General features: G+C 71.6%; 44 protein-coding genes and 2 pseudogenes (1 of these 46 cut by a window edge). 27 read left to right on the top strand and 19 right to left on the bottom strand.

Annotated elements, in window-relative coordinates:
* Positions 1-151: 151 nt before the first annotated feature.
* From gcvPB to ABZS51_RS12350, 3 genes are read right to left on the bottom strand one after another with little or no spacing between them, the layout of a single operon-like run.
* On the bottom strand, positions 152-1,693 hold the full coding sequence (gene gcvPB, locus ABZS51_RS12360; protein WP_355439142.1) for an aminomethyl-transferring glycine dehydrogenase subunit GcvPB: 1,542 nt from the start codon (positions 1,691-1,693) through the stop codon (positions 152-154).
* Positions 1,690-3,033, bottom strand: a complete 1,344-nt coding sequence (gene gcvPA / locus ABZS51_RS12355; protein ID WP_355439139.1) for an aminomethyl-transferring glycine dehydrogenase subunit GcvPA — start codon at positions 3,031-3,033, stop codon at positions 1,690-1,692. The genes gcvPB and gcvPA overlap by 4 nt, the downstream gene beginning before the upstream one ends.
* Positions 3,030-4,994: a beta-galactosidase gene (locus tag ABZS51_RS12350; RefSeq protein WP_355439136.1), complete on the bottom strand. Its 1,965-nt coding sequence runs from the start codon at positions 4,992-4,994 to the stop codon at positions 3,030-3,032. Before ABZS51_RS12350 ends, gcvPA begins: the two co-directional genes overlap by 4 nt.
* A gap of 99 nt (positions 4,995-5,093) precedes the next feature.
* Between ABZS51_RS12350 and ABZS51_RS12345 the strand changes: the two genes are divergently transcribed.
* Positions 5,094-5,738, top strand: a complete 645-nt coding sequence (locus ABZS51_RS12345) for a GntR family transcriptional regulator (RefSeq protein ID WP_310711384.1) — start codon at positions 5,094-5,096, stop codon at positions 5,736-5,738.
* A 200-nt stretch (positions 5,739-5,938) separates the two neighbouring features.
* Here ABZS51_RS12345 and ABZS51_RS12340 read toward each other — a convergent pair whose 3' ends face one another.
* Positions 5,939-6,289, bottom strand: coding sequence for a MarR family transcriptional regulator (locus ABZS51_RS12340; protein ID WP_355439133.1), 351 nt, complete (start codon positions 6,287-6,289; stop codon positions 5,939-5,941).
* On the opposite strand from ABZS51_RS12340, the gene ABZS51_RS12335 reads away from it, so the two are divergent.
* From ABZS51_RS12335 to ABZS51_RS12325, 3 genes and pseudogenes are all read left to right on the top strand, one after another.
* Positions 6,170-6,574, top strand: a complete 405-nt coding sequence (locus ABZS51_RS12335; protein WP_355439130.1) for a nuclear transport factor 2 family protein — start codon at positions 6,170-6,172, stop codon at positions 6,572-6,574. The two genes, ABZS51_RS12340 and ABZS51_RS12335, sit on opposite strands and share 120 nt — an antisense overlap.
* An 82-nt stretch (positions 6,575-6,656) precedes the next feature.
* A pseudogene (locus tag ABZS51_RS12330) lies at positions 6,657-7,157 on the top strand (alpha/beta fold hydrolase); the annotation flags it as partial.
* Complete coding sequence (locus ABZS51_RS12325; protein ID WP_355439127.1) at positions 7,093-7,350, top strand: hypothetical protein; 258 nt, start codon at positions 7,093-7,095, stop codon at positions 7,348-7,350. The pseudogene ABZS51_RS12330 and the gene ABZS51_RS12325, both read left to right, overlap by 65 nt.
* Before the next feature lie 29 nt (positions 7,351-7,379).
* On the opposite strand, the gene ABZS51_RS12320 is transcribed toward ABZS51_RS12325, so the two are convergent.
* Both ABZS51_RS12320 and wrbA read right to left on the bottom strand, forming a co-directional pair.
* Entirely contained in the window at positions 7,380-8,816 is a 1,437-nt protein-coding gene (locus tag ABZS51_RS12320) for an MFS transporter (protein WP_355439124.1), read from the bottom strand.
* A gap of 44 nt (positions 8,817-8,860) precedes the next feature.
* Positions 8,861-9,538: an NAD(P)H:quinone oxidoreductase gene (gene wrbA / locus ABZS51_RS12315; protein ID WP_355439122.1), complete on the bottom strand. Its 678-nt coding sequence runs from the start codon at positions 9,536-9,538 to the stop codon at positions 8,861-8,863.
* Positions 9,539-9,631: 93 nt separating this feature from the next.
* On the opposite strand from wrbA, the gene ABZS51_RS12310 reads away from it, so the two are divergent.
* From ABZS51_RS12310 to ABZS51_RS12285, 6 genes are all read left to right on the top strand, one after another.
* Positions 9,632-10,129 carry a MarR family winged helix-turn-helix transcriptional regulator gene (locus ABZS51_RS12310; protein WP_355439119.1) on the top strand — a complete coding sequence of 166 codons (498 nt, stop codon included), beginning with the start codon at positions 9,632-9,634 and terminating at the stop codon, positions 10,127-10,129.
* Between the two features lie 85 nt (positions 10,130-10,214).
* Positions 10,215-11,459: an FAD-dependent oxidoreductase gene (locus ABZS51_RS12305; RefSeq protein ID WP_355439116.1), complete on the top strand. Its 1,245-nt coding sequence runs from the start codon at positions 10,215-10,217 to the stop codon at positions 11,457-11,459.
* A 22-nt stretch (positions 11,460-11,481) separates the two neighbouring features.
* On the top strand, positions 11,482-12,435 hold the full coding sequence (locus ABZS51_RS12300) for a sigma-70 family RNA polymerase sigma factor (protein ID WP_355439113.1): 954 nt from the start codon (positions 11,482-11,484) through the stop codon (positions 12,433-12,435).
* 124 nt (positions 12,436-12,559) lie between these two features.
* Positions 12,560-13,765 (top strand): alpha/beta hydrolase, encoded by a 1,206-nt coding sequence (locus ABZS51_RS12295; RefSeq protein WP_355439110.1) that lies wholly within the window; start codon positions 12,560-12,562, stop codon positions 13,763-13,765.
* A gap of 161 nt (positions 13,766-13,926) precedes the next feature.
* Positions 13,927-14,421 (top strand): hypothetical protein, encoded by a 495-nt coding sequence (locus tag ABZS51_RS12290; RefSeq protein WP_355439107.1) that lies wholly within the window; start codon positions 13,927-13,929, stop codon positions 14,419-14,421.
* A complete protein-coding gene (locus tag ABZS51_RS12285; RefSeq protein ID WP_355439104.1) occupies positions 14,418-14,753 on the top strand; it encodes a hypothetical protein in 336 nt (111 codons plus the stop codon). The genes ABZS51_RS12290 and ABZS51_RS12285 overlap by 4 nt, the downstream gene beginning before the upstream one ends.
* Positions 14,754-14,758: 5 nt before the next feature.
* Here the strand turns inward: ABZS51_RS12285 and ABZS51_RS12280 are convergent, their stop codons facing one another.
* Positions 14,759-15,064, bottom strand: a complete 306-nt coding sequence (locus ABZS51_RS12280) for a DUF1905 domain-containing protein (RefSeq protein WP_355439101.1) — start codon at positions 15,062-15,064, stop codon at positions 14,759-14,761.
* 17 nt (positions 15,065-15,081) lie between these two features.
* Positions 15,082-15,453, bottom strand: coding sequence for a VOC family protein (locus ABZS51_RS12275; RefSeq protein ID WP_310711370.1), 372 nt, complete (start codon positions 15,451-15,453; stop codon positions 15,082-15,084).
* Between the two features lie 174 nt (positions 15,454-15,627).
* Between ABZS51_RS12275 and ABZS51_RS12270 the strand changes: the two genes are divergently transcribed.
* Positions 15,628-16,647: a sigma-70 family RNA polymerase sigma factor gene (locus ABZS51_RS12270; RefSeq protein WP_355439098.1), complete on the top strand. Its 1,020-nt coding sequence runs from the start codon at positions 15,628-15,630 to the stop codon at positions 16,645-16,647.
* Between the two features lie 28 nt (positions 16,648-16,675).
* On the opposite strand, the gene ABZS51_RS12265 is transcribed toward ABZS51_RS12270, so the two are convergent.
* The 3 genes from ABZS51_RS12265 to ABZS51_RS12255 all read right to left on the bottom strand — a co-directional run bounded on the left by ABZS51_RS12265 (position 16,676) and on the right by ABZS51_RS12255 (position 18,555).
* A complete protein-coding gene (locus tag ABZS51_RS12265) occupies positions 16,676-17,278 on the bottom strand; it encodes a TIGR03086 family metal-binding protein (protein ID WP_355439095.1) in 603 nt (200 codons plus the stop codon).
* Positions 17,279-17,444: 166 nt separating this feature from the next.
* Positions 17,445-17,771 carry an AzlD domain-containing protein gene (locus ABZS51_RS12260; RefSeq protein WP_355439092.1) on the bottom strand — a complete coding sequence of 109 codons (327 nt, stop codon included), beginning with the start codon at positions 17,769-17,771 and terminating at the stop codon, positions 17,445-17,447.
* On the bottom strand, positions 17,764-18,555 hold the full coding sequence (locus tag ABZS51_RS12255; protein ID WP_355439089.1) for an AzlC family ABC transporter permease: 792 nt from the start codon (positions 18,553-18,555) through the stop codon (positions 17,764-17,766). The genes ABZS51_RS12260 and ABZS51_RS12255 overlap by 8 nt, the downstream gene beginning before the upstream one ends.
* Positions 18,556-18,635: 80 nt before the next feature.
* Between ABZS51_RS12255 and ABZS51_RS12250 the strand changes: the two genes are divergently transcribed.
* From ABZS51_RS12250 to ABZS51_RS12240, 3 genes are all read left to right on the top strand, one after another.
* Positions 18,636-19,079 carry an Lrp/AsnC family transcriptional regulator gene (locus ABZS51_RS12250; RefSeq protein ID WP_310711365.1) on the top strand — a complete coding sequence of 148 codons (444 nt, stop codon included), beginning with the start codon at positions 18,636-18,638 and terminating at the stop codon, positions 19,077-19,079.
* Between the two features lie 165 nt (positions 19,080-19,244).
* Positions 19,245-20,738, top strand: coding sequence for an MFS transporter (locus tag ABZS51_RS12245; RefSeq protein ID WP_355439084.1), 1,494 nt, complete (start codon positions 19,245-19,247; stop codon positions 20,736-20,738).
* Positions 20,739-21,085: 347 nt separating this feature from the next.
* The gene (locus ABZS51_RS12240) at positions 21,086-21,406 is read left to right on the top strand and encodes an STAS domain-containing protein (RefSeq protein WP_355439081.1); all 321 of its coding nucleotides are present in this window, start codon (positions 21,086-21,088) and stop codon (positions 21,404-21,406) included.
* 59 nt (positions 21,407-21,465) lie between these two features.
* On the opposite strand, the gene ABZS51_RS12235 is transcribed toward ABZS51_RS12240, so the two are convergent.
* From ABZS51_RS12235 to ABZS51_RS12220, 4 genes are all read right to left on the bottom strand, one after another.
* The gene (locus ABZS51_RS12235) at positions 21,466-27,297 is read right to left on the bottom strand and encodes a hypothetical protein (protein WP_355439078.1); all 5,832 of its coding nucleotides are present in this window, start codon (positions 27,295-27,297) and stop codon (positions 21,466-21,468) included.
* A 6-nt stretch (positions 27,298-27,303) separates the two neighbouring features.
* Positions 27,304-27,603 (bottom strand): hypothetical protein, encoded by a 300-nt coding sequence (locus tag ABZS51_RS12230; protein WP_355439076.1) that lies wholly within the window; start codon positions 27,601-27,603, stop codon positions 27,304-27,306.
* Positions 27,600-27,983: a YbaB/EbfC family nucleoid-associated protein gene (locus tag ABZS51_RS12225; protein ID WP_355439073.1), complete on the bottom strand. Its 384-nt coding sequence runs from the start codon at positions 27,981-27,983 to the stop codon at positions 27,600-27,602. The genes ABZS51_RS12230 and ABZS51_RS12225 overlap by 4 nt, the downstream gene beginning before the upstream one ends.
* A 231-nt stretch (positions 27,984-28,214) precedes the next feature.
* Positions 28,215-28,421, bottom strand: coding sequence for a cold-shock protein (locus ABZS51_RS12220; RefSeq protein WP_310711358.1), 207 nt, complete (start codon positions 28,419-28,421; stop codon positions 28,215-28,217).
* A gap of 445 nt (positions 28,422-28,866) precedes the next feature.
* Between ABZS51_RS12220 and ABZS51_RS12215 the strand changes: the two genes are divergently transcribed.
* The 7 genes from ABZS51_RS12215 (at position 28,867) to nhaA (ending at position 38,180) form a co-directional block, all read left to right on the top strand.
* On the top strand, positions 28,867-28,956 hold the full coding sequence (locus ABZS51_RS12215) for a K(+)-transporting ATPase subunit F (protein ID WP_310711357.1): 90 nt from the start codon (positions 28,867-28,869) through the stop codon (positions 28,954-28,956).
* Positions 28,956-30,620: a potassium-transporting ATPase subunit KdpA gene (gene kdpA, locus ABZS51_RS12210; protein WP_355439068.1), complete on the top strand. Its 1,665-nt coding sequence runs from the start codon at positions 28,956-28,958 to the stop codon at positions 30,618-30,620. Before ABZS51_RS12215 ends, kdpA begins: the two co-directional genes overlap by 1 nt.
* Positions 30,617-32,734 (top strand): potassium-transporting ATPase subunit KdpB, encoded by a 2,118-nt coding sequence (kdpB, locus tag ABZS51_RS12205; protein ID WP_355439065.1) that lies wholly within the window; start codon positions 30,617-30,619, stop codon positions 32,732-32,734. The genes kdpA and kdpB overlap by 4 nt, the downstream gene beginning before the upstream one ends.
* The gene (locus ABZS51_RS12200; RefSeq protein ID WP_355439062.1) at positions 32,731-33,585 is read left to right on the top strand and encodes a potassium-transporting ATPase subunit C; all 855 of its coding nucleotides are present in this window, start codon (positions 32,731-32,733) and stop codon (positions 33,583-33,585) included. Before kdpB ends, ABZS51_RS12200 begins: the two co-directional genes overlap by 4 nt.
* A gap of 6 nt (positions 33,586-33,591) precedes the next feature.
* Positions 33,592-36,138, top strand: a complete 2,547-nt coding sequence (locus ABZS51_RS12195; RefSeq protein ID WP_355439059.1) for a sensor histidine kinase KdpD — start codon at positions 33,592-33,594, stop codon at positions 36,136-36,138.
* Entirely contained in the window at positions 36,135-36,803 is a 669-nt protein-coding gene (locus ABZS51_RS12190) for a response regulator (RefSeq protein ID WP_355439056.1), read from the top strand. Before ABZS51_RS12195 ends, ABZS51_RS12190 begins: the two co-directional genes overlap by 4 nt.
* A 135-nt stretch (positions 36,804-36,938) precedes the next feature.
* On the top strand, positions 36,939-38,180 hold the full coding sequence (gene nhaA, locus ABZS51_RS12185) for a Na+/H+ antiporter NhaA (protein ID WP_355439145.1): 1,242 nt from the start codon (positions 36,939-36,941) through the stop codon (positions 38,178-38,180).
* 83 nt (positions 38,181-38,263) lie between these two features.
* Here nhaA and ABZS51_RS12180 read toward each other — a convergent pair whose 3' ends face one another.
* Entirely contained in the window at positions 38,264-39,034 is a 771-nt protein-coding gene (locus tag ABZS51_RS12180) for an SDR family oxidoreductase (protein ID WP_355439053.1), read from the bottom strand.
* Between the two features lie 249 nt (positions 39,035-39,283).
* On the opposite strand from ABZS51_RS12180, the gene ABZS51_RS12175 reads away from it, so the two are divergent.
* The 3 genes from ABZS51_RS12175 to ABZS51_RS12165 are packed head-to-tail and all read left to right on the top strand — an operon-like array spanning position 39,284 to position 42,453.
* Positions 39,284-40,162, top strand: coding sequence for a VOC family protein (locus tag ABZS51_RS12175; protein ID WP_355439050.1), 879 nt, complete (start codon positions 39,284-39,286; stop codon positions 40,160-40,162).
* A 3-nt stretch (positions 40,163-40,165) separates the two neighbouring features.
* Positions 40,166-41,395, top strand: a complete 1,230-nt coding sequence (locus tag ABZS51_RS12170; RefSeq protein WP_355439047.1) for a carboxylesterase family protein — start codon at positions 40,166-40,168, stop codon at positions 41,393-41,395.
* Between the two features lie 5 nt (positions 41,396-41,400).
* On the top strand, positions 41,401-42,453 hold the full coding sequence (locus tag ABZS51_RS12165) for an Lrp/AsnC family transcriptional regulator (protein ID WP_355439044.1): 1,053 nt from the start codon (positions 41,401-41,403) through the stop codon (positions 42,451-42,453).
* Between the two features lie 173 nt (positions 42,454-42,626).
* On the opposite strand, the gene ABZS51_RS12160 is transcribed toward ABZS51_RS12165, so the two are convergent.
* Positions 42,627-43,013, bottom strand: coding sequence for a hypothetical protein (locus tag ABZS51_RS12160; RefSeq protein ID WP_355439041.1), 387 nt, complete (start codon positions 43,011-43,013; stop codon positions 42,627-42,629).
* Positions 43,014-43,335: 322 nt separating this feature from the next.
* Between ABZS51_RS12160 and ABZS51_RS12155 the strand changes: the two genes are divergently transcribed.
* Positions 43,336-44,472: a low temperature requirement protein A gene (locus ABZS51_RS12155; protein ID WP_355439038.1), complete on the top strand. Its 1,137-nt coding sequence runs from the start codon at positions 43,336-43,338 to the stop codon at positions 44,470-44,472.
* A 40-nt stretch (positions 44,473-44,512) separates the two neighbouring features.
* Here ABZS51_RS12155 and ABZS51_RS12150 read toward each other — a convergent pair whose 3' ends face one another.
* Complete coding sequence (locus tag ABZS51_RS12150; RefSeq protein WP_355439035.1) at positions 44,513-44,896, bottom strand: hypothetical protein; 384 nt, start codon at positions 44,894-44,896, stop codon at positions 44,513-44,515.
* A gap of 83 nt (positions 44,897-44,979) precedes the next feature.
* Between ABZS51_RS12150 and ABZS51_RS12145 the strand changes: the two genes are divergently transcribed.
* Together ABZS51_RS12145 and ABZS51_RS12140 are read left to right on the top strand one after the other, a co-directional pair.
* Positions 44,980-45,480 carry a MarR family winged helix-turn-helix transcriptional regulator gene (locus ABZS51_RS12145; protein ID WP_310711342.1) on the top strand — a complete coding sequence of 167 codons (501 nt, stop codon included), beginning with the start codon at positions 44,980-44,982 and terminating at the stop codon, positions 45,478-45,480.
* A gap of 7 nt (positions 45,481-45,487) precedes the next feature.
* Positions 45,488-45,788, top strand: a pseudogene (locus ABZS51_RS12140) (IS5/IS1182 family transposase); the annotation flags it as partial.
* 292 nt (positions 45,789-46,080) lie between these two features.
* On the opposite strand, the gene ABZS51_RS12135 reads toward ABZS51_RS12140, so the two are convergent.
* On the bottom strand, positions 46,081-46,249 hold the 3' portion of the coding sequence (locus ABZS51_RS12135; RefSeq protein WP_355439032.1) for a hypothetical protein. 35 nt of this gene lie beyond the right edge of the window; the window shows 169 of its 204 coding nt (coding positions 36-204); the start codon falls outside the window, past its right edge; it ends in the stop codon at positions 46,081-46,083.

Below are 46,249 nucleotides of genomic sequence, written 5' to 3'. Positions count from 1 at the left end.
ACCGCCCGCGCCGCCCGCTCCCCCGCCCGCGGCGTGGCGCCCCGGGCCAGGGCCGCGCGCTGCACCTCGGCACCGTCGCTGCCCTTCAGGCCCGCCGCCCCGCCCAGCCCGGCGACCGGGTTGACGACCAGGCCCACCGACACCCCTCCGCTCATGACAGGTGCTTGCGGACGTAGGCGCGCCAGGTGGGCGCCCACGCCTCGGGGTCGTCCAGCGGCGACGGGTCGATCTTGTGCACGCTCTGGTTGTAGGGCGCGCCCCTGACCAGCTCGGGATCGCGGCGCGCCTCGTCCGCCACGTGGGCCAGGATCGCGGCGTACTCGTCGAGGTCCTCCTTGGAGTACGACTCGGTGGGCTCCAGCGTGAACGGCTCGGGCACCAGGTACGGGTGGTGGCTGGTCCAGTAGTGCACGCCGAAGTCGGATGCCCGCACGCCGATCTCCTCGGAGTGGACCCCGGTCTCCTCCGACAGCTCCTGCCAGGAGTAGCGCGCCTGCTCGATGCGCCGCGTGCCCCAGGGCGCCGACGCGCCGGGGATGGCGAGGATCCTGCGCATCAGGTAGTTGTTGTTGAGCGCGGCCGTCTCGGCCACCTGGCGCAGGCCCTCCGCGCCGAGCGACATGATCCAGGCGTAGGCGCGCACGATGTTCTGGGTGACGCCGAGGAACGGCCGCACCTTGCCGATGGAACGTTCCGGGGTCTCCAGCTTGTACGCCGAGCCGTCGAAGACGACGACCGGGCCGGGCAGGAAGGGCGCCAGGTCGGCCGACACGCCGCACGCCCCGGCCGCGGGCCCGCCGCAGGCGTGCGGGGTGGAGAAGGTCTTGTGCAGGTTGAAGTGGCACAGGTCGAACCCGGCGTCGCGGGCCCGGGTGATGCCGAGGATGCCGTTGGCGTTGGCCTGGTCGTAGCAGGCCAGGCCGCCCACCTCGTGGACGAGGTCCACGAACTCCCGGATGCGCGGGTTGAAGATGCCCGTGTCCTCCGGGTTGGTGATCATCAGGGCGGCGGTGCGGGGCCCGACGGCCGCGCGCAGCGCCTCGATGTCCGGCAGGCCGTCGGCGTCCGGCATCAGGGTGATGACCTCGAAGCCGGCCGTCTTGGCGCACGCCGCGTTCGACGGGTGGGAGAACATCGTGGTGATGACCTGGTCGCGGTGGGTCTCGCCGCGGGCCGCGTGGTAGGCGCGGATCATGGCGACGTTCGCGTAGATGGCGGCCGAGCCGGAGCCCGGCTGGAGCGAGACCCGGGACATGCCGGAGATCTCGGCCAGCATGCGCTCCATCCGCCAGTAGATCTCCAGCACGCCCTGCACGGTGTCCTCGTGCTGGAGCGGGTGCAGCTCGGCGACCGCGGCGGCGAACCGGTCGTTGACCTTGGGGCTGTACTTCATCGTGCAGGTGCCCTGGCCGATGTCGATGTTGAGGTCGTGGCCCAGGTTCTCCTGGGACAGGCGCAGGTAGTGGCGCACCACGTGCGGCTGCGCCAGCTCGGGCAGCTTCGGCGGCTCGGCGCGGCGCACCGACTCCGGCAGCTCGACGCGGGGGGCGCCGGGCTCGGGCACGGCGATGCCGCGGCGGCCCGGCCTGGACAGCTCGAAGATGATCGGCTCGTCCCAGCGGGCCTGGTGGAAGCGGCGCAGCGGCGGCTTCGGCGCGACGGGCAGCTCGGCGAAGGGCTCCGCGGTGTTCACAGCGTCTCCTGGAGGGCGGCGATCTCGGCGATCTCGGCGGCGAGGCGGTCGATGTCGGCGATGGAATGGCGCTCGGTCACGCAGACCAGCACCGTGCGGTCGTCGAGGGGCACACCGCCGTAGATGCCGCGCTCGCGCAGCCGGTCGAGCAGGGCGGCACTGGAGGGCACCTGTACGGCGAACTCGCGGAAGTGCACCGCGTCCGGATGCAGCACGGTAACAGACCGGGCCAGGGCGTCCATCGCGTACCTGGTGCGGGCGAGGATCGTCTCCCCCAGCTCACGCATGCCGTGCGGGCCCATGAGCGCGAGGTAGACGCCGGCCGTGATGCCCCACAGGGCGGCGGCGGTGCCCACCCACTCCTTGCCCTCCTCGCGGTGGGCGAAGGAGGTGCGGTCGTAGAAGACGTCGCCGAAGCCGTACTCGCCGGGCACCTTCGTCGGCGCGATGCCGAACAGCCGGGAGGGGAACTCGGCGACCAGCGGCTCGTGGTCGTGGGTGGCGATGTAGCCGGCGTGGCCGCCGCCGAAGCTCTGGTGCATGCCGAGCGACTGGATGTCGCCGCAGGCGATGTCGGCGCCGTACGCGGCGGGTGGGGCGAGCACGCCCAGCGAGATCGGGTCGGCGCCGACGACGAGCAGGGCGCCGTGGGCGTGGGCCAGGTCGGCCAGCTCCCGGCCGCGCGTCTCGACGACGCCGTACACATTCGGCGTCTCCAGGTAGATCGCGGCGTACGAGCCGTCGAAGGCGGGGACGGCCATCTGACCGTCGTCGCCCACGGGGGCGGGCATGATCTCGATGTCCGGGGCGAGGAAGTCGCGCAGCTTGCTCAGCTTGTCCGCGGCCACGGCTTCGCTGACCAGCACCTTCGAGCGGCCGGTGTGGCGGCAGGCCATGCGCAGCGCGGTGCCCGCCGCCTGGAAGCCGTCGTAGGTGGGGACGTTGACGACGTCCATCTCCAGCAGCTCGCCCATCATGCTGACGTACTCGAACAGGGCCTGGAAGCGGCCGTGGTCCTCGTACGGCTCGCCGGCGTACGCGGTCAGGAACTCGCTTCTGGAGTTGACCTCGTCGCAGACGGCGGGCACGTGGTGCGGGTAGCAGCCGTGGCCGAGGAAGCTCAGCGCCTCGTCGGTGCCGGTGGTCCGGCCGAGCAGGCCGTTCATGTGGCGGACCAGGTCAGGCTCGGCCATGAAGGGCGCCGGCAGGTCGAGCTGCCGGTCCAGGCGCAGGTCCGCGGGGATGTCGGCGTAGAACTCCTCGATGCTCTCCGCGCCGATCGCGGCAAGCATCTCGGCCCGCACGCCGGGTTCGGCGTTCGGGATGTACGGGTGCGTCACGTGTCTCCTTCGATCCTGAGCACGACGGCGTCGCGCGGGGCGAGGACGGCGTCGCCTCGCAGGTCGGTGTCGGTGAGCAGGTCCCGGCCGGGGTACGGCAGGGTGATCCGCTGCTCGTGGGTGGTGTGGTTGAGCAGGAAGAGGTGCCGGCCCCGCCGGACCGCCTCCACCCCGGCGGGCACGGCGATCGCCGGGACTCCGGCGAGCACGCGGTCCAGCACGGGCGTCAGGTCGGCGGGCAGGCAGCCGAGGTAGGTGGCGTTCCCCTTGCGGGTGATCGCGGGCAGCCCGTCCAGGTCGCCGCCCTCGAAGCGGGCGAGCACGGCCGTGCCCTCGTCGGGGCGCAGCCACTCGGCCCAGGTCCGGGCCGCGCCCGTGCCGCCGCCGGCGTGGCGCAGGGGCTGGGTGAGGCCGTCGGGCAGCGGCCAGAACTCCTCGACCGCGACGCCCAGCAGGTCGCGCAGCGGGCCGGGCGCGCCGCCGTCGTGCACCTGGTCGGCCTCGTCCACCACTCCGCTGAACGGGCCGACGACCAGCTCCCCCGTCACGGCGGCGAGCGCCTCGGCCTGCTCGGCGGTGCACAGGTAGAGGTTGGGCACGATCACCACGCGGTAGCCCGACAGGTCGGCGCCGGGCGGCGCCAGGTCGACGGCGATGCCACGGGCGTGCAGCGGCGCGTACCAGGACAGCAGCAGGTCCTTGAGCCTGAGCCGGTCGGAGGGCATCGACTCGGGCGCCTCCAGCCCCCACCAGCTGTCCCAGCCGAACACCAGCGCCACGTCGGCGCTGGTGTGGCCGCCCGCGACCTCCGCGAGCCGCCGCAGGTCCGCGCCGAGCCGCAGCGTGTCGCGCCAGCCGCGCGTGGCGGTGCCGCCGTGCGGCAGCAGCGCCGAGTGGAACTTCTCCGGCCCGTACCTGGCCTGCCGCCACTGGAAGAACATCACTCCGTCGGCGCCGTGGGCGACGGCCTGCAGGCTGTGCAGGCGCATCACGCCGGGCGGCTTGGGCGCGTTGACCTCGCGCCACGACACGGCCGACGGCGCGGACTCCATGAGCAGCCAGGGCCGCCGCTTGAGCGAGCGCATGAGGTCGTAGCTGAGCGCGACCGCCACGTGCGAGGACGGGTCTGCCGGGTCGGGGTAGGCGTCGTCGCTCACCAGGTCCTCGGCCTCCGCCCAGGCCCAGTAGTCGAGGCCGTGCAGGATGCTCATGAAGTTCGTGGTGACGGGCACGTCCGGGGTGACGGCGCGCAGCGCGTCGCGCTCTGCGGTGAACAGCTCCAGCAGGGCGTCGCTGCAGAAGCGCCGCCAGTCGAGGAGCTGGGCGGGGTTGACCGGCCCTGGCGCCTTGCGGGGCGGCTCGACCTGGTCGAAGCCGGTGTAGTGCTGGCCCCAGCAGGACGTGCCCCAGGCGGCGTTGAGCCCGCCGACCGTGCCGTAGCGGGCCTGGAGCCAGGCGCGGAAGTGGCGGGCCGACTCGGGGCAGAAGCATTCGAGGGTGTGGTCGGCGTACTCGTTGCCCACGTGCCACAGGGCCAGCGCCGGGTGATCGCCGTACCGGGTGGCCATCGCGGTCGCCAGCCGTACGGCGTGCTCGCGGAAGACCGGCGAGCTGGGGCAGTAGCCCTGCCGGGAGCCGAACTCCAGGCGGGTGCCCGCGGCGTCGACCGGCATGACCTCGGGATGGCGGCGCACCAGCCAGGGCGGCGGGGTGGCGGTCGCGGTGGCGAGGTCGGCGGCGATGCCGTGCTCGTGCAGCAGGCCGAGCACGCGGTCGAGCCAGCCGAAGTCGTACGCGCCCGGCTCGGGCTCCAGCCGCGACCAGGCGAAGACCGCCACGGTGACCATGGTGACCCCGGCCTCGGCCATGAGGCGCACGTCCTCGGCCCAGACCTCCTCAGGCCACTGCTCGGGGTTGTAGTCGCCGCCGTACAGCAGCCCCGGAACCCGGGTCAGACCCACTCGACACTCCCTCCTGTGTTTTGTATTCAGAATTCATAGTGCAGTATTTTGAATCACGTCAAGGGCTAGTATGGGCACGGCCGAAACCGAAGGAGCGTCATGCCGATCGACCGGCGACCGCTACGCGAGCAGATCCGCGAAGAACTGCTGGGCAGGCTGGACCGGGGAGACTTCGCCGCGGGCACCGACATCAACGAGGTCGCCCTGGCGGCCGAGCTCGGCGTCAGCCGCACTCCCCTGCGCGAGGCGCTGATCACGTTGGCGGGCGAGGGCGTCCTGGAGAGCAACCAGGGGCGCGGATTCCGGTTCGCCCCGATGAGCAGGAAGGAGTTCAGGGAGCTCTGCGAGATCGTGGCGGGGCTGGAGGCGCTGGCCCTCGACCGCTCCGACCCGGCCTACCTGCGCGAGATCGCGCCCGAGCTGCTGCGGCTGGCCCGCGACTTCCCCGACCGGATCGCCGAGCAGCACGTGATAGAGCGCCACGACGACGAGTGGCACGACCTGCTCGTCAGCGGCTGCCGCAACGAGCGGCTGATCGACCTCATCACCAGCGTCAAGGCGGGGCTGCGCCGCTACGCCCACCTGCTGGCGGGCGACGACACGCCGCTCGAACGCGAGGCCGCCGAGCACTGCCGGGTGGCCGAGCTGCTCATGACCGGCGACCGGGCCGCGGCCGTCCAGGCGTTGCACGACAACTGGGTCAACGGCATGGAGCGCATGATGTCCCGCATCCCCGCCTCCTGATGTGAGCTACCGGGGGGTGCCTGATAGCCGCTGGTGAGGAGCCTGTTGCCGAACTCGATCGCGCCGTGCAGGGCCCATCTCCGCGGTGGGGCCAGACCTGCTCCACCAGGGCGCCCGCCGGAGATGACCGGGCCGGGCCTGACGTGGGGCCCGATCTGGCCCTCCACGATCGGCCGAACCAGCCGAGGGTCGGTCTCGGGTCAGGAGGTCGGGGGGTGCGCTGCCTGCCGGGTGTGGTGGTCCAGCAGCTGGGCGGTGATCGTGATGACGTTGCGGCGGCGGTCGTCGGGATCCGGCATCCGCTCGACGAGGCCGCGCTCGGCCAGTTCGTTGAGAACGCCGACCATGTCGCTGCGGTAGATGCCGGTGCGTCGGCTCAGCGTCGCCTGGCTGCCCGGGCCGTGCTCCTGCAACGAGGCGAGCACGGCGTAGTGCCACTTGCGGGCGTCGACCTGGGCCAGTCCGACCTGTTCTCCCGCTTCGCGCGGCTGCTCGACGAGAAGCGATGGGAGGATGCGGGCACCGTCTTCACCGACGATGTGGCGGTGCACTCGCCGCGCGGGGGCGAACTCCGCGGCATCGACAAGGTCGTCGGCTTCATGCGACAGAGCGAGGTCGAAGGGCAGCAAGCCCAGCACATCACCACCGACCTGCTGGTGGACGTCGACGGCGATCAGGCGGCTGCCTCGGCGTACTCGCTCGTGCACTACTACCGCGACGGCCAAGCACCCCACTTCACGGGCGGCCTGCGAATGACGGGCACCGTGGTGCGGACGCCGGCGGGCTGGAGATTCCGTGAGCAGCGGATCACGCCCGCCTGGACCCGCGAGAGCTGATCACCCGGCGACCGGCGACGGCCGCAGGGCCAACGCCGGTCCAGCCTGCGCCCGGAACTCTCATCCCAGAAGGAATCCCCTCATGCCCACGATCGACGTCCTCGACTCGACGATTCACTACGAAGACCACGGCAGCGGAGCCACCGTCGTCTTCCTGCACGGCAATCCCTCCTCCTCACACATGTGGCGCAAGGTGCTGCCCCTGGTCGGAGCGGGACGGCTGATCGCGCCCGACCTGATCGGCATGGGCCGCTCGGGCAAGGCCCTCGGCGACTACCGGTTCGCCGACCACGCCCGCTACCTCGACGCGTTCTTCGACGAGCTCGGCCTGGACGACGTCGTGCTCGTCGGCCACGACTGGGGCGGCTCGCTCGCCTTCGACCGGGCGGCCAGGCACCCCGATCGGGTGCGCGGTCTCGCCTTCTTCGAGACGATCGTGCGTCCGATCGCCTCGAACGAGCCGTCGCCCGCTGCTGAACTGGACCCGCTCGCTGCCGATCGACGGCGACCCCGCCGACGTGACCGCCCGGATCGACGCCTACGGCACCTGGCTGGCCTCCAGCCAGGACGTCCCCAAAGTCCTGCTCACCTTCGACTCCTCACCAATCCTCCTCGTCACCCCGGAAGTCGCCGCCTGGTGCAAGGACCACATCGCCGGCCTCCAGATCGAACACTGCGGTCCAGCCGGTCACCACGCCACCGAAGACCAGCCTGCAACGATCGCCGCAGCGATCTCCACCTGGCTGGACCAGCAGAACCTCCGCTCTCATTGTTGAGAGACTCCAGCCGGTACAGGGGCCTTCGTTCAGTTGGGTGCCATGGGCCGGCGCCGTGGCAGCAGCAGGCTGGTCGCTGCGATGGCCAGTCCGAGTCCGGCCGCGATGAGGAAGACGCGGTCGTAGCCGGCGGCGAGGGCGACCGGGGAGCTCCCGCCGGCCGCCGTCTGGGTGGCGGCGGTGGCGAGCACCGCCAGGCCCAGCGATCCGCCCGCCTGGCCGGCGGTCTGGGCCAGGCCGCCGATGGCTCCCGCGTCGCGGTCGGGTACGTCGGCGGTGGTGGCGGCCATGAGGGTGGGGAAGGTCAGTCCGATGCCGGTGGCGATGAGCAGGGTGGGTCCGAGGATGCCGACGAGGTAGCCGCTGTCGGTCTGGGCCTGGGTGAGCCAGCCGAACCCGGCCAGGAAGCAGGCGCTGCCGGCCAGGATCAGGGGCCGTACGCCGGTGCGTGGCAGCAGGGCGGCGGCCGATCGCGCGATCACCATGAACGTCACCGCTGCGGGGGTCTGCCCGAGCCCGGCTTGAAGCGCGCCGTAGCCGAGGACGTTCTGCAGGAACAGCGAGGTGAAGTACCACATCGCGATGCCTGTCCCGCCGAACAGCAGCAGCATGACGTTGCCGACGGCCACCCCGCGGATGCGTAGCAACCGCAGGGGCATCATCGGGTGGGTGGCGAAACGTGCCTCCACCACGGTGAAGACGGCGAGCAGGAGCAAGCCGGCCACGGCCGGCACCAGGACCGGCGCGGACGTCCAGCCGTGGTCGGTGCTGTGCATGATCCCGTAGATCAGCGCGGCCAGCCCTGCCGTGCCGGTGACCGCGCCGACGATGTCGAGGGTTTCCCGTCGGGCGGTTCGGGTGCCGGGCAGCGCCCTCATGGCCGCGGCGATCAGTGCCACGCCGATCGGCACGTTGATCAGGAAGACCCACCGCCAGGACAGGCCGGTGGTGAGGGCGCCGCCCGCGACGGCGCCGGCCATTCCGCCGACACCGCCCGCGGCCGACCACGCGCCGAACGCGCGGGCGCGCCGGCGACCCTCGGTGAAGCTGGTGTTGATCACGGCCAGCGTCGCCGGGGCGAGCAACGCGGCTCCCACGCCTTGTGCGACGCGGGCGGCCACCAGGACGTCGGGAAGGGTCGCCAGGCCGGCGACCAGGCTTGCGGCGCAGAACAGCACCAGTCCGCCGGTCAGGATACGGCGCTGGCCGAACAGGTCGGCGGCTCGGCCGCCCAGCAGCATGAAGCCGGCGAAGGTGAGCAGGTAGCCGTTCACCACCCAGGCCAGGCCGGCGGGTGCGAAGCCGAGATCCCGGTCGATCGAGGGCAGCGCGACGTTCACGATGGAGGAGTCCAGGATCACCATGAACTGGCAGGCGCACACCAGCGCCAGGATCAGCCACTCGGGGCCGGTACGTGTTCCGGCCTGGTCGCTGATCACGGGGGACGCGGAAAGTCGCGAGGTCACAAAAGTCTCCTGAGGGCGGGATTCGGTCGAGGTGACGGCGCCGCTCACGCGGTCCGGAGGGTGGTCGCGGGCTCGGCCGCGCGGGTGTCCCCGTCCCCGTCGGTGCCGGTGACGTGGCTGCCCGCCAGCAGCCGGATCGCGGTCCGGGCCAGCCGCTGTCCCTGGTAGCGGGCGGCGTCCAGCGCCGCGCCCTTGAGGTCGTCTCCGGTCGGTCCGGTCACGGCGGAGACGCCGTAGGGGTTGCCGCCGGCGGCGTACACGGCGGGGTCGGTGAACCCGGGCGGGACGATCAGCGCGCCCCAGTGGTAGAACACGTTGCCCAGCGACAGGATCGTGGCCTCGCTGCCGCCGTGCCGGTTGTACGCCGAGGTGAAGGCCGTCACCGGCTTGTCGGCCAGGCCGCCTTCCTGCCACAGCCCGCCGGCCTGGTCGATGAACTGCTTGAGCTCCGCGGCCGGCGCGCCGAACCGCGTCGGCGTCCCGAACGCGAACGCGTCGGCCCAGGCGAGGTCCTCGACGGTGGCCTGGGTGATCGACGTGGTCGCGTCGGCGTGCCGCCGCCACTGCGGGTTCTGGTCGATCGCGCTGTCGGGCGCCAGCTCGGCGACCCGCCGCAACCGCACCTGGGCCCCGGTCGAGGCGGCGCCTTCGGCAACGGCCTGGGCGAGGGCGTGCACGGTGCCCGTCGCGCTGTAGTAGATGACGGCGACCTTCGCGGTCATGTCAGCTCCTGATGGTTGCGTAAGATTAGTTATGCGAATAACGTTATCCGCATAATAGTTATCCGCCTAACGAACTTGTCAAGAGGAGCGTCCGTGGACTTCGACCAAGCCGACACCATCAACCAGGCCATCCGTCTGCTGACCCTGCGTCACCGGGCAAGGGCCGCCGAACTGCTGGCCCCCCTCGGGCTGCACCCCGGCCAGGAGGCGCTCCTGCTCGAACTCGCCCGTACCGGCCCGATGATCCAGGCCCAGCTCAGCGAGGCGCTCTGCGTCGAGCGGCCCAGCGTCACACTCATGGCCCGCAAGCTCGAAGCGGCCGGTCACATCCGGCGCAGCCCCGCCCCCGATGACCAGCGCGCCACCGTCGTCGAACTCACCGACGGCGGCAGAGCCCTGACCGAGGAGGTCAAGCGGCTATGGTGCGCCCTGGCGGAGGAGACCCTCGCCGGCCTGCCCGCCGAAACAGTGGCAGGACTACCCAGCCTTCTCAGGACGCTGACGTCCAACGTCGACACCAGGCGCCCCCACAATCGCCACGCCGCCTCGGCGTCGCGAGCGTCGTCGGACGGCACTCCTCCCGTTCTGTGACCCATGCCACATGCAGTTCCTGTCAGCAATCGGGGCGCCGTTCCGCTCAACTCACCGGGAGCAAGCGAACCGACAGGAGCAGCACATGAAGCACCGCATCGTCGTCCTCGGCGCCGGCTATGCCGGGGCCTACGTGGCCGGGAACCTCGCCCGCCGGCTGTCCCCGGCGGACACCGAGATCACCGTGGTCAACGCGGTGCCGGACTTCGTCGAGCGGCTGCGGCTGCACCAGTTGGCGGCCGGCCGGGAGATCGAGGCTCAGAAGCTCGCCGACGTCTTCGCGGGCACGGGGATACGGCTGCGCGTGGCCCGTGTCACCGACGTCGACCCCGAGCGCCAGGTCGTCGCCGTGGCCGACACTGACGGCGGCGGCGAGCTCGGCTACGACACACTTGTCTACGCGCTCGGCAGCCACGGCGCCGACCAGGGCGTCCCCGGCGTGGCGGAGCACGCCTTCGATGTCGCCGCCCGGCCCTCGGCGCTGCGCCTGCGCGAGCGCCTGGACAGCCTGGACAAGCGGGGCAGGCGGGGCGAAGGCGGGAATGTGCTGGTCGTCGGCGACGGGTTGACCGGCATCGAGACCGCCACCGAGATCGCCGAAGCCCGGCCCGGACTGTCGGTCGGGCTGATCGCCCGCGGCGAGCTGGGCGCCCGGCTGTCCGCCGCAGCCCGCGGCCACCTGCGCCAGGCCTGCGACCGGCTGGGCGTCACCGTCCTGGAGCACACCAGCGTCGAGGCCGTCGAAGCGACGCGGGTGCTGTGCGCCGACGGCACCGCCCTGGCGTCCGACGCAACCGTGTGGACGGCCGGGTTCGCGGTCGGCCCCATCGCCGCCGCCGGCGGGCTGGAGGTCACCGAGAACGGGCAGATCGTGGTCGATCGCACCATGCGGTCGGTCTCGCACCCGAACGTCTACGCCGCCGGTGACAGCGCCTACGCCATCGGCGACAACGGCCGGCCGCTGCCGATGTCCTGCGCCTCGGCCGGCTTCACCGGCGGGCAGGCGATCGCCGCGATCGTGGGACGTCTGACCGGCCGCAAGGTCCCACACACCAAGCTGGTCTACTCCTACAACCACATCAGCCTCGGGCGGCGGGACGGGATCCTGCAGATGGTCGACGGCGAAGGGCAGGCAAGGCCGAAGTATGTGGGCGGCCGGAAGGCCGCGCGGATCAAGGCGGGCATCCTCAAGGTCTCGCTGTGGGCCAACTCGCACCCGACCTTCGGCCTGCCCAAGCGCAGGCGCCGCCTGGCCGCCACGCCGGACGCGTCCCCCGAGAAGGCGACCGCCTTCACGCCGGACGCGCCCGCCGAGAAAGCGGTCGCGTGACCGCCTCCCAGGGTTGATCCGCGTGGACGCCACCGCCACTGATCGCTTCGACACCGGTCGGTTCGAGGCCAGCCGGAACCGGCTGGCCTCACTGGCCTACCGGCTGCTGGGCTCGGCGGCCGACGCCGAAGACGCCGTGCAGGATGCGTTCCTGCACTGGCAGGCCGCCGACCGGCAGCGGATCAAGGTGCCGGAAGCATGGCTGACGAAGGTCGTCACCAACCTGTGCCTCGACCGGCTCCGCTCGGCACAGGCTCGCCGCGAACGCACCGTCGGCGCCTGGCTGCCCGAACCTCTCCTCGACGGCGACCCGATGCTCGGCCCCGCCGGCACTTTCGAGCAGCGCGAATCGGTCTCCCTGGCCGTGCTGACTCTCATGGAGCGCCTGTCACCTCATGAACGGGCCGTCTACCTCCTGCGCGAAGCGTTCTCCTACAGCCACGCCGAGATCGCCGAGATCCTCGACATCACCGAGTCCGCAAGCCAGCAGCACCTCCACCGGGCCCGGCGCCGCATCACCGCCGCACGCCGCGGCGTCGGCGAGATCGACCCCGCATCCGCCCGCAGGATCGTCGAGGAATTCCTCGCCGCTGCCTCCTCGGGCCGCACCGAACGGCTGGTGGAGCTGCTCACCGACGACGCGACCGCGATCTCCGACGGCGCCGGCCTGACCGAGAGGCTGCTGCGGTACGACACTCCGCAGCGCATCGCCGCCATCGTCCGGGCCGGCTTCAAACCCACGCCCGCGAAACGGCGACTTGCCGGCGGCACGTCCGCCGTCCACTACGCGCTCGTCAACGGCGCCCCCGCCATCCTCTTCGTGTCCGGCGACCAGGTCGTCGGGGCCGTGACATTCGACATCACCAACGGCAGGATCGCAACCGTGCGCGGCATCGCCGCCCCCACCCGCCTCGCCCGGCTCACCGAAGCCTGGCGGCAGCACGAACCGGACACGCCGCTCATCACCCAGTGGTGACCCGACGCCGACACGCCACCGCACTCACCGCTGCCCGGCCCACCCTGACCCTGACGAAAGTAAGGGCTCGACCCGGCCTTTCGGGCATGTCGGGCATGGCGTCGTCATTCCTACAGTGCTGCACATGATCAGAACTCGACGCAACCCCGCAGCCCTCCTCCTCGCCTTGGCACTGGCCCTACCGGTGTCGGCCGCGGCGGCCGCCTCGACGTCCCTGCCCGCCGCCGCCTCCTCCACGGGGACCTCCGACGTGCGCTTCGCGATCCCTCGCCCCACGGGCCAGTACGAAGTCGGGCGCGACACCCTGCATCTCGTCGACGTCGGCCGCCGCGACCCGTGGATGCCCGCAGCCGGCGCACGCGAGTTGATGGTGTCGATGTACTACCCGGCACGCGCCGGTGGGAGCGCCGCGCCGTACATGACCGTTGACGAGGCTCGTCTCCTCCTCAAAGGGCAGAAGCTGGACACCGTCTTCAAGGCCGAGCAGCTCGCCGGTGTCAGCACGAACGCACACGTGGGCGCCCGCCCCGTCGGCGGCAGGCACCCCCTGGTGGTGCTTTCCCCGGGATTCTCCCTCAGCCGCGCCACCCTGACCACGCTCGCCGAAGACCTCGCCTCCAAGGGCTACGTCGTCGCCCTCGTGGATCACGCCTACGAGTCGTTCGGCACGACCTTTCCCGGCGGCCGCACTCTGACCTGCGTCGCATGCGAGACGGTGGAGAAGGCTCCCTCCGATGAGGCGGAGAAGGCACTGATGGCCAAGGCCGCGGTCAACCGGGCCGCCGATCTGTCCTTCGTCATCGACCGGCTGACCCACCCCGCACGGTCCGCGCCCGCCTGGAAGCGCTCGCGCATGATCGACCCGCGCCGGATCGGCGCCGCCGGCCACTCGCTCGGCGGCAACGCCGCAGCGAGCGTCATGGCCACCGATCAGCGCGTCAGCGCCGGGGTGAACCTGGACGGCTCGTTCTTCGCCCCGGTCCCGGTCTCCGGCCTCGGCGAACGGCCGTTCCTCATGCTCGGCACCAAGGCCCAGCACTCGCCCGGCTCCGCCGACGCCACCTGGCCGCGGGACTGGCGACGCCTGGACGGCTGGAAGCGCTGGCTGACCGTGGCCGACTCCGGCCACTTCACCTTCATCGACCTGCCCATCCTGGGCGGCCAGGCCGGGATCACCGACCCTGCCGCGCCCCTGTCGGGCCGGCGGTCGGGCGAGATCACCACCGCGTACGTGGGCGCCTTCTTCGACCAGCACCTCAACAGCGAGCACCAGCCCCTGCTGGACGGTCCCTCCGCCACCAACCCGGAAGTGACCTTCCAGAACCCCTGAGGCCACGAGCCCGGAGCCGGACAGTCGGCTCCGTACATGCCCCGCCGCCTCAGCGCCGGTCACGGCCGGGCGAGGCGACCCCGGACGCGCCACTCCCGACCTTCAGGGCGTCTGAAGCTTCGGCTAAGCTTCAGACAAGCTGAAGGTTGGAAGGAACGCCCATGGAACATGTCCTGTTGTCGGTGCACGTGCTCGCGAGCATCGTCTTCGTCGGAGGGTCGGCCGTCGCCGTGAGCCTGTTCCCTCGGTACGCGCCGATCGCCGTCGCCGTCCCCGCGGGCACCGGAGGGGCGGACTCGGTGGGGGCGGACTCGGAGGGGGCGGAGCCAGAGGTGCGCAACCGCGCGGTGGCCGTCGCGCTGCACCGCGTCACCGGGGGCTACGCCGCCTTCGGGCTGATCGTGCCCCTGGTCGGGATCGCCCTGGCAACCCTCCAGGGACGGATGGGCGAGATCTGGATCACCGTGTCCATGCTGCTCACAGCCGTCGCGGGCGGCCTGCTGGCCACGCAGATCCACCCGCGCCAGCGCGAGGCTCTCCGCGCCCCCGGCGACGGCCGGGCGCTGCGCACGCTGTCCATGCTCGCCGGTGTCTACAACCTGGCGTGGGCCGTCGTCGTCATCATCATGATCGTCCGCCCCGGCTCGGGCCGATGAGCGCGACCCCGGCCGGCGCTGCCGGGATGAGCGCGGCGCACCTGCGCGTGCTGCGTCTCGCGTCCGGCGTCGAGGCGCTCTCCCTGGCGACGCTGCTGGTCAACCTGCTCACCGTCCACGCCAAGGCGATCACCACGTTCGGCGGGCCGCTGCACGGCATGTCGTACCTGGTCGTCATCGGCGCGGTCTCGATGGCGCCGGCCGCCGCCGGCTCCGGAGCGCGGTGGCGCGCCGTCGTCCCCGGCGTCGGCGGCCTGCTCGCCCTGCGGCGCCTGCGGGGCCGCCCGGCCCCGTCGGACTTCGCCCCCGGCCTGCCGCGTCTGGACGGCTGAGGTCGTCACCGGGTACGGCTCAGCAGGCGGACGGTGACGGTGTCGCCCGCATCCTTCCCGATCGCGCGGCGGACCTCGGCACGGACCGGCAGCTTGTGAATGCCGCCGCCCATGGCCATGAACGAGCTCTCGAACGGGTGACCGTCGATCGTCGCCCGTACCTTCACCAGACCCCGGGTCCCGAAGAACCCGGCCGAGTCGGGCCAGACGACGTAGGTGTGGCCGCCCTTGGCCGGGCTCTTCCGCAGCGTCGCGGTGAACTCCTGGTCCAGCGCCTGCGGCTCGTCATGGAGCCGTCCGGTGTCCGCCATCGTGGGTCCTTTCCCGTTCACTGGACGATCTCGAGGCCGTTGCCGTCCGCGTCGCGGAAGGCGAACATCGGAGGGACGCCCTCCCACCGCAGCAGCTCGCCGACCGCGATACCGTGCGCGGCCAGCTCCTCGTGGAGGGACGCGGCGTCCGCCGTCGTGAGACGGATCCCGGTCTCGACCCCGGTGTTCGTACGCTCGCCCGCCGGGACCAGTGCGATCGTCGTCGCCGATCCCGGCGGCGCCACCTCGATCCAGCGCCCGCCGAGCCGCCCCAGGGGGACGTCCACGCGCTTCTCCAGGCCCAGCAGGCCCACGTAGAACTCGACGGCGCGGTCCTGGTCGGCCACGGGAACCCCGATGGTCCTCACGCCGGTGATCACGATGCTCATCCGCTCGCTCCCCTCGCTCCGGGCCGATGCCTCTCACCGTTCCCACTCTCTGGACGAACGGCTACGCCCGTTGACGACATTCGGCGAGCCGATTCGCCGAACTTCTTTCCGCCACCACGAGTGCTGCGGCGCGTCGCAGGGGGGGCTCCCATGGGTGAGGCAGAATCGTGGCTCGTGAGCGAAGTTTCCGCAGATGACCTGACATGTGCCCGGCAGGGGGACGGCGACGCGTTCGGCCGGCTCGTGGAGCCGCTGCGCCGGGAGCTGCACGCGCACTGCTACCGCATGCTCGGCTCCGCGCACGACGCCGACGACGCCCTTCAGGAGGCGCTGCTGCGCGCCTGGCGGGGGCTCCACCGTTTCGAGGCCCGCGGCTCGCTGCGCTCCTGGCTGTACGCCGTCGCCACCCGCGCCTGCCTGGACACGATCGAGGCGCGCGGCAGGCGGGCGCTGCCCGTCGACCTCGGCCCCTCCAGCGACCACACCGTCGTGGACGCCGCCCCGCGTGACGACGTGGCCTGGCTCGGCCCCTACCCCGACGCGGCACTGGGCGACGGCCCGCTAGGTCCCGACGCCCGTTACGAGCAGCGCGAGGCCGTCGAGCTGGCGTTCGTCGCGGCCCTGCAGCACCTGCCGGGCAACCAGCGGGCGGCGCTGCTGCTGTTCGAGGTGCTGGGCCTGTCCGCCGCCGAGATCGCCGCCACGATGCGGACCTCGACCACGTCGGTCAACTCCGCGCTGGCCCGGGCCCGCAAGGTCATCGCCGACCGGGTGCCGGCCCAGAGCCAGCGGCAGGCCGTGCGCAAGCTCGGCGACGCGCGGCTGCGCGACCTGGTCGCCGGGTACGCGGCCGCGATGGAACGCGGTGACGCCGCGGCCCTGGCGGCGCTGCTCACCGAGGACGTCACCTGGTCGATGCCGCCGCTCCCCCACTGGTACCGGGGCGTCGAGGCGGTCATGGACTTCGCCGTCCAGGTCCCGCTGACCCGCTGCGGCTCGTGGCGGCACCTGACGACCAGCGCGAACGGCCAGCCCGCCGTGGCCTCCTACCTGCGACACGGCGGCACCGGGCCGCACCGGGCGTGGTCGTTGAACGTGCTGACCGTCCGCGGTGACGCCATCGCCGCGATCACCTCGTTCGTCGGCCCTGAGCACGCCGCCCTCCTCGGCCTGCCCGGGGCCCTTCCCGGATGACTTTCGGGAGTTGAGACCGTCCCCCTCGTCAGGGGGCGGGCGGCGTCCAGGCGGGGTCGCGGCCGGTGAGGCCGAGCAGCCGGTGCATGAGCGGGGCGTCGCCGGGCACGGGCACCGGCGGCCCGAACAGGCCGGGACTGCCCTGCGGAGATCCGGCGGCGACGGCGCTCACCCACGCGTACGCCTCCCGCAGGGCCTCCTCCAGTGCGGGCTCCTCGCCGGGGTAGGGCTGCCCCGTGGCCACGGCCACGTCCCAGCCGTGGATGACGACCTCGTCGACGGCGGCGGCCCCGGCGACCTCGGCCGGCATCCGGCCGCCGCCGACCTCCGCCGTCCCGCTCCACGCCGACGGAGCCCGCCACGCTCGGGCCAGCTCGTCGAGGCGGGCCGGGATGCGCTCACGCCAGTCGTCGCCCAGCCGCGACGCGTCGGGCGTCCGGGCACGGCCGCCGTCCTCCAGGGGCGTCTTGGTGGCGGCGGCGGTGAACGCCACGCAGAGACCGTCGATGTGGTCGAGCAGCTCGGCCACGGTGATGCCACCGGAGGGCGTCGGGGCGGAGAGCCGGTCGCCGGGCAGGCTCCGGATGATCGCGGCGAGGGCGTCCGTCGCGGGCCCGAGGTCGGCCGTCATCGCCGCACCACGTCCATCAGGGTGCGTTCGTGGTGTACTGCGGGAAAGCTGACGGGCTCAGCGAGCATGAGGCCTCCTCGTCCGCTCCACCAGCCCGCGTCCGGCTCCGGAGCATCCTCCACCCTATGGTCGAGGATGGTGGGGCTCAACGCACATGACCATGAATTCAGAAGGCGTTGACGAGGACGACGTAGACGGCGGTGCCGATCCCGACGCTCAGGATCGTGCGGCGGCCGAAGGCGAGGTGCACGCCCGCGGTGACGGCGACCGCGAGCAGCGCGTACGGCATCGCGCGTGGTTCGGCGGAGACGGTGCCGTGCAGGGCGGTCACCGCGAGGATCGCGAGGATTCCCACCGGCATCCACACGGCCAGGTTCCGCACGACGGCGGAGCTGTGCAAGGTGCGCAGCAGGGCGAAGGGGACGGCGCGCAGGGCGAAGGTGATGGTGAAGACGATCGCCAGGACGGCGATGAGATAGGAGATGCTAGGCATCGACGGTCTCCGGGGTGGGCTCCTGGGCGGGCTGCCGGGCGGGCTCCTGCGCCGGGCGGCGGGTGGTGATCGCGTGGCGGGCCAGCAGCAGGGCGACGAACAGCAGCAGCGCGGTGAACATGGCGGCGCCCGGAGTGGCGATGAGGGCGACGGTCACACTGGCGCCCGCGAGCAGTGCCGGGGCGATCTCACGACGGGAGCGGAAGGCGTCCAGCGTGAGCACGGTGAACAGGGCGCACAGCGCGAATTCCAGCCCCTTGACCGGCGCGGGCAGCGCCGCGCCGATGGCGACGCCGACCAGCCCGCCGCCCACCCAGTAGGCCTGGGAGGAGAGCTGCATCGCCAGCAGCCGCGGCGCCGAGCGCTCCGCCGCGGGCAGCGAGGCGCTGATGGCGTAGGCCTCGTCGATCATCGCGTAGATGGAGTACGCCTTCGCCAACCGGCCCCTGACCAGGTGCAGGGGGAAGGAGAAGGCGTAGAAGACGTGCCGGAAGTTGACCACCAGAACGGTCAGCGCGACGGCGGCGAGCGGCGTGACGCTCGCGATCATGCCCACCAGCAGGAGTTCGAGCGATCCGGCGAACGCGGCCAGCGACAGGGCGGGGGTCAACCACCAGGGCAGGCCGGCCTGGAGGATCAGCAGGCCGAGGGCGATGCCGAGCGGGAAGATCCCCAGTCCTGCGGAGAAGGAGTCGCGCACTCCTGCGACGATCTGCTGCCTCCGGTTGATCGGAGCGCAGATGAGCGCAAGTGTGGCGATATGGGGCCGAACGTTCGATTGCACCCCTCTATGGTCTCGCAGAACCCTCGCCATGTGGTTGCGAGTATTGCCCTCACGCGAGCGGCTACGGCAATGTTCGAGACATGGATGCGGTGGACAGAGCAATAATCGCCGAGCTGGAGCGGAACGGACGGCTGACGAACGTCGAGCTGGCCACGCGGGTCGGGCTCACCCCCGGGCCGTGCCTGCGGCGCGTGCAGCGGCTGGAGGCCGAGGGCGTCATCCGCGGGTACCGGGCGGTCATCGACCCCGCCTCCGTGGGCCGCTCGTTCGAGGTCCTGGTCGACCTCACCCTCGACACCCAGGACGCCGAGACCGTCGAGCACTTCGAGCAGACGTTGGCGCGGGCCGAGGCGGTCGTCGAGCTGCGCCGGCTGTTCGGCAGCCCCGACTACTTCGCCCGCGTGGCCGTCGCCGACCTGGCCGCCTACGAGGCCTTCCTCAGCCGGCATGTCATGACCATCCCGCGGATCAGGAACGTCACCTCGCACTTCACGATGAAGAACGTCAAAGTCGCCACGGGCTGAACGCAGGTGCGCGGGGCGGACCCGGCGTGAGATTTCCGTAACGCCGCCCGTAGCCGGTCAGCAGGGGTTCATAACCGGTCGCCGCCAGGGTGAGGTCAACCGACCGGACGGGCGCGGTGTTCTCCCACCGCACCGTCCGTCCCTTCCTCCCCTGGAGCCACCCTCATGGCCGCCGCCCCGAACCGCTGGTGGGCACTGCCCGTCGTGCTGGTCGCCGTCTTCATGACGACGCTGGACTTCTTCATCGCCAACGTGGCCGTCCCCTCGATCAGGACCGGGCTGCACGCCGACGGCTCCGAGGCCCAGCTCGTGATCGCCGCCTACGGGCTGGCGTACGCCGCCGGGCTGGTCGTCTCCGGCAGGCTCGGCGACCTGTACGGGCCACGCCGGGTCTTCTCGGCGGGCCTGGCGCTGTTCACGCTCGCCTCGGCCGCGTGCGGGGCCGCGCCGGCCGCCTGGGTCCTGGTGCAGGCCAGGGCCGTACAGGGGGTGGCCGCGGCGCTGCTCGCCCCGCAGGTACTGGCCCTGCTCGGCGGCCTGTACCAGGGGGCGGACCGGGCCAGGGCCTTCGGCTGGTACGGCACGGCGGTGGGGCTGGCGGGCGTCAGCGGGCAGGTGATCGGCGGGCTGCTGATCGCGGCGGACCCGTGGGGGCTGGGCTGGCGGGCCTGCTTCCTGGTCAACGTGCCCCTGGGCCTGGCCGCGCTCGTGGCGACCGCGCGCGTCCTCCCCTCTCCACCCCCTGTCCGACCGGAGGACGGGCCCACGGCCGGCGCCGGGCGGGGGCTGGACGTGGCCGGGGCGGGACTGGTCGCCGCCGGGCTGGTGGCGGTCGTCCTGCCGCTGGCTCAGGGGCGCGAGCACGGCTGGCCGGCGTGGACGTGGCTGTGCCTGGCGGCCTCGGCTCCCCTGCTCTGGGCGTTCGCGCACCGGCAGCGCCGTCTCGCCGCCGCCGGGCGGCAGCCGCTGCTGGACCTCGGCGTGTTCCGGGAGAAGGGGTTCGCGGGCGGGCTGGTGGCGGTGGCGCTGCTGTTCGGCGGCTCGGCGGGGCTGTCGTTCGTGCTGGCGCTGTACCTCCAGGAAGGGCTCGGGCTCGGGCCCGCGGCGGCCGGGGCGGTGTGCACGGCGCTCAACGGCGGGTTCCTGGCCGCCTCCGCGCGGGGGGCGGCCATGGCCGGGCTCCTGGGGGCGCGGCTGCCCGTGGCCGGAGCCGCCATGCTGCTGCTCGGGCTGCTCCTGCTCGACCACGCCGTGGCCGGACACGCCGGCGCCGCCTCCGGGGGCGGGGCGGTGGCGTGGCAGGTCGCCGGAGCGCTGCTCGTGACGGGCGGCGGGATGGGGCTGCTCATGCCGCCGCTGCTCTCCACCGCGCTGGCCCGGGTACGGCCGGCGCTGGCCGGGGCGGCGGCGGGCGTGCTGGGGACCGTACAGGAGACAGGGGGCGTGCTCGGCGGCACGCTCACCGGGACGGTCCTGCTGGGCTCGCTGGAGTCGGGGTGGGGGCCGGCCGCGCGGGCGGGGCTGGCCGTGCCCATCGCGTGCGCCCTCGGCGTGCTCGCCATGACCGCGCTGACCCGCCGGCCCACCCCGGCGGCTCGCGCGGCGTCGCGGCCCACCACCACCGGCGGGGCCGGGTCAAGAACGAACACGACGCCATGACCTGCGCAGACGCCGGTCCAGCCGTGCACGGCGGACGGACCGGAGTAGACTCGGGCTACCGAGGACTTTCTTGTGCGTTGGCAGCGGGCCGGCGTCGCCCACGGCGATAGAACACTTGGGGCCCCGTGCATGAGGGGCTTGGACGGGCAGGCGATCATGCCGCCGGCGCTTCTCACTGCTCACGACCCGCTCAGCGGCGCGGGCGCATCACGCTGCGCATCGGCGTGCACGCCTCTCCTGCGGATCGTCCCACCCGACGCCGCCCGCGGTCGCTAGCCGCCGGCCCGTGGCCTGGGTGGCCGCCTGGCGTCCCACATGTGTTCTCCGTGCTGTGACAGGAGGCTTCCATGCGCATTTTCTCGCCGGCTCGTCCCGGCAGAGCCGGTCCGGTGACCACCATCGTGTACCTGACCGGCGAGATCGACATCTTCACCGGCGAAGCCCTCCGGCGGCGGCTGCTGCGCGCCCTGCCCTGCGAGGGCGGCCGGCTCGTCGTGGACGTGTCCTCGGTGTCGTTCTGCGACGCCTCCGGCTTGGGGGTCCTGGTCGGCATCCAACGCCAGGCCCGGTCGCGGGGAGTCGCGCTCGCCCTGCGGGCGCCGCGCCCGCACATGACCAGGCTGCTCCGCATCACCGGTTTGCACCGCAGCCTCACAGTCGTACCGTAATCGCGCTGACCTGCCGCCCAGCACGTCGAGCAGGGCGGTCAGGTGGGCGCGGGTGAGGTTCAGCGCGTGATCATCCCAGGATGCGCGGCGTCGAACTCGGCGAGCCCTTCAGGGGTGAGCCTCAGGTAGAGGCCGCCGGGAACGTCCACCACCAGAGGCGTGCCCTTGCCATGGAGCACGATGGAGATGTCCAATTCGAGATACGTGTTCTCGTGCTGCTTCTCCAGGAAGTTGCGTTCGATGATGTCGGCGTTCCGCGATCCGGCTTCGTCCGCCGTCTTGGTGCTGCCACCGATGCCGCCGAAGCCCAGATTCCCATCGGTCGATCCGGCGGACGCGCCTCCTCGGACCGCCTGGCCCCGGCCACGCTCCTGGCCGTGCCCGCTTGTGGTCATGGTCTGCGCGTAGACGCGTTGCTTGACCAGCGCGCTGGTGATCTCGTGGGCCCCGTTGACGTCGATCCCCACCTTGCCGATCCCGGGAATCTCGTAGTCATGCGCGAGCAACTGCTGCAGATGGGCGCGCATGGTCCTTTCCTTGGTGACCTCGGCAAGGGACATGCCGGCCGGGCTGGAGAGCTCGAATCCGTTGGGCCGGTCGGCCAGCGAGGGCACCTCCGCCCGGAGCTTCGGCGGTACCGCGGCCATCGGCGCCCATTGCTCCACCAGTGTGGCGGCCGGGAACGCGACCTGGCTGACGTCTCCCTTGGGGACACCCTCCCTCAGGGTGGTGGACATGGTGTTGGGCCCTGCCGTCTCCGCCCATCGCGGGTCCGCGGCGACGACCGGCGTAGGCGCCGCGACCGGGGTGCCCTGCGGCACCTCCGTGGTGAGGTGTCCCGGCACCAACACGCCGAGCCCGCCGTTCGCGACCGCTCTGGACGTCGAGACGACCCCGACATGCCTGTCGAAGAGCCTCCCGGCTCCGTCGTGTCCGGTCACCTCGCCCACCTTGAGCACCATCCTGCGGGCCGCGCTCTGCATGGGTTCCAGGACAGGGCGGACCGGGACGCGCTCAAGCGTGATCTCGTAGGCGACCGGATGCCTGAACTCCTGCGGGGCTTCGCGTGTCTGGTAACGGTTGATCTCTTTCACACCTGTTCCCTGCGCGTCCGCGGTGTGGGAGTCGCGATGGTTCGCGTACCCCGCTTCGCCTCCCCTGAGATCGCCGTCCGAAGACTGCAGGTAGCGCGCGAGCACCTCCGCGCCGTGGTCCGAGCCCACTTCGCGCACCCTCAAGTCGCCACCGAGGCGCTCGCTGCGGAGCATCAGGCCGGTGTCAGGACGCTCACCGACGTGTACTCCGTCACCGAGCTCGGCGGTGACCCGGATACCCACGCGTTCGGTGACTCGGCCGTGTTCATCTGTGACGAACAGCCAGGATGACACTCCGTTTCCGCGAAGCTCCCCCAATTTCGTACCGAGCGCGTCCTGGCCGTAGTGGCCTCGCAGGTGCTCCGCCACTGGGTGGTTCGTGAACTCCTGCTCCGGGAAGAGAAGGCCATCGTCGCGGAGCATCTCGACGATCTTCGGGAGTACGGCATGCGCGTCGAGATGCTGAACGGAGGCGGTGTTCATCGCCGCCTCGGGCGCGGCGTAGGCGCGGGCCGTGTCCCCCGCCTGCTGGGCGGGCTCCACCGCCTCCGGGCCGTCCAGTCCGTGACGGCGTGCCACCTCGTCCGGAAGGACGAGGTCCATGATCTCCTGCACCCGGACGTACGTGGTCGGGCCCCGTTCGACCGTTTCCCCGCTGGTTCTGGTCGGTGTCACCTCCAGAACCAGGTCCGCGCGGTACCAGTGCGAGGTGCTCCCATCTGCGTAAGTAACCCGGGCTACGTCGCTGCCGCCCAGATAGGAGCTTTCCTGCGCCATCCGCTTCGAGGTGCCATGCACACCCGCTCGCGCCACGACCTTTCGCTTGGTTCCGCCGGGCTCCTCGTCTCCTCGCGTGTGACCCGCCGACTCCCCATCGCTGCCGAGGGTGACGCGCAGACCGGTACGGGCGTGCCCGCCCAGGGACTGCCTGCTGCGCTCGCTGTTCGTCATCCTCGAATTACTGTTCGAGTAGCTTTCGAGCTCTACTCCGTTCTCCGACTTGACGTGCTCCAACCCGGCCACGTGCGCCTTCACGTGCACATCGTGCCGCGATCCCCCTCGATCGGAGACGGTGTAGTGCAGGCCGTCAGGGTGAGATGTGATCATGGTTTCCAGCCTGATCACGTCAGTGGCGGTTTCGAACACCGGCGGTACGTCCAGACGCTCCGCAGGCGCCGGCAGTCCCGCCCACCTGGAATATGCCTCCGCCACCGCCCGAGGCAGGTCGGGCATGGCACCCAGACGGACGATGGCGGACAGCTCATCGTCACGAGGACTCCATGCATCACGGGGCGGCTCGGTCGACGACTCGATACGTCCCAGCTGCGCGACGTCCTGCGCGAGCACCGGCGCCTCCGGCAGGTGGGCATACGGTACGAGGAACTCCGCCTTGCTGCCGTGCACCTCCCACGACGCGTTCGTCACCTCTGTGCCGTTTCGCGAGGTCCTCATCCTGACGTCGAAGGAGAGATCCCGTGTGATGGTGAAGCCGCCACTGGTCTCCGTGCGGTCGTACCTCGTGTTACCGGCGGAGAAGCCGACACTCTCCGCCTTCGTGCCGCTCCCGGTGAGAGCCAGGTTCACCGGGTCGACCTTCAACCCGTCGTTCACCTCGGCGCGCGCGACACCACGCACCTCCCCACGGCCTGCGACGGAGGTCTCCCGCTGGCTGGTGTTGGTCTGCGACGTGATCCTGCGCTCGTTCACCGTCATTTCGGTCGAGCCGACCTCGTGCCGCCGGCCGAGAGAGCCCTCGGCCAAGATCTCGACGGTGTAGCCGCCGATCGTCTTCTCGTACCTGATCCCGTGTAGAGCATGCGTCAGGTCGGCTTCCAGGGCCACGCCCCCGAAGCGGCTTTCGATGTCCCGCATGATCTGCCGCCTGATCCCTTGCGGGAGGTCGGGCAGTGCCTCGTCGACAGCCCGGCGGATCTCCGTGGAGAGGAGCGTCTCGGAGTGGACACGGACGCCGCTGCCCAGTCCTGTCCCCCGCCCGGCCGCGAGCGTCTCAGGCTCCAGCACGTGCGGGTCGTAGCCACCGTCCGGATGCTCGCCCCTGGCCGGATCTTCACCATCCGGTTCGCTCCGCACGAGCTCCCTACGTACGTCGTCCACCTCCCGGTGGAGATCGGCGAGTTTCCGCTGGATTGCGTTGAATTCGCCGGGCGGCCGGAGATCGTGCCCGAAGATGTCCTGCTCCATCCGGGGCGCGTCGCGAGCCGGTATGAGCAGCTCGGCCTTCACCCCGACCTCGAACGTGCCCATCTTCTCGGTCTCGACCCGCAGCACCATGTGGGCGTCGTACATGGTGACGTCACGGACCTGGGTCAAGACGGTGTGGTTGCCGTGTGCCCTGTTGGTGCCCGCCACATGGTCCGTTCCGAAGCCGAACCCGCCGATGGCCCGGGCGACGACCTCCGACCCGCTCCCCAGGGGCACACCTATCTTGCCACCCGCATGAACGTTGAGGCTCGCGCCCTGCCGATGTATCGTCCCCTCGCTCTCGCGCCGTCCCATGTCGTCCCGGAACATCGTCTCGATCGGTGGCCGCCCGCTTCCGTCGACAGGCTCGATCCGCGTGATCCGGCTGGTGATCTGGACAGAGTCCTCCGCTGATCGCAGCGGGGAGCTCTTGTACCGGACCGCCTCGGAGGCGGCCCCGCTCGACAGCATCGACTGGCTACGGTTCTTCATTCCCTGTTCGCTGAGCACCGTGGACGTGAGGTGCTCAATGATCTTGACCACCTCACCCGCGGGCACACCCGACGACAGCGCCCGACGCTGCACCTCCAGCACAAGGGGCGTGACGTCCATCCCGGTGACGGAGATTCCGTGATCACGGAACTTGTGCTCAGCTCCGATCGGAACCTCGTGGCGGGGAAGCGGCGGTGGGTGGTCGGCGGGCAGAAGCGGCCCTTCCCGGGTGAACTGCCGAGGGAAAGGGAGGGTCACTGACAGTTCGGGGACTGCCGCGGTGTCTGTGACCATTTCACCATTGCGGTAGATGTCGAGGGAGATGCCCGCGGCGAAGTAGTCGTGCACCGGGGAAACGGCCTTGTGACCGCTGATGACCTCGATGCCATTCGTGTGGGTCGTGCGGAACGTACTGCTGATGCCCGCACGAGGCAGGGCGCTCGCCTCGGCCTCGTCCGGCGAGTGGTACAGCCCTCTCATCAGACCCGCGCTCCGATCCAGGGAGGAGGCCCGCGAGGACTTGCCTTCCACACCATCCCCGCCGAAGGCGACCGGCTTCTCGGGCGCCAGGCTCGGGTGCTCCACGTGCCTGAACTCACTCGGCCTCAGCTTGAGGTAGACGACATCGCCACCGACGCCGAGCGCCACGCCCCTTTGGAGGCGGTCGGTCCATGTTTCGCGGTTGCCGTCGGAAAGCACCTGCGTCAGCCAGTGGCGAATCGCAGCTCGTTCCCGCGGGGTGACACCTTGGACGCCGTCGGACACAGCCTGAGCCGTCGCCCTCGAGTCTCGCGGGACCTTGACGTCGTGTACGGCCGTTTCGCCCAAGGCGCCGATCTCGACGGTACGAGGTGGATGGAGCTCGGGCTTGTCCATCCCGGCCGACGCCTCAAGCCGCTTCCAGGTCGGCGAACCATCAGGCCGCAACCCCGCAGAGGGGTACGCGACAGGCTGCGGCATCTCCGTGTTGGAAGCCAGACGAGGCGCGGGAGATTCGGCCTGTGAGAACAGCGCGTCGGGGCCCTCCTTCTTCCAAGCAGTCGACCTGATGGCCTCCTGGTTGTGTTGCACCGCCGCCAGGATCGTTTCAGCGTTGGGCCCGGGTATGCGCTTGAGGCCGGCGTCCGAGCCGGACGGAGGATGTTCGGACGGAGGATGTTCGGACGGAGAGGTCGGGTGAGGCGAGGGCGAGGCGTCGGCACCATGGGGCAGGGACCCGGCCAGGTGCTGACCGTCCGCCCCAAGCGCACTGGACGTGATGCCCTTCGCCAGCACGTCCCAGCTGAAGTTCCCCTGGGCCAACAAGGTCCCCGCGGTCGTGATCCCGCCGGTCACGGCATACTGCGCGGCCTGCCCGTACAGGGACGAGCTGGCCGCGGCCAGCAGCTTCTCGGCCGTGGACATCTCGGCCCTGGTCAGGCCGGCCCGCAGGGCCTGCGAGGCCAGCCGGTTCAGCCCGCCGGAGAGCAGCCCCATGAGCGCGCCCATGGCACCACCGGTCAGCGCCGAGATCACGAGCTGGGGAACGTCGAATTCGTCTCTGCGGCCCTTCACCATCTGCAGGATCTGGACGCCCATGTCCATGCCGGCCATGATCCCGGCGAACAGCGCCATGTTGCGCAGGCACTGCCTGGCGATCTGCGCGACCGTCATCCGGGCAATCTGTAGACGTGGTGGGATGAGCGCCAGACTCGCCCCGCCACTGGCCAGGGCCGCGCCCAGCAGATACGCCAGTTGCGCGATCAGCAGCCAGACGGTGATCTCGATCATGTATTTGGCGTACTGGATCTGCACTCCCACGCCGTTGAGCGCGACAGCGGCCTCCACGAGTCGTTTGACCACCGTGGCGACCTGACCGCCGACCACCGTGTTGACGTGGGCGGCGAAGGCGAGGTGGGCCTCCCCGTCCCAGTCGGCGCCGATTTTGGCTGCGCTTCCCGGTTGCTCGGCGTCCGTGCCCTCGACGAGCCGGTACGCGGCGCTCACGCACGCGTCGGCCAACCGGAAGCAGCCGGCCTCGTCCCCTTCCGGCCAGTCCATGCCGACCACCCAGCCGATGTACGGCTTGGCGAAGTCGGGTACGAGGAACCCGTCGAAGCCCACGGAAGATCAGCTGCGCTCGACGGAGGGTGGCTCCGTCCCCTCGTAGGTGCGGGCGTTGACGTTCAGCCCTGAGGCGACACCCTGAAGCTCGTCGATGTGCGTCTTCAGGGCGTCGAAGATGCCGCTTTCGATCGCGGGCAGCTTCTTGGCCAGTTCGGCGCCGTACATGTCGTGGCCGAGCGTGTTCCTGTCCCGGTCGAAGGCGGCGCGGAGGTCGGCACGCACCTCCTCCGCGTCGTGCGCGAGCTGGTCGTAGGCCTTGGCCCGTCGGCGCAGCGCCTCGAACCGCACGAAGTAGCCGCTCACGGGGCCGGCTTCACGGGGCTGGGGAAGAACGCGTCGAGCATGTCCCGCTCTCCGAAGACCTCCTGGTACGGCATGCCCTCCGGCATGAGGGGCTTCAAGAGCTGCTTGCTCCGCTCCGAGACCGCGGCGGTGGCCTTGTCGGCCTGCCGCATGATCGCGTCGGCCAGCTGCGAGGGAGACAGGGTGCGATATGCCCGGGGGTTCAGCTCGATGCCGCGTAACTGACCGTGGCGGCCGACAGTCACGCTGACCATCCCGTCCGTGGAACATGCCGTGTGCTCCGTGGCGGAGAGTTCTTCGTATGCCTCGCGAATACGCGCCAACTGCTGATTGATCTCACCAGCGAGCCTTCCGATCTCGCCTTCGAACGCATCCGTCACAGAGGAACCTTTCGTCCGTCTAATGCCGGTTGGCATCTTACGGTGCCTCTTCGCGAAGCTTCAAACGAGCTGTAAGGTTTGCCTGCGGCGCAGGGGAGATCACGTACAGCGACCGGCACCCTGACCCGCTGGTGTGGCGGGGAACGCAGCCCACCGGACCCGGCCGGACACACAAACAAGCCGGGACCCGCACCGGTGAAGGTGCGAGCCCCGGCTCGGGTGTGCCCTGGGTCAGGCGGGAACGATGTTCTCGGCCTGCGGGCCCTTCTGTCCCTGGGTGATGTCGAAGGCCACGCGCTGGCCCTCACGCAGCTCGCGGTAGCCGCCCTGGGAGACGATGTTGGAGTAGTGGGCGAAGACGTCGGCGCCGCCGCCGTCCTGCTCGATGAAGCCGAAGCCCTTTTCCGCGTTGAACCACTTCACGGTTCCGTTAGCCATGTCGATCTCCTTCTGGTTGGCAGGGCCGGTGTCCGCCGTGTGCGGACGCCGCGTCGCCGTAATGAGCCCATCCGGAGATGACCGGCAAACAAAAATACGCCTGAAGGTTACATACCGTCAGGCGCACACGTTCGTATGGGTACCTCAACTGCAACTGAGTTCAGCCTAGCACATCCACGGGCCACGACCCCGGCTGTCGTCACGCCGCGAGTCAGGGCAGCGGGTCGCGTAGGGATCTCGTCAACATTCGCGCAGCTGGCGTATGAAATCCGTCAAGATTCGCAGAACCCGCCAAATGTCGCGCTTAGCTCGTCATGGGGCCGTTCAGTGGGACGGCCGGATATATCCGGAAATGAGGAGCTGGGATGGCGGACGTCGTCTACCTGGCCCTGGTGATCGCGGTCTTCGTGGTCCTGGGCCTGGCCGTCAAGGCGGTGGAGCGGCTGTGAACGCCGTCAACGCCGCGGGGCTGGCGCTCGCCGCCGTCCTGGTGGTGCTCATGGTCGTGGCCCTGCTGTTCCCGGAGCGCTTCTGATGCCCTCGTCCCTGGCCGGGATCGTGTTCATCGCCTCGATCCTGCTCGCCCTGGCGATCTGCTACCGGCCGCTCGGCGACTACATGTACCGGGTCTACACCAGCACCAGGCACTCGCGGGCCGAGCTGGCGTTCTACCGGCTGGCAGGTGTCAAGCCGGACGGCGAGCAGCGCTGGGCCGTCTACGCGCGCAGCGTGCTCGCGTTCTCGGTCGTCTCGATCCTGTTCCTGTACGGCCTGCAACGCCTCCAGAACCACCTGCCGCTGAGCCTCGGCATGAAGCCCGTGGCCCCCGACCTCGCCTGGAACACCGCTGTCAGCTTCGTGACGAACACGAACTGGCAGGCGTACCCGGGCGAGTCCACGATGGGCCACGTCGTGCAGACGGCCGGTCTGGCCGTGCAGAACTTCGTCTCGGCGGCCGTCGGCCTGGCGGTCGCGATCGCGCTGGTGCGCGGCTTCGCCAGGAACAGCAGCGACAGCCTGGGCAACTTCTGGGTGGACCTGGTCCGCGGCACCGTCAGGATCCTGCTGCCCATCGCCTTCGTGGCCGCGCTGGCACTGGTGGCCGGCGGCGCGATCCAGACCTTCGGCGACCATGTCTCCTGGGCCACGCTGACGGGCGGGCAGCAGACGTTCACCCCGGCCGCCGCGGCGTCGCAGGAGGCGATCAAGGACCTGGGCACCAACGGCGGCGGCGTCTTCAACGCCAACTCGGCCCACCCGTTCGAGAACCCGACGGCCTGGACGAACTGGATCCAGATCCTCCTGCTGCTGCTCATCGCCTCCTGCCTGCCGCGCACGTTCGGCCGCATGGTGGGCGACAACAGGCAGGGCTACGCGATCGCGGCGGTGATGGCGACCTTGTTCGCCGTCAGCGTGGCCGTGACCACCTGGGCGGAGCAGAGCGCCGGCGGCACGGTGCCGCAGGCGATCGGCGCCGCCATGGAGGGCAGGGAGGCCCGCTTCGGCGTCCCGGACTCGGCCCTGTTCGCCTCCGCCACCACGCTGACCAGCACCGGCTCGGTGAACTCCTTCCACGACTCCTACACCGCGCTCGGCGGCGGCATGCTGATCTTCAACATGCTGCTCGGGGAGGTGGCGCCCGGCGGCGTCGGGGCCGGCCTGTACGGCATCCTGGTGCTCGCGGTGGTCACCGTCTTCGTGGCCGGGCTCATGGTCGGCCGCACCCCCGAGTACCTGGGCAAGCGCATCGGCGCCCGGGAGATCAAGCTCGCCTCGCTGTACTTCCTGGTGACCCCGGTGCTGGTCCTGACCGGCACGGCCGTGGCCATGGCCACTCCGGTAGGCAGGTCGGCGATGCTCAACACCGGCCCGCACGGCTTCTCGGAGATCCTGTACGCCTACACCTCCGCCTCCAACAACAACGGCTCCGCGTTCGCCGGCGTGAGCGTCGACACGGTCTTCCACAACACGACGCTCGGCCTCTGCATGGCCCTGGGCCGCTTCCTGCCGATCGTGCTGGTGCTGGCGCTGGCCGGCTCGCTGGCCGGGCAGGCGCCGGTCCCCGTCTCGGCCGGGACGCTGCCCACGCACCGGCCGCAGTTCGCCGGCATGCTCGTCGGCGTCACGGTCGTCCTCGTCGCCCTCACCTTCCTGCCCGCGCTGGCACTGGGGCCGCTGGCGGAAGGGATCCAGCGATGACCGCGAACCCCGCCGGCGCCGGACGCGCCCTGGCCGGCCGTCAGCCCGCCAAGGGCGGCGGCCTGTTCGACCCGCGCCAGCTGCTCAGGTCGCTGCCGGACGCGCTGCGCAAGCTCAACCCCGCCACCATGTGGCGCAACCCGGTCATGTTCATCGTGGAGGTCGGCGCCGCCTTCACCACGGTGCTCGCCGTGCTCACGCCGTCGTCGTTCGCCTGGGCCGTGGTCGTGTGGCTGTGGCTGACCGTCGTGTTCGCCAACCTGGCCGAGGCCGTCGCGGAGGGGCGCGGCAAGGCCCAGGCCGCCACGCTCCGCGCCGCCAAGCGCGACACCGTGGCCCGCCGCGTGGCGAGCCCGGACGCGGCCGAGTGGGAGAGCGTCGCCGCGCCCGAGCTGCGGCAGGGCGACCTGGTCGTGGTCGAGGCCGGGGAGGTCGTCCCCGGCGACGGCGACGTGGTCGAGGGCATCGCCAGCGTGGACGAGTCAGCCATCACCGGCGAGTCCGCGCCCGTGATCCGCGAGTCGGGCGGCGACCGGTCGGCGGTCACCGGCGGCACCAAGGTCCTGTCCGACCGCATCATCGTCAAGATCACCCAGAGGCCGGGCGAGAGCTTCGTGGACCGGATGATCGCCCTGGTGGAGGGCGCCAACCGGCAGAAGACGCCCAACGAGATCGCGCTGAACATCCTGCTGGCCGCGCTGACGATCATCTTCCTGGTGGTCACGGTCTCCATGCAGCCGCTGGCCATCTACGCCAAGGCCGTCAACCCCGGCGTCCCCGACTCGATCGCGCTCGACGGCGACGGCGTCACCGGGATCGTGCTGGTGTCGCTGGTGGTCTGCCTCATCCCGACCACCATCGGGGCGCTGCTGTCGGCCATCGGCATCGCCGGCATGGACCGGCTCGTCCAGCGCAACGTGCTCGCCATGAGCGGCCGGGCGGTCGAGGCGGCCGGCGACGTCTCCACGCTGCTGCTGGACAAGACCGGCACGATCACGCTCGGCAACCGGCAGGCGGCGGAGTTCGTCCCGGTGCCCGGGGTGACGGAGCTGGAGCTGGCGCGCGCCGCTCAGCTGTCCAGCCTCGCCGACGAGACCCCCGAGGGCCGTTCGATCGTCGTGTTCGCCAAGCAGGCGTACGGCCTGCGCGAGCGGGCCCCCGGCGAGCTGGCCCGCGCCCACTGGGTGCCGTTCACCGCCCAGACCCGCATGTCGGGCGTGGACCTGGACGGGCACCAGATCCGCAAGGGCGCGGCCACCGCGGTCATGAAGTGGGTGCGCGACCACGGCGGCCACCCCACCGACCAGATCGGCCACCTCGTGGACGGCATCTCCGCGAGCGGCGGCACCCCGCTGGTCGTCGCGGAGCAGGGCCGGGTGCTCGGCGTCGTCCACCTCAAGGACGTGGTCAAGCACGGCATGCGCGATCGGTTCGACGAGATGCGCCGCATGGGCATCCGCACCGTCATGATCACAGGCGACAACCCGCTGACCGCCAGGGCCATCGCCGAGGAGGCCGGGGTGGACGACTTCCTCGCCGAGGCCACGCCCGAGGACAAGCTGGCCCTCATCAGGAAGGAGCAGGCGGGCGGGCGGCTGGTCGCCATGACCGGCGACGGCACCAACGACGCCCCAGCCCTCGCCCAGTCGGACGTCGGAGTGGCCATGAACACCGGCACCTCCGCCGCCAAGGAGGCCGGCAACATGGTCGACCTCGACTCCGACCCGACCAAGCTCATCGAGATCGTGGAGATCGGCAAGCAGCTGCTCATCACCCGGGGCGCGCTGACCACGTTCTCCATCGCCAACGACATAGCCAAGTACTTCGCGATCGTGCCCGCGATGTTCGCCGCCGTCTACCCGGGCCTGGACCTGCTCAACGTCATGCGGCTGGCCAGCCCGCAGTCGGCGGTGCTGTCCGCGGTGATCTTCAACGCGCTCGTCATCGTGGCGCTCATCCCGCTCGCGCTGCGCGGCGTGCGCTACCGGCCGGCCGGCGCGTCCCGGCTGCTCAGCCGCAACCTGGCCGTGTACGGCCTGGGCGGCATCGTGGTGCCGTTCGCCGGCATCAAAATCATCGACCTGCTCGTCCAGCTCCTACCGGGGATGTCATGAACCGCCTGCCAGGCCCGCTCCGCCGCCTCCTCGCGGCGCTGCGCGCGCTGCTCGTCCTGACGCTGGTGACCGGCGTCGTCTATCCGCTCGCGGTCACCGGACTGGCCCGGCTCATGCCGGGCCGGGCGGACGGCTCCCTCGTGCAGCGCGACGGCCGGACCGTGGGCAGCGCCCTGGTCGGCCAGTCCTTCACCGACGCCGCCGGCCACCCGGTCAGGACGTACTTCCAGAGCCGCCCGTCCGCCGCGGGCGACGGCTACGACCCGCTCGCGACCGGCGCGAGCAACCTCGGACCGGAGGACGTCGTGGACGTCCTGCCCGCGCCCGGCGAGAAGGGCAGGACGTCGCTGCTCACGCAGGTGTGCGCCCGCTCCAGGGCGGCCGGTGAGCTGGAGGGCGTCTCCGGGGCGCGGCCGTACTGCACGCCCGACGGCGTGGGGGCCGTGCTGAAGGTGTTCCCGGCCGTCGGCGTCCCGCACCGCGCCGTCAGCGTCAACCAGGTCTGTCCGGCCACGCCGTTCCTCGCCTCGTACCGGGGGGTCAAGGTCGAGTGCGCCAGGCCGGGCGAGGACTACGCGGCCGGCCGCACCGTCCCGGTCCGCGGGAGCGTCCCCCGCGCCGAGGTGCCCGCCGACGCGGTGACGGCCTCCGGCTCCGGGCTCGACCCGCACATCTCGGTGGCGTACGCCGAGGTGCAGGCGCCGCGCGTGGCCAAGGAGCGCGGCCTGCCGCTCCAGCGGGTGGAGGAGCTGATCAGGCGGCACACCACCGGTCGTAGCCTGGGCTTCATGGGCGAGCCGGTCGTGAACGTGCTGGAGCTCAACCTGGCGCTCGACCGGCCGAGGGGGTGAGGAGCGGTGCCACGGGGACGGCTGCGGGTCTACCTGGGCGCGGCTCCCGGCGTCGGCAAGACGTACGCGATGCTCTGCGAGGGCCGCCGCGCGATGGCGCGCGGCCGGGACGTCGTCGTCGGGTACGTCGAGACGCACGGCCGCGCCCGCACCGCCGAGCTGCTGGACGGCATGGAGGTCGTCCCCCGCCGGACCCTGGTCCACCGCGGCGCGGAGTTCACCGAGCTGGACGTCGACGCGGTCGTCGCCCGCCGCCCCCGCGTCGCGCTGGTGGACGAGCTGGCCCACACCAACGTGCCCGGCTCCCGCAACGCCAAGCGGTGGCAGGACGTGGACGAGCTGCTGGACGCCGGCATCGACGTGGTCTCCACGGTCAACATCCAGCACCTGGAGTCGCTCAACGACGTCGTCCGCGACATCACCGGCGTGCCGCAGCGCGAGACCGTACCGGACGAGGTGGTGCGCAGGGCCGACCAGGTCGAGCTGGTGGACATGTCACCCGAGGCGCTGCGCCGCCGGATGGCCCACGGCAACGTCTACGCGCCCGAGAAGGTGGACGCGGCGCTGTCGAACTACTTCCGCGTCGGCAACCTCACCGCGCTGCGGGAGCTGGCGCTGCTGTGGGTCGCCGGGAAGGTGGACGAGCAGCTCGACCGCTACCGCGCCGACCACGGCATCGAGGGCACGTGGGAGGCGCGCGAGCGGGTCGTGGTCGCCCTGACCGGCGGTCCGGAGGGCGACACCCTGGTACGGCGCGCCGCCCGCATCGCCGGCCGTACCAAGGGAGCCGACCTGCTGGCCCTGCACGTGACCACCGGCGACGGGCTGACCGGCGCCGACCCCGCGCACCTGGCCCGGCAGCGGACGCTGGTGGAGAGCATGGGCGGCACCTACCACCAGGTCGTCGGCGACGACGTGCCCCGCGCCCTGCTGGACTTCGCCCGGGGCGTCAACGCCACCCAGCTCGTGCTGGGGGCCTCCCGGCGTGGCCGCTTCGCCCAGCTCCTGTCGCCGGGGGTGGGGGTGACGACCACGGCCCTGTCGGGCCCCATCGACGTCCACATGATCACCCACGAGCGGGCCAGCAAGGGCCGCCGCCCGTCCCGGAGCGGGGCGGCGCTGACGCGGCGGCGCCGGCTGCTCGGCTGGGCGATGACCGCCCTCGGCCTGCCCGTCCTCACGGCCGTCCTGCACGGTCTGCGCGACACGCTGGGGCTGCCGAGCCAGATCCTGCTGTTCCAGATGTGGGTGATCGCGGTGGCGCTCGTCGGCGGGCTGTGGCCGGCGATGGGCGCGGCCGTCGGCGGGTTCCTGCTGCTCAACTACTTCTTCACCAACCCCTACCGGACCCTGCTCGTCTCCGATCCTGAGGCGCTGCTGGCGCTGATGGTGTTCGTCGTGGTCGCCGCCGCGGTCAGCGCGATCGTGGACGTGGCCGCCCGCCGCACGCGGGAGGCGGCCCGCGCCGGCGCCGACGCCGAGCTGCTGTCCACGCTGGCCGGTCACGTGCTGCGCGGCGACTCCGCGCTGCCCTCGCTGCTGGGACGGCTGCGCGAGACGTTCGGACTGTCCTCCGTCACGCTCCTCGAACGAGCCGGCGAGCCCACCCCCGACGACCAGGCACAGCCGGAGGCGTGGCACATCGTCGCCACCTCCGGCGGCCGGCCCGCCACCTGCCCGGGCGTCGCCGACACCGACGTGGCCGTGGACGACAGCCTCGTCCTGGCCGCCCGCGGCCGGCTGCTCGACGCGGCCGACCGCCGGGTGCTGGAGGCGTTCGCCGCCGAGGCCGCCGTCGCGCTGCGCCAGGAACGGCTGCGCGAGCAGGCCGCCCGCGCCGAGCCGCTGGCCGAGGCCGACCGGATGCGCACCGCGCTGCTCGCCGCCGTCAGCCACGACCTGCGCACCCCCCTCGCCTCGGCCAAGGCGGCCGTCGAGAGCCTGCGCGGCACCGAGATCGACTGGTCGCCCGAGGACCGCGCGGAGCTGCTGGCCACCGCCGACGAGTCGCTGACCACGCTGGACCGGCTCGTCGCGAACCTGCTCGACATGAGCCGCCTGCAGGCCGGCGCGCTCGGGCTGTCCCTCCAGCCGGTGGCGCTGGACGAGGTCGTGCCGCTGGCCGTCGACGAGCTCGGGCCGCTCGCCCGCCGCGTCGAGGACACCATCTCCTTCGAGCTGCCCGAGGTCCTCACCGACCCGGCGCTGCTGGAGCGGATCCTCGTCAACCTCGTCTCCAACGCCGTCCGCTACAGCCCGCCCGCGGAGAAGGTCCTCGTCACCGCCAGCAGCCACGGCGAGCAGGTGCAGATCCGCGTCGTCGACCGCGGCCCCGGCGTGCCGCGCGACGCGCACGACCGCATGTTCCTGCCGTTCCAGCGGCTCGGCGACCGCGACAACCACACCGGTCCCGGCCTGGGCCTGGCCCTGTCCCGTGGCCTGGCCGAGGCCATGGGCGGCACGCTGGTCCCCGACGAGACGCCCGGCGGCGGCCTGACCATGGTCCTCACCCTGCCCGCGTGCCTGCCCCCGCCCCCTACGAAGGTGCCATGACCCGTATCCTCATCGTGGACGACGAGCCGCAGATCCTCCGGGCGCTGCGGATCAACCTCGCCGCCCGCCACTACGAGGTCGCCGTCGCCGCCGACGGCGCCTCGGCGCTGCGCCAGGCCGCCGACTGGCGCCCCGACCTGGTGATCCTCGACCTGGGCCTGCCGGATCTCGACGGCGTGGACGTCATCCACGGCCTGCGCGGGTGGACCTCGCTGCCGATCCTCGTGCTGTCGGGACGGGCGGGCAGCGCCGACAAGGTGGAGGCCCTGGACGCGGGGGCCGACGACTACGTCACCAAGCCCTTCGCCGTGGACGAGCTGCTCGCCCGCATCCGCGCCGCCACCCGCCGGGCCGGCGGCCACGAGCCGGAGGCCACCTCGGTCGCTGTCGGCGACCACGTCGTGGACCTGGTGGCCAAGCGGGTCTCCGGCGGGGTGCGGCTGACGCCGACCGAGTGGCGCATGGTGGAGCTGCTGGTGCGCAACCCCGACCGGCTGATCAGCCAGCGCCAGATGCTGGCCGAGGTGTGGGGTGGCGCCCACGTCAAGGAGACGCACTACCTGCGCCAGTACATGGCCCAGCTGCGCAAGAAGCTCGAACGCGACCCGGCCCGCCCCGTCCACCTGCTGACCGAGCCGGGCATGGGCTACCGCTTCAAGCCCTGATCCGCATGTTTGCTGCCTCTCTGGGTAAGATTGCCGCTGGTGTGCCGGGAAGTCTGGTCGGCTTGTTCTACAGCCGACCCTTCCCAGGAGTTCTCCTTGACCCGCAGGCCGCCGTCGTCCTCCCGTGTCCTGCGCCTGTTCGGCCGCGGCTCACGGGCCGAGTCCCGCCGCATCGCCGACGTCCTGCGCACCGAGACCATCGGCGGCGCGCTCCTGCTCGCCGGCGCCCTGCTCGGCCTGGTGTGGGCCAACTCACCGTGGGGTGGAGCCTACGAGGCGCTGCGGTCGTTCCGGATCGGGCCCGCCGCCCTTCACCTGGACCTCAGCCTGGCCGCCTGGGCGGCCGACGGCCTGCTGGCGATCTTCTTCTTCGTGGCCGGCCTGGAGCTCAAGCGCGAGTTCACGGCCGGTGACCTGCGCGACCCGCGGCGCGCGGCGGTCCCCGTCGCCGCCGCCATGGGCGGCGTGCTCGTCCCCGCCGTGGCGTACCTGGTCACGACCTCCGTCGCCGGCGCCGCCGACGCCGCGCGGGGATGGGCGATCCCGACCGCCACCGACATCGCCTTCGCGCTGGCGGTGCTCGCGGTGATCGGCCGGCACCTGCCGGCCGCGCTGCGCACGTTCCTGCTCACCCTGGCCGTGGTGGACGACCTGCTCGCCATCGTGATCATCGCGGTCTTCTACACCGAACGGCTCGCGCCGCTCCCGCTGCTCGGCGCCGCCGTGCCGCTGGCCGTCTTCGCCCTCCTCGTACGGCGGGACGTGCGCGCCTGGTGGCTGCTGCTGCCGCTGGCGGCGCTCACCTGGGCCCTGGTGCACGCCTCCGGCGTTCACGCCACGGTGGCCGGAGTGCTGCTCGCCTTCACCGTTCCCACCTCTTCCTCCGGCCGCCGGGCCGGGGCGACCGCCCCGGCGGAGCACTTCGAGCACCGGTTCAGGCCGTTGTCGGCGGGGGTGGCCGTGCCGGTGTTCGCGTTCCTGTCGGCGGGGGTGGCGATCGGCGGGCCGGACGGGCTGGTCCGGACGATGGCCGACCCGGTCGCCCTCGGCGTCGCCGCCGGACTGATCGTCGGCAAGCCGCTGGGCGTCATGGCCGCCACCTGGCTGGTGTCCCGGTTCACGCACGCCGAGCTGGACGAGAGCCTGGCCTGGGTGGACGTGCTGGGGCTGGCGCTGCTGGCCGGCATCGGGTTCACCGTGTCGCTGCTCATCGGCGAGCTGGCCTTCGGCGCAGGCAGCCAGGGCGACGCCCACGTCAAGATCGCCGTGCTCGCCGGCTCGCTGACGGCGGCGCTCCTGGCGGCGGTGGTGCTGCGCCTGCGCGACAACGTCTACCGCCGCATCGAGCGGGAGCAGGCGCCTTCCGGCCCGTCCTAGGCGCGGCTGCTGCGGCGCGGCAGGAGTGGCGGTGAACTTCAGCGTCTGTCTTCGAACCCGGCCGGGAGCTTGCAGTCGGTCACTTACATGTGCGGGCCGAGGAAGCAGCCGCCGGAGGCGTCGATGACCTGCCCGGTGACCCAGCGGCCCGCGTCAGAGGCCAGGAAGCCCACCACGTCGGCGATGTCCTCGGGCCGGCCGACCCGGGGGATCGCGTTGCTGCTCGCGACCATCTTCTGGGCCTGGGGGTTCCCGCGCATCCACGGGTTGGCGTCGGTCTCGGTGGGGCCCGGGGTGACGGTGTTCACGGTGATGCCGCGGGCCCCCACCGCGTTGGCCAGGGTGCGGCCGAAGACATTCACGGCGGCCTTGCTCATCGCGTACGCCAGTTCCGGCAGCGCGATCCGGGTCGCCGCCGAGGACACGTTGACGATGCGGCCGCCGTCGTTCATCAGGGGAAGCGCTCGCTGGGCGATGAACAACGGTGCCTTGGTGTTGACGGCGAACAGCCGGTCGAACTCCGCGGGGCTGATCGACTCGATCGACCCCGGGGCGCCGGTGGCGGCGTTGTTGACCACGATGTCCAGCCGCACCCGCCCGGTCCGTTCGCGCAGCCCGGCTTCCAGCCCGGCGAACAGTGTGTCCACGTCGGCGGGAACGCCCAGCTCCGCCCGGACGGCGAAGGCGTTTCCGCCAGTGTTCTCAATCAAGGAGACGGTCTCCTGGGCGGCCGCCTCATTGGACCCGTAATGCACGACCACCAGCGCGCCGTCGGCTGCCAGCCGCTGCGCGATGGCCCGGCCGATGCCCCGCGAGGCCCCGGTCACCAGCGCCGTCTTACCCCTGAGAGTCATTGCTTCCTGCCCTTCCGTTACGCCTGTCCCGTGCTCTACGTCGTGAAATCTGGCCAAGCGCGCTGACACCACAGTGACAACCCGCTGACAAGTTCGAGCACGTGCGCACAATGTCCCGGACCAGAACGGCGGCGACTGCGCCTCGATCGCGCGTGGGATTCCATCAGGATGGGGGCCTTGAATGTCGAAAGACGTCGATCCCACCCCGTTGGCTGGAACCGGCGTCTGCCGGGCGGCAGCCTGTCACCCATGATCACTCGTGACATCGACCGGATCGACCACTCCGTCCTCTACACCACCGACATGGACGCCACCGCGGCGGCCTACGAGGCGCTGGGCTTCACGCTCAGCCCGCTGTCCATGCACATGGGCTCCGACCGCCCCGGCGGCGAGCGCAGGCCGATGGGTGCCGGCAACCGGTGCGCCCTGTTCGGCCGCACCTACCTGGAACTGCTCGGCCTGTACGGGGACGGCTCGGTCGACCCCTGGAACATCCGCCCGCTCATCGCCCAGTACGAGGGCCTGCACGGCTACTCCTTCGGCTGCACCGACATCGAAACCGCCGAAAAGCGCCTGCGCACGGCCGGCCTGTCCTCCTCCGGAGTGCTGCCGCTGCAGCGGGACGTGGACACCCTCGACGGTGTGGAGAGCGCCCGCTTCCAGGCGGTCCACCTCGACCGGGCGCTCACACCCGAAGGGCTGATCCACGCCGCGTACCACCTGACCCCTGAACTGATCCACCAGCCGCGCTACCTGGAGCACGCCAACGGCGCCACCGGCCTGTACAGCGTGCTGCTCGTGGTCGACGACGCCGACCTGGAGCCCACCGTCGCCCGCTACGCCCTCATCCTGGCCACCGAACCGACGATCGAGGGACCGGTGCACGTGCTGCCACTGCCGCTGGGCAGGGTGGAGGTCGTCGCGGTGTCCGCCTTCCGCGCGATGATGCCCGGCGAGCCGGTGCCCGCACTGCCGTACATGGCCGGGCAAGCCGTGTCCGTACGTGACGTGCAGGCGGCCCGCGATCTGGTGGAGGGCAACGGGTTCACCACGGGCGACATACCTGGCGGGTTCTTCGTCGGCGCCGCCCAGGCTCGTGGCGCCGCACTGGCCTTCCTGGAGGTGTGACCGGTGACCGGCCTGATCCACGCACCCGCCGGGGCGCTGCGTGGCGTCCCCGCGAACGGCGCGGTCACCACCTTCCTCGGCATCCCCTACGCTCGCGCCGAGCGGTTCGCCGCGCCGCAGCCGACGCGGTGGAACGGCGTGCTGGATGCCGTCCAACCGGGTCTGGCAGCCCCGCAGCCGCGCACGTCGCGGCTCGAGCGTGCCCTCGGCCCTGGCAGCGATCTCCGCCAGGGTGAGGACTGCCTGTCACTCAATGTGTGGACACCGGGCGGCAGCGGGTTGCCGGTCCTGGTGTGGCTGCACGGTGGCGGCTTCCTGACCGGTTCCGGTGCCCAATCCTGGTACGACGGCGCGCTGCTGGCCGAACGTGGCCGGATGGTGGTCGTCACCGTCAACTACCGGCTGGGCGCCTTGGGCTACCTGTATCTGACGCCGCAGTTCCCCCCGGCCAACCTCGGCCTGCTCGACCAGATCGCCGCCCTGCGCTGGGTGAGGGAGAACATCTCGGCCTTCGGCGGTGACCCGGCTCGCATCACCCTGGCCGGCCAGTCCGCCGGAGCGATGTCCGCGCTGGCGCTGCCCGGCCGTGACCTGTTCGGGCAAGTCATTCTGCAGAGCACACCGGCCGGCGTACAGCCGTACGGCATCGGCGAGGCCGCCGAGATCGGCCAAACGTTCCTGGACATCCTCGAACTGCGCCCCGGCGACGCCGAACGGCTGCGCACCGTACCACTCGCCGACCTGCTCGGCGCCCAGGAGCAGGTCGCCCGCCGCATCGCGCAGTCCGGCAGGGTGACGCCGCCCTTCCAGCTGGTCGCCGCCGACGGCGTGCCGGCCGACCTGACCACCGGCCCCCGGGAGGAGGTGCCCATGCTGATGGGCACCACCCGGGACGAGGCCCGGGCCTTCTTCCCCCAAGCTGAGGCCGAACTCACCGCGCGACTGTTCCGTGACGGCAACCTGCGCCTGGCCGGCCGAGCCCGCTCGGCCCACCTCTACCAGTTCGACTGGTCACCGCCGGGCAGCCCGTTCGGCGCCTGTCACTGCATCGAACTGCCGTTCGTCTTCGGCAATCTGCCCGCCTGGCATGCCTCCCCGATGCTGGCCGGCGCCGAACCTGCGCAGCTTGAGCGACTCGTGGCGTACGTGCAGGGCGCCTGGACGGCCTTCGTCCGCGACGGCTCGCCCGGCTGGCCCGCCTTCCCTCACGTCGAGCACATCACGCTGGCCTGACCACGGTGACCGCCCCGGTCCTGGACAAGCTCGATCGCGCCATCGTCCACGCCCTGCACGTGGACGGCCGCGCGCCCTTCGGCCGTATCGCGTCGGTGCTGGGGGTGTCCGACCAGACAGTGACACGCCGCTACCAAAGGCTTCGCTCCGCAGGGCTGCTGCAGGTCATCGGTCAGGTCCAGGCGCTACGGCTGGGCTGGGCGGAGTGGTTCGTCCGGATCCAGGTCGTGCCCGACGCGGCTGTGCCCATCGCCGAAGCGCTGGCCCGCCGAGCGGACACCTCCTGGGTCAGCCTCACCTCCGGCGGCACCCAGATCGTCTGCGTGGTGCGGGCACGCAGCTTCCGCGAGCGCGATGCGCTGCTGCTGGGCCAGTTGCCCCGCACACCGCGGGTGGTCGGAGTGACGGCGCACTGCCTGCTGCGGGTCTTCGCCGGCGGCCCCACCGGCTGGCACGGCAGAGCCGACTCGCTCACGTGCGAGCAGATCGCCGCGCTGGCCCCGCAGCACGCACCAGGGACTCAGCGGGAGCGGGTCGTCCTGGACGAAGGCGATGATCACCTGCTGGCGGTCCTGGCTCGGGACGGCCGCGCTGGATACCCGGAGCTGGCCCGGGCCACCGGCTGGTCTCCGGCGACGGCCAAGCGCAGGCTGGACCACCTGCGCGACTCCGGCGTGCTGTTCTTCGACGTGGACATCGACCCCCTGCTCCTGGGCTTCGAGATGGTCGCGATCCTCTGGCTGACCGTCGAACCCTCCGCCCTGCGCCGCACGGCCCAGGCGGTGGCCACGCATCCCGAGGTCGCCTTCGCCGCCGCCACCACCGGCCCGACCAACCTGCTGATGTTCGTCGCCTGCCGCGACGCCGGCGCGCTCTACGACTACCTCGAGGGCGGCATCGGCAGCCTGCCAGGAGTGCGGCACATCGAAAGCGCCCCGGTCATCCGAGACAGCAAACGAGCAGGCACAGCCAGAACAGCGGCCAGAACCGGCCATGGGTTGATCTTGCAGACACGCCCTAGGAGAGCGAGCCTCGTTCGCAGCCCGCGCCCTTCTTGACGGCCGCCACACGTGCTCGGACGAGCTCGTGCCGCGGGCGCTTCCACCATGTCGCTCGCCATGGTCCCGCATCCCTCAGCTGGACACCACGAAAGCGCTCACGTCGCGAAAGTCCGCAGACCCCGCCGGCATCCTGGACAACCAGCTCGGCAGCCGCTCGGCCAGGAAGGGCTTCACGTCGCGGCCCTGACACCCCCTGTGGAGTCGTTCGTGGTGCCGGCCGGGGCGCGGTCGAGGCGGCCGGTCCAGACGCGGCCGAGCTGGAGCATGCTGCCGCCGAACATCAGCACGCCGATCGGCACGTGCAGGACCTTGGCGTGCGCCATGCCGAGCGCCGCCTGCACGAGCGTCAACACCAGCATCCCCACCGCCGGCATGATGACGGCGAGCCGTCGCGTCATGATGGCCGCCACCAGGTGCAGCAGCACCGTGACGACGACCCCGACCGCGGACGCGCCGTGCAGCTCGCGCCCACCGGGTGAGGACAGCAGCAGGCCGGCCGTGACCGCCTGGACGAGGAGCGCGAGGGTCTGCAGCAGCATCGCGACACGTAGGAACACGGGGTCTCCTCCGGGGAGTGCGGGAGTGTGGGCGGCGTGCCGCCCGTGACGACCGCCATCGTCCCGCTCGGCCGGTCGCCGCGCGTCCGGCCAGCGGAGGCTTCCGTGCCTACCCCGAGGGGGGCAGCGGGACCGTCCCGGTTACGCCGCCGGGAGTAGCCGGCCGTACACCGGGACGACGACCTGGGACGGCGACGCGTGGACGATCTCCCGACCCCTACGATGAGCTGTCATTGGCGACATAACGAATTCGCCTGCGCGTTTGTGGAGGAAACCAGTGCCAGCGCCGATCCTTCGCCCCCGCGGCGAGGCAGCCCGGGTCATGCCGGTCGAGCTGTTCTTCGATCTTGTGTACGTGTTCGCCATCACCCAGCTGTCCCACCTGCTCCTCAACCACCTCGACGCGGCCGGGGCGGCGCAGACGCTGCTGCTGACGCTGGCCGTGTGGTGGGCCTGGATGTACACCACCTGGACCACGAACTACTGCGACCCCGACCACCCGGTCCTGCGGCTGACACTGACCGGGGCCATGCTGGCCGGGCTGGTCATGGCGGCGGCGCTGCCGCAGGCGTTCGGCCCGCGGGCCTGGTGGTTCGCCGGCGCGTACGTGGCGCTCCAGGTGGGGCGGACGATCGTGGTGACGGTGGCGGCCCGCGCGTTCCCGATCGGGCGGACGTTCCGGCTGGTCCTGGCCTACCACGCGGTCAGCGCGGTGCTCTGGATCGCGGGCGCCGCGCTCGGCGGGACGGCCCAGGCGGTTCTGTGGACGGCCGCCCTGCTCGTGGAGTACGCGGCGCCGTGGCTCGGCTATCGCATGCCGATCCTCGGCGCCGTGACGCCTGCCGACTGGACGATCGACGGCGCCCACATGGCCGAGCGCTGTCAGCTCTTCGTCATCATCGCGCTGGGCGAGTCGGTGCTGGTGACCGGGGTGACGCTGGCCGAGCATCCGCACCTGGACGCCGCCACGGTCGCCGCGTTCACCGTCGCGTTCCTGGCCAGCGTGGCGACGTGGTGGGTGTACTTCCACCAGACCGCCGAGAAGGCGGCCGAGGCCACCGCCCGGTCCAGCGACACCGGGCGGCTCGGCAGGTCCGCGTACACCTACATCCACATCCCCATGGTCGCCGGGATCATCGTGGCGGCCGTGGGCGACGAGCTGGTGATCGCGCACCCGCTCGACGGGATCTCCGCCGGCACGGCCCTGACGGTGCTGGGCGGTCCGGCGCTGTTCCTGGCGGGGCACGCGCTGTTCCAGAAGGCCGTGTTCGGGCGGGTGCCGGCCAACCGCGTCGCCGGGATCGGCGTCCTGGCGGCGGCCGGGCTGCTCGTGGCGCTCGCGCCCGGTCTCGTGCCGCCGCTGGTGCTGGCGGTCGTCGCCGCGCTGGTCCTCGCCGCGGTCGCCGCGACCGACATCGTCCGCGGCCGGTCCCGCGCCACGGCCGGCCTCGCCTCCTGAACCCCGGCCCGCCGCCGGCCGGCTCCTGACTCCCCGGCGGTCAGACCGGCTCGCCGGCGACTCCCGAGCGCCCCGCGGGGACGCCCACGAGCAGCACGGTCGCGCGTGGCCGCACGGACTCACCGAAGACTTCCGTAAGGGCGTCGGTGATGGCGGCGATCAGCCGGGCGGGGACGTCGCCGAGCCCGGGAACGGTGAACGCCCCCTCGCGGAGGTTCAGCGTCACGACCGGCGCCGTCTCCTCGGCCGGCTCGCCGCCGATCCCCCAGCGGCGCTGCGGGATGCCGAACAGGTCCACGACGGCCAGCGACCGCAGCCGCTCGCCGAACACGGCACCGACCGCGTCGGTCAGCGCCCGGATGAGCTTGGGCTCCACGTCACCGTCGAGCGCCTCCTCGCGGATCTGCACGTGGAAGTGCGGCATGGTAGGTCTCCATTCATCGAGTACGACCTAAAGCTTTGAACACAAAGCATATTTGAATCCAAAGCTAAAAGAGGGGATCTGCCATGTCAACCGACGGACGGCGCCGGCAGGGCGGCGAGGAGGCGCCGGGGCCCGGGGTCGACGACGCCATCCGGGCGATGTTGCTGCTCATGCCGCGCATGGTGGGGCGCGCCAAGCGGATCCAGGTCCCCGAGGAGCTGCGGTCGCTCGCGCTGGCGCCGCGGCACCTCTCGTTGCTGTCGTACCTGCTGTTCGACGGGCCCATGACCGTGAACGACCTGGCCGCGCGCCTGGAGGTCGCTCCGACGACCGTCAGCCTCATGGTGGGCGAGCTGAGCCGCAAGGGCGTCCTGGAGCGACGCGAGGACGAGGCCGACCGGCGCCGCCGCATCGTCAGCATCACCGACGCCCGGCGGCCCGCCATCGCCGGCTGGCTGGCACCGGGAGCTGCGGCCTGGCGGCACGCCCTCGAACCCCTGACGCCCGCCGAGCGACGCCTGTTCATCGACACCCTGCGCGCGTACGAGGCGGCGATCGCCGACGACGACCGCGATCCCGCCTAGAAGATCACTGATCGCCGCCATCCGGCGGGTGATCCGCCACGGGCCCGGCGCCGCGCAGGTCGCCGCCGACTGTTGCACCGCCCATGACTACGGCGATCCGGGCAAGCCACGCATCGCCTGGGACGATGAGCAAGCCCGAGCCGGTCATCCTCGCCTCGGCCAAGCCGGCCGCCGAGCAGCCCTTGGACGACCAAGCCGCCACTGCGGTGGGCCTGCTGGCTTTGGTCGCCGGCCAGGACGTGGAACCGGCCGAGGACTCCGACGGCCGGGACGGACGCTGGCGCACCGTCCCCGAGCGGATGATTTCCCGCCGTCGACCCCGAGTCGGGGCATGTGCACGCTCGCCCCGAGCCCGGTGGCGTGGTCGGCGAGCGCCGCCAGGCACAGTGCTGCCAGGACAGGAACGCGGGGTCACGTCCGCCTGCGGTTGCTCCCGGTGAAGTGGTTACGCGCGGCGATGTGGGCGGCGATGGCACCGACGCCGGGCGTAGTGCTCCAGGTGGCGGGTGAGGGTCCGGCGTGGAGGGTGCTCGGCGAGGGTGAGCGGGCTGTCCGGTGGCCCACATCGCCTCCGCCAGGTCGTACGTCTCCTCGCCGGCGTCAGGCGATCTTGGGGGTGGCGCGCATGCCGACGTACACGCAGGCCGTGCCGTCCGCCAGGGTGGAGAAGACGACGGGCATGTAGTCCTCGCTGAAGGACGGGCCCGCCCCCGTGGCCGCGAAGACGGTCTGGGTCACCGGGATCAGCTCCATGTCCAGGGGCGGGGAC

Origin of the sequence: Nonomuraea sp. NPDC005501 (assembly GCF_040605905.1) — a bacterium.
In the GTDB taxonomy this organism is placed as follows: Bacteria; Actinomycetota; Actinomycetes; order Streptosporangiales; family Streptosporangiaceae; genus Nonomuraea.
The sequence above is the reverse complement of the archived record's forward strand: the minus strand, read 5'-3'. Positions and strand labels throughout refer to the sequence as shown.

What these genes read in the sequence shown, in the direction of transcription:
- ABZS51_RS12345 (WP_310711384.1), top strand. Translation starts at nt 5,094, where the DNA reads ATGCCGATCGACCGGCGACCGCTACGCGAGCAGATCCGCGAAGAACTG.
- wrbA (WP_355439122.1), bottom strand. Translation starts at nt 9,538, where the DNA reads ATGACCGCGAAGGTCGCCGTCATCTACTACAGCGCGACGGGCACCGTG.
- ABZS51_RS12305 (WP_355439116.1), top strand. Translation starts at nt 10,215, where the DNA reads ATGAAGCACCGCATCGTCGTCCTCGGCGCCGGCTATGCCGGGGCCTAC.
- ABZS51_RS12295 (WP_355439110.1), top strand. Translation starts at nt 12,560, where the DNA reads ATGATCAGAACTCGACGCAACCCCGCAGCCCTCCTCCTCGCCTTGGCA.
- ABZS51_RS12290 (WP_355439107.1), top strand. Translation starts at nt 13,927, where the DNA reads ATGGAACATGTCCTGTTGTCGGTGCACGTGCTCGCGAGCATCGTCTTC.
- ABZS51_RS12285 (WP_355439104.1), top strand. Translation starts at nt 14,418, where the DNA reads ATGAGCGCGACCCCGGCCGGCGCTGCCGGGATGAGCGCGGCGCACCTG.
- ABZS51_RS12280 (WP_355439101.1), bottom strand. Translation starts at nt 15,064, where the DNA reads ATGGCGGACACCGGACGGCTCCATGACGAGCCGCAGGCGCTGGACCAG.
- ABZS51_RS12275 (WP_310711370.1), bottom strand. Translation starts at nt 15,453, where the DNA reads ATGAGCATCGTGATCACCGGCGTGAGGACCATCGGGGTTCCCGTGGCC.
- ABZS51_RS12265 (WP_355439095.1), bottom strand. Translation starts at nt 17,278, where the DNA reads ATGACGGCCGACCTCGGGCCCGCGACGGACGCCCTCGCCGCGATCATC.
- ABZS51_RS12260 (WP_355439092.1), bottom strand. Translation starts at nt 17,771, where the DNA reads ATGCCTAGCATCTCCTATCTCATCGCCGTCCTGGCGATCGTCTTCACC.
- ABZS51_RS12250 (WP_310711365.1), top strand. Translation starts at nt 18,636, where the DNA reads ATGGATGCGGTGGACAGAGCAATAATCGCCGAGCTGGAGCGGAACGGA.
- ABZS51_RS12245 (WP_355439084.1), top strand. Translation starts at nt 19,245, where the DNA reads ATGGCCGCCGCCCCGAACCGCTGGTGGGCACTGCCCGTCGTGCTGGTC.
- ABZS51_RS12240 (WP_355439081.1), top strand. Translation starts at nt 21,086, where the DNA reads ATGCGCATTTTCTCGCCGGCTCGTCCCGGCAGAGCCGGTCCGGTGACC.
- ABZS51_RS12220 (WP_310711358.1), bottom strand. Translation starts at nt 28,421, where the DNA reads ATGGCTAACGGAACCGTGAAGTGGTTCAACGCGGAAAAGGGCTTCGGC.
- kdpA (WP_355439068.1), top strand. Translation starts at nt 28,956, where the DNA reads ATGCCCTCGTCCCTGGCCGGGATCGTGTTCATCGCCTCGATCCTGCTC.
- kdpB (WP_355439065.1), top strand. Translation starts at nt 30,617, where the DNA reads ATGACCGCGAACCCCGCCGGCGCCGGACGCGCCCTGGCCGGCCGTCAG.
- ABZS51_RS12200 (WP_355439062.1), top strand. Translation starts at nt 32,731, where the DNA reads ATGAACCGCCTGCCAGGCCCGCTCCGCCGCCTCCTCGCGGCGCTGCGC.
- ABZS51_RS12190 (WP_355439056.1), top strand. Translation starts at nt 36,135, where the DNA reads ATGACCCGTATCCTCATCGTGGACGACGAGCCGCAGATCCTCCGGGCG.
- ABZS51_RS12180 (WP_355439053.1), bottom strand. Translation starts at nt 39,034, where the DNA reads ATGACTCTCAGGGGTAAGACGGCGCTGGTGACCGGGGCCTCGCGGGGC.
- ABZS51_RS12175 (WP_355439050.1), top strand. Translation starts at nt 39,284, where the DNA reads ATGATCACTCGTGACATCGACCGGATCGACCACTCCGTCCTCTACACC.
- ABZS51_RS12155 (WP_355439038.1), top strand. Translation starts at nt 43,336, where the DNA reads ATGCCGGTCGAGCTGTTCTTCGATCTTGTGTACGTGTTCGCCATCACC.
- ABZS51_RS12150 (WP_355439035.1), bottom strand. Translation starts at nt 44,896, where the DNA reads ATGCCGCACTTCCACGTGCAGATCCGCGAGGAGGCGCTCGACGGTGAC.
- ABZS51_RS12145 (WP_310711342.1), top strand. Translation starts at nt 44,980, where the DNA reads ATGTCAACCGACGGACGGCGCCGGCAGGGCGGCGAGGAGGCGCCGGGG.